This is a genomic window from Mycobacterium sp. IS-1496, assembly GCF_001499995.1.
Taxonomy (GTDB): Bacteria; Actinomycetota; Actinomycetes; order Mycobacteriales; family Mycobacteriaceae; genus Mycobacterium.
The window spans coordinates 1-57671 of sequence record NZ_LQIU01000012.1; the positions used below are offsets into that span (position 1 = coordinate 1).

General features: G+C 69.5%; 49 protein-coding genes (1 of these 49 running past the window's edge). 29 read left to right on the forward strand and 20 right to left on the reverse strand.

Annotated features, from left to right (window positions below):
* Nucleotides 1–168: 168 nt before the first annotated feature.
* Together AU195_RS07475 and AU195_RS07480 are read left to right on the forward strand one after the other, a co-directional pair.
* The gene (locus tag AU195_RS07475) at nucleotides 169–660 is read left to right on the forward strand and encodes an ImmA/IrrE family metallo-endopeptidase (protein WP_059158441.1); all 492 of its coding nucleotides are present in this window, start codon (nucleotides 169–171) and stop codon (nucleotides 658–660) included.
* Nucleotides 657–1793 carry a hypothetical protein gene (locus tag AU195_RS07480; protein ID WP_059158442.1) on the forward strand — a complete coding sequence of 379 codons (1137 nt, stop codon included), beginning with the start codon at nucleotides 657–659 and terminating at the stop codon, nucleotides 1791–1793. The genes AU195_RS07475 and AU195_RS07480 overlap by 4 nt, the downstream gene beginning before the upstream one ends.
* A gap of 42 nt (nucleotides 1794–1835) precedes the next feature.
* Here AU195_RS07480 and AU195_RS07485 read toward each other — a convergent pair whose 3' ends face one another.
* The 5 genes from AU195_RS07485 to AU195_RS25915 form a co-directional block, all read right to left on the reverse strand.
* On the reverse strand, nucleotides 1836–2234 hold the full coding sequence (locus AU195_RS07485; protein ID WP_059158762.1) for a secretion protein EspR: 399 nt from the start codon (nucleotides 2232–2234) through the stop codon (nucleotides 1836–1838).
* 407 nt (nucleotides 2235–2641) lie between these two features.
* Nucleotides 2642–3349 (reverse strand): TMEM165/GDT1 family protein, encoded by a 708-nt coding sequence (locus AU195_RS07490; RefSeq protein ID WP_059158443.1) that lies wholly within the window; start codon nucleotides 3347–3349, stop codon nucleotides 2642–2644.
* Nucleotides 3350–3604: 255 nt separating this feature from the next.
* Nucleotides 3605–4138, reverse strand: a complete 534-nt coding sequence (locus tag AU195_RS07495) for a hypothetical protein (RefSeq protein WP_059096355.1) — start codon at nucleotides 4136–4138, stop codon at nucleotides 3605–3607.
* A gap of 190 nt (nucleotides 4139–4328) precedes the next feature.
* A complete protein-coding gene (locus AU195_RS07500) occupies nucleotides 4329–4952 on the reverse strand; it encodes a superoxide dismutase (protein ID WP_059158444.1) in 624 nt (207 codons plus the stop codon).
* A 126-nt stretch (nucleotides 4953–5078) separates the two neighbouring features.
* Nucleotides 5079–5237: a hypothetical protein gene (locus AU195_RS25915; protein WP_172800499.1), complete on the reverse strand. Its 159-nt coding sequence runs from the start codon at nucleotides 5235–5237 to the stop codon at nucleotides 5079–5081.
* Between the two features lie 560 nt (nucleotides 5238–5797).
* Here AU195_RS25915 and AU195_RS07505 point away from each other — a divergent pair.
* The 3 genes from AU195_RS07505 to AU195_RS07515 are packed head-to-tail and all read left to right on the forward strand — an operon-like array spanning nucleotide 5798 to nucleotide 8032.
* On the forward strand, nucleotides 5798–6148 hold the full coding sequence (locus tag AU195_RS07505; protein ID WP_059158445.1) for a rhodanese-like domain-containing protein: 351 nt from the start codon (nucleotides 5798–5800) through the stop codon (nucleotides 6146–6148).
* Between the two features lie 22 nt (nucleotides 6149–6170).
* Complete coding sequence (locus AU195_RS07510) at nucleotides 6171–7196, forward strand: DUF4328 domain-containing protein (RefSeq protein WP_059158446.1); 1026 nt, start codon at nucleotides 6171–6173, stop codon at nucleotides 7194–7196.
* Nucleotides 7197–7201: 5 nt separating this feature from the next.
* Nucleotides 7202–8032: a glycerophosphodiester phosphodiesterase gene (locus AU195_RS07515; RefSeq protein ID WP_059158447.1), complete on the forward strand. Its 831-nt coding sequence runs from the start codon at nucleotides 7202–7204 to the stop codon at nucleotides 8030–8032.
* Here the strand turns inward: AU195_RS07515 and AU195_RS07520 are convergent.
* From AU195_RS07520 to AU195_RS07535, 4 genes are all read right to left on the reverse strand, one after another.
* Nucleotides 8029–8574, reverse strand: a complete 546-nt coding sequence (locus AU195_RS07520; protein ID WP_059158448.1) for a ferritin — start codon at nucleotides 8572–8574, stop codon at nucleotides 8029–8031. The two genes, AU195_RS07515 and AU195_RS07520, sit on opposite strands and share 4 nt — an antisense overlap.
* A gap of 137 nt (nucleotides 8575–8711) precedes the next feature.
* Nucleotides 8712–9629: an LCP family protein gene (locus AU195_RS07525; protein WP_502687320.1), complete on the reverse strand. Its 918-nt coding sequence runs from the start codon at nucleotides 9627–9629 to the stop codon at nucleotides 8712–8714.
* 186 nt (nucleotides 9630–9815) lie between these two features.
* On the reverse strand, nucleotides 9816–10592 hold the full coding sequence (locus AU195_RS07530) for a CPBP family intramembrane glutamic endopeptidase (RefSeq protein WP_059158450.1): 777 nt from the start codon (nucleotides 10590–10592) through the stop codon (nucleotides 9816–9818).
* A 10-nt stretch (nucleotides 10593–10602) separates the two neighbouring features.
* Nucleotides 10603–11424: a DUF2470 domain-containing protein gene (locus AU195_RS07535; protein ID WP_059158451.1), complete on the reverse strand. Its 822-nt coding sequence runs from the start codon at nucleotides 11422–11424 to the stop codon at nucleotides 10603–10605.
* A gap of 104 nt (nucleotides 11425–11528) precedes the next feature.
* Between AU195_RS07535 and pheA the strand changes: the two genes are divergently transcribed.
* Both pheA and AU195_RS07545 read left to right on the forward strand, forming a co-directional pair.
* Nucleotides 11529–12464 (forward strand): prephenate dehydratase, encoded by a 936-nt coding sequence (pheA, locus tag AU195_RS07540; RefSeq protein ID WP_059158452.1) that lies wholly within the window; start codon nucleotides 11529–11531, stop codon nucleotides 12462–12464.
* On the forward strand, nucleotides 12461–13147 hold the full coding sequence (locus AU195_RS07545; RefSeq protein WP_059158453.1) for a histidine phosphatase family protein: 687 nt from the start codon (nucleotides 12461–12463) through the stop codon (nucleotides 13145–13147). Before pheA ends, AU195_RS07545 begins: the two co-directional genes overlap by 4 nt.
* An 8-nt stretch (nucleotides 13148–13155) precedes the next feature.
* Here the strand turns inward: AU195_RS07545 and AU195_RS07550 are convergent, their stop codons facing one another.
* The 3 genes from AU195_RS07550 to AU195_RS07560 are packed head-to-tail and all read right to left on the reverse strand — an operon-like array spanning nucleotide 13156 to nucleotide 14987.
* Nucleotides 13156–13350 carry a hypothetical protein gene (locus AU195_RS07550; RefSeq protein ID WP_157531060.1) on the reverse strand — a complete coding sequence of 65 codons (195 nt, stop codon included), beginning with the start codon at nucleotides 13348–13350 and terminating at the stop codon, nucleotides 13156–13158.
* A 46-nt stretch (nucleotides 13351–13396) separates the two neighbouring features.
* Nucleotides 13397–13747, reverse strand: a complete 351-nt coding sequence (locus tag AU195_RS07555; RefSeq protein WP_059158455.1) for a metallopeptidase family protein — start codon at nucleotides 13745–13747, stop codon at nucleotides 13397–13399.
* A 4-nt stretch (nucleotides 13748–13751) separates the two neighbouring features.
* The gene (locus AU195_RS07560) at nucleotides 13752–14987 is read right to left on the reverse strand and encodes a septum formation family protein (RefSeq protein ID WP_082702989.1); all 1236 of its coding nucleotides are present in this window, start codon (nucleotides 14985–14987) and stop codon (nucleotides 13752–13754) included.
* A gap of 253 nt (nucleotides 14988–15240) precedes the next feature.
* On the opposite strand from AU195_RS07560, the gene serS reads away from it, so the two are divergent.
* Genes serS through AU195_RS07580 form a run of 4 tightly spaced genes read left to right on the forward strand, consistent with a single transcriptional unit; the run spans nucleotide 15241 to nucleotide 19066 of the window.
* On the forward strand, nucleotides 15241–16494 hold the full coding sequence (gene serS / locus AU195_RS07565) for a serine--tRNA ligase (RefSeq protein WP_059158456.1): 1254 nt from the start codon (nucleotides 15241–15243) through the stop codon (nucleotides 16492–16494).
* Nucleotides 16494–17297, forward strand: coding sequence for a DUF5718 family protein (locus tag AU195_RS07570; protein ID WP_059158763.1), 804 nt, complete (start codon nucleotides 16494–16496; stop codon nucleotides 17295–17297). The genes serS and AU195_RS07570 overlap by 1 nt, the downstream gene beginning before the upstream one ends.
* A 45-nt stretch (nucleotides 17298–17342) precedes the next feature.
* Nucleotides 17343–18491, forward strand: coding sequence for a zinc-dependent alcohol dehydrogenase (locus AU195_RS07575; protein WP_059158764.1), 1149 nt, complete (start codon nucleotides 17343–17345; stop codon nucleotides 18489–18491).
* 8 nt (nucleotides 18492–18499) lie between these two features.
* Nucleotides 18500–19066 (forward strand): hypothetical protein, encoded by a 567-nt coding sequence (locus AU195_RS07580; RefSeq protein ID WP_059158457.1) that lies wholly within the window; start codon nucleotides 18500–18502, stop codon nucleotides 19064–19066.
* Here AU195_RS07580 and AU195_RS07585 read toward each other — a convergent pair.
* Nucleotides 19063–19398 (reverse strand): hypothetical protein, encoded by a 336-nt coding sequence (locus AU195_RS07585; RefSeq protein WP_059158458.1) that lies wholly within the window; start codon nucleotides 19396–19398, stop codon nucleotides 19063–19065. The two genes, AU195_RS07580 and AU195_RS07585, sit on opposite strands and share 4 nt — an antisense overlap.
* Nucleotides 19395–20945 (reverse strand): MBL fold metallo-hydrolase, encoded by a 1551-nt coding sequence (locus AU195_RS07590; RefSeq protein ID WP_059158459.1) that lies wholly within the window; start codon nucleotides 20943–20945, stop codon nucleotides 19395–19397. Before AU195_RS07590 ends, AU195_RS07585 begins: the two co-directional genes overlap by 4 nt.
* 139 nt (nucleotides 20946–21084) lie before the next feature.
* On the opposite strand from AU195_RS07590, the gene AU195_RS07595 reads away from it, so the two are divergent.
* The 3 genes from AU195_RS07595 to AU195_RS07605 are packed head-to-tail and all read left to right on the forward strand — an operon-like array spanning nucleotide 21085 to nucleotide 23448.
* Nucleotides 21085–21861, forward strand: coding sequence for a lysophospholipid acyltransferase family protein (locus tag AU195_RS07595; RefSeq protein ID WP_059158765.1), 777 nt, complete (start codon nucleotides 21085–21087; stop codon nucleotides 21859–21861).
* Between the two features lie 5 nt (nucleotides 21862–21866).
* Nucleotides 21867–22622 carry a lysophospholipid acyltransferase family protein gene (locus tag AU195_RS07600; RefSeq protein WP_059158460.1) on the forward strand — a complete coding sequence of 252 codons (756 nt, stop codon included), beginning with the start codon at nucleotides 21867–21869 and terminating at the stop codon, nucleotides 22620–22622.
* 10 nt (nucleotides 22623–22632) lie between these two features.
* Entirely contained in the window at nucleotides 22633–23448 is an 816-nt protein-coding gene (locus tag AU195_RS07605; RefSeq protein WP_059158461.1) for a Cof-type HAD-IIB family hydrolase, read from the forward strand.
* A 6-nt stretch (nucleotides 23449–23454) separates the two neighbouring features.
* On the opposite strand, the gene AU195_RS07610 is transcribed toward AU195_RS07605, so the two are convergent.
* Nucleotides 23455–25068, reverse strand: a complete 1614-nt coding sequence (locus tag AU195_RS07610) for an N-acetylmuramoyl-L-alanine amidase (protein ID WP_059158462.1) — start codon at nucleotides 25066–25068, stop codon at nucleotides 23455–23457.
* A 129-nt stretch (nucleotides 25069–25197) separates the two neighbouring features.
* Complete coding sequence (locus tag AU195_RS07615) at nucleotides 25198–26058, reverse strand: hypothetical protein (protein ID WP_059158463.1); 861 nt, start codon at nucleotides 26056–26058, stop codon at nucleotides 25198–25200.
* A 248-nt stretch (nucleotides 26059–26306) separates the two neighbouring features.
* On the opposite strand from AU195_RS07615, the gene glf reads away from it, so the two are divergent.
* The 15 genes from glf to AU195_RS07690 all read left to right on the forward strand — a co-directional run bounded on the left by glf (nucleotide 26307) and on the right by AU195_RS07690 (nucleotide 49688).
* Complete coding sequence (glf, locus tag AU195_RS07620; RefSeq protein WP_059158464.1) at nucleotides 26307–27500, forward strand: UDP-galactopyranose mutase; 1194 nt, start codon at nucleotides 26307–26309, stop codon at nucleotides 27498–27500.
* Entirely contained in the window at nucleotides 27497–29422 is a 1926-nt protein-coding gene (locus tag AU195_RS07625; RefSeq protein ID WP_059158465.1) for a glycosyltransferase, read from the forward strand. The genes glf and AU195_RS07625 overlap by 4 nt, the downstream gene beginning before the upstream one ends.
* 3 nt (nucleotides 29423–29425) lie before the next feature.
* Nucleotides 29426–29944, forward strand: a complete 519-nt coding sequence (locus tag AU195_RS07630) for a phosphatase PAP2 family protein (protein WP_059158466.1) — start codon at nucleotides 29426–29428, stop codon at nucleotides 29942–29944.
* Between the two features lie 69 nt (nucleotides 29945–30013).
* The gene (locus AU195_RS07635; RefSeq protein WP_059096292.1) at nucleotides 30014–30934 is read left to right on the forward strand and encodes a decaprenyl-phosphate phosphoribosyltransferase; all 921 of its coding nucleotides are present in this window, start codon (nucleotides 30014–30016) and stop codon (nucleotides 30932–30934) included.
* Nucleotides 30912–32921, forward strand: a complete 2010-nt coding sequence (gene aftB, locus AU195_RS07640; RefSeq protein ID WP_059158467.1) for a terminal beta-(1->2)-arabinofuranosyltransferase — start codon at nucleotides 30912–30914, stop codon at nucleotides 32919–32921. Before AU195_RS07635 ends, aftB begins: the two co-directional genes overlap by 23 nt.
* 510 nt (nucleotides 32922–33431) lie before the next feature.
* A complete protein-coding gene (locus AU195_RS07645; RefSeq protein WP_059158468.1) occupies nucleotides 33432–34475 on the forward strand; it encodes an esterase family protein in 1044 nt (347 codons plus the stop codon).
* A 163-nt stretch (nucleotides 34476–34638) separates the two neighbouring features.
* Nucleotides 34639–35535, forward strand: coding sequence for an alpha/beta hydrolase-fold protein (locus AU195_RS07650; RefSeq protein ID WP_059158469.1), 897 nt, complete (start codon nucleotides 34639–34641; stop codon nucleotides 35533–35535).
* Nucleotides 35510–36070 (forward strand): DUF732 domain-containing protein, encoded by a 561-nt coding sequence (locus AU195_RS07655; protein ID WP_059158470.1) that lies wholly within the window; start codon nucleotides 35510–35512, stop codon nucleotides 36068–36070. Before AU195_RS07650 ends, AU195_RS07655 begins: the two co-directional genes overlap by 26 nt.
* Before the next feature lie 34 nt (nucleotides 36071–36104).
* Complete coding sequence (gene culp6, locus AU195_RS07660) at nucleotides 36105–37112, forward strand: carboxylesterase Culp6 (RefSeq protein ID WP_059158471.1); 1008 nt, start codon at nucleotides 36105–36107, stop codon at nucleotides 37110–37112.
* Between the two features lie 224 nt (nucleotides 37113–37336).
* Nucleotides 37337–39226 carry a long-chain-fatty-acid--AMP ligase FadD32 gene (gene fadD32 / locus AU195_RS07665; RefSeq protein WP_059158472.1) on the forward strand — a complete coding sequence of 630 codons (1890 nt, stop codon included), beginning with the start codon at nucleotides 37337–37339 and terminating at the stop codon, nucleotides 39224–39226.
* A 54-nt stretch (nucleotides 39227–39280) separates the two neighbouring features.
* On the forward strand, nucleotides 39281–44806 hold the full coding sequence (pks13, locus tag AU195_RS07670) for a polyketide synthase Pks13 (protein WP_172800503.1): 5526 nt from the start codon (nucleotides 39281–39283) through the stop codon (nucleotides 44804–44806).
* Between the two features lie 5 nt (nucleotides 44807–44811).
* Nucleotides 44812–46362 carry an acyl-CoA carboxylase subunit beta gene (locus AU195_RS07675; RefSeq protein ID WP_059158474.1) on the forward strand — a complete coding sequence of 517 codons (1551 nt, stop codon included), beginning with the start codon at nucleotides 44812–44814 and terminating at the stop codon, nucleotides 46360–46362.
* 137 nt (nucleotides 46363–46499) lie between these two features.
* Nucleotides 46500–47687 (forward strand): metallophosphoesterase, encoded by a 1188-nt coding sequence (locus AU195_RS07680; protein WP_059158766.1) that lies wholly within the window; start codon nucleotides 46500–46502, stop codon nucleotides 47685–47687.
* A gap of 14 nt (nucleotides 47688–47701) precedes the next feature.
* Nucleotides 47702–48346: a dihydrofolate reductase family protein gene (locus tag AU195_RS07685; RefSeq protein ID WP_286149155.1), complete on the forward strand. Its 645-nt coding sequence runs from the start codon at nucleotides 47702–47704 to the stop codon at nucleotides 48344–48346.
* A gap of 46 nt (nucleotides 48347–48392) precedes the next feature.
* Nucleotides 48393–49688 (forward strand): serine/threonine-protein kinase, encoded by a 1296-nt coding sequence (locus tag AU195_RS07690; RefSeq protein WP_059158475.1) that lies wholly within the window; start codon nucleotides 48393–48395, stop codon nucleotides 49686–49688.
* Nucleotides 49689–49724: 36 nt separating this feature from the next.
* Here the strand turns inward: AU195_RS07690 and AU195_RS07695 are convergent, their stop codons facing one another.
* The 4 genes from AU195_RS07695 to AU195_RS07710 form a co-directional block, all read right to left on the reverse strand.
* On the reverse strand, nucleotides 49725–51014 hold the full coding sequence (locus tag AU195_RS07695; RefSeq protein ID WP_059158476.1) for an HNH endonuclease signature motif containing protein: 1290 nt from the start codon (nucleotides 51012–51014) through the stop codon (nucleotides 49725–49727).
* Nucleotides 51015–51083: 69 nt separating this feature from the next.
* The gene (locus tag AU195_RS07700) at nucleotides 51084–54293 is read right to left on the reverse strand and encodes an arabinosyltransferase domain-containing protein (protein WP_502687321.1); all 3210 of its coding nucleotides are present in this window, start codon (nucleotides 54291–54293) and stop codon (nucleotides 51084–51086) included.
* A gap of 20 nt (nucleotides 54294–54313) precedes the next feature.
* Nucleotides 54314–57583 carry an arabinosyltransferase domain-containing protein gene (locus tag AU195_RS07705; protein ID WP_059158477.1) on the reverse strand — a complete coding sequence of 1090 codons (3270 nt, stop codon included), beginning with the start codon at nucleotides 57581–57583 and terminating at the stop codon, nucleotides 54314–54316.
* 24 nt (nucleotides 57584–57607) lie between these two features.
* Nucleotides 57608–57671: the end of an arabinosyltransferase domain-containing protein gene (locus AU195_RS07710; RefSeq protein WP_059158478.1), read on the reverse strand. It continues 3209 nt past the right edge of the window; 64 of the gene's 3273 nt are visible here — the last part of the coding sequence; the start codon falls outside the window, past its right edge — the gene reads right to left on this strand; the stop codon is at nucleotides 57608–57610.

Sequence of the window (57671 nt, forward strand, 5' to 3'; positions counted from 1 at the left end):
GATCGCGGCGGTGGCCGTACCGGGCACCGCGGGCATCCTCATGCTCACCGGGCTCGGCGGACTCGTGGGATACCGGCAGGCCAGGGCCGGGCGGGCGCTCCGCACCGAGAGCATCGCGCGGTTCATGAACTAGCCATCGGCCCATCGAGAAGCCGGAGAGGGGGAGACATGCCAACGAGTCGCGCCGTCACGCGCGCTGTCAGCGCGGTGCTCGATCTGGCGCCGCGGCGCGGTGAGGTCTCGCTGTTCCGCCTGGTGCAGGCGGTCAGCGCCGAACGCGGACGCCCGATCGACATCAAGACCGCCGATCTGCCGCCCGGGGTGTGCGGACAGTGGCGCCAGTACGCGGACCACGACGAGTTCCTGATCCAGCAGGGGCTGCCCGCATGGGACCGCACCCTGGCCCACGAGCTCGGACACCTGGTGCTCGGACACGAGGGCATCCCGGTGGTGCAGGCGGCCCGGCAGAACACCGAGGTCGCCAGCTCCGAGCTGATCGGCTACATGCTCAACCAGCGCACCGGCTGTATGGGGCCCAGCGGGGAGGACGCCGAACAGGAGGCGGAGGACTTCGCGGCGCTGCTGATCTACCGCCTCGGCCGGTTGCCCTGCGACCGCTCCTCGATCGTGCAGATCCGTCTCGGAGAGGCGTTTGGTTGATCGTCTGGGGCATCGCCGGACTGCTCGGCTTGGCGACCGGATTGCGGATCGGGTGGGCCCTGGTCAACAAGCAGTCGCTGGTGAGCACCGCGATGATCCTGGCACTCGGCAACCTGGCGGCGGTGGCGGCGCTGAACTGGCAGCCGCTGACCCTGCTCGTCGACACGTCGTTGAAGTGGCCGAACGTCGCGATGGCCCTGAGCCAGGTGGCGCTGATCATGTGCGCGGCGGGCAGTTGCGTGATGATCACGACCGTCGCCTCGGCGCGCACCCCGTCGGCGACGCGCAGCATCGCGGTGGCGCAGTACGTCCTCGCGGCGGTCGTCGCGGTGCTCAGCGTGGCGGTGTTCCTGGCCGGCGGCCAGCAGCCGGAGATGTCACCCGAGGAGTACCTTCGCCGCAACCTCGGCGCGGACGGCACCACCTGGCTGCTGCCGCTGATCTACGTGCTGCTGGCGATGTCGCTGGTGATGTGGTCGGGCCTGCGCCATTCGAGCCGCAGCCGCCGGGGCCGGGCCCTGTTCGTGTTCACCCTGGGCATCGCGCTGATCCTGGTGGTGGCCGGGCTGTTCCTGCTCCGCACGTTCGGCCTCGTCGACTCGATCGGTGTGGGCACCGGGGCCACCCTGATCGGCTGCGCCATGGTCACGGTGGCCGTCGGCGCGCTGCTGCCCGGCATCGAGGACTGGTTCGGTGCGCGCCGCGAGTTGCGGCTCATCGACCCGCTGCTCACCGAACTGGGCCGCCGCCAACCCGACGTGGGCATCGGCGTACGGCCGCATGGACCGCTGGTCTTCCGCGTCGCCGAACGGATGTCGTTGATCTCCGATGCGCTGTTCCTGGAGGCGACGAGCGAACGCCGGCCGGTGGATGCCAGGCGCGCCGCCGCCGATGCCGCCGATCAGGACGGGGTTGGCGACGGGCTGGCGCCCGCCGTGACGCCCGACGAACAGGCCACGGCCATCGCCGCGTGGATCTTCGCGGGCCGTGAGGCCTCGGGGGACGCCCACCGCCGGTTCCCCGGAGTGGAGTGGCTGCGTCAGCCGGAGTCGTATTCCGACCGGGAGTGGATACTTGCCATCGCCCGGCAATACCGGGCACTGGAGCGCGCAGCGGCCGGTTCGGAAGCCTGAGGCAAACACCGTCCGCTTCGCCGCCCGCGCCGCCGCGGGAGCTCAGTCGTCGAGATGTTCCTTGCGTCGCAGTTCGTCGACCTTGGCGGCGAGGTCCTGCTGCGCCTCGGGCGACAACCCGACCGTCCGCGCGGCGATCCGGCGGACGCCTTCGTCACGCATGTTTGCCAGCCACGTGAGTTCCTTGTCGAGCTTCTCGTAGTACTCGTCGTCGGTGAAGTAGGCCGGCTTGATCCGGAAGAAGTTGGCGAGAGCGGCCATGGTGGCCTGCGAGGGGTTGGTGCGGTTGCCCGAACGCAACTGCGAGAGGTAGGGCGCTGACATCGTGATGCCCTCGGACTTGAGCGCGCCGATGACCTCGGCGGACGTGTGCGGTCCCCGGCCTGGCGGATAAACCGTGTCGAATAGTCGGTTCAGCCGTGCGGCGAACGTCTTGCTCATCGGATTGACCTCCACATGCGTGACGAGCGGGCTAAAAGGGCGGCGTCTTTGCTGACCATCGTAGCGAGAGTTATGCCCACATCAAAGTGCAAACCGCCCAAATGTTGGTGTCGGCTCGCCCACCTGGTCGTTGAAACCGCCTGGAACAGCAGATTCTTTAATTGTCGCCCTGGTTGAACCATGGCCGGAAGCAAATAATAACGGTTCCGTAGCATACCCTGTGCTAGACACCCCCTCAGGTGGCTCCCAGCAATCGTTGTGCCCATCGGCGCACGCATCGTCGCCCGGGCGTGACGATTTCACGGGTTTGCCGGCGTCGCGCCCGGCCGGCCCGGGGGCAGGCGCGAGCGCGTCGAACCGGCGGGCGAGCGGTGACCCGCTGCCGGCCGGACATAGCCAGTCGCAGCTCAGACGGGCTCAGAGGACGATTCGCGCGGTGCCGGCGAGGCGGCGCGGACCCTCCTGGCCCGCACGGTCCGCACAACGGCGACCAGCACGGCGACCGCCGCCACCCCACCGGTCGCGGCCAGCGCCACACCCCGCCAGCCGAGCGCGGCGTCGAACAGCATCCAGAGGCCGAACAGAAGGAAGAGCACGCTCGCCATCGCGTGCAGGAAGCCCTCGGGCAGCCGCTTGTGCAGCATTGCCCCGACGACGATGGCAACGCCGTCGGCGAGCACCATGCCGATGGTCGCGCCGATCCAGACACCGATGGCGTCGCGGTCGCTGGCCAGCGCCACCGTCGCCAGCATGGTCTTGTCACCGAGTTCGGCGAGGACGAACGACGAGACGATCGCGGGGACGACGAATCGCGGTTCGGCCACCCGCACCTCGTCGTCGTCGGCGGCGTTGCGGCCCTCGCGCCAGGTCCAGGCCGCGAACAACAGGAAGGCGATGGCCGCGGCGAACGCGATGGGCTTCTCGGGCAGCGTCACTCCGAGGAAGTGTCCGATCGCCACCGACAGCCCGTGTACCAGCACCGCGGCGATACCGACACCGGACAGCACCACCCACCAGCGGTGCCGCAGCGCGTAGGTCATCGTGATGATCTGCGATTTGTCGCCGAGTTCGGCCACGAAGACCACTGCGAGGCTGACCAGGACCGCACCGAGCATCAGGCATACCTTCCGACACGTCGCCGGGCGTCCGCGGGGACGTGCGGCGTCTGAGTCGAAGGTCTCGCCCACCGAGGGTGCGGTTCGCCGGCCGGGCCCGCAGGCCAGTATGTCGACACGACGATTCGGGGCTACTCCCCTTCGCTGACGCTTTGACCATAGCGGCGGGTTCTCCGGTGCGCCAGCGCCGCAGCCGATTTCGGACAGCCGTATTCTCCGGTTCGGAAAGCGGTGTTCGCCGGCTTCCGTGACCCGTCATGCGGCGAGCAGCATGGCCAGCACCGCGGTGTCGGGATGGCTGATGGGGTCGACGCCGACGCGGCTGACCATCGACGTGACGGTGCCGTCGGACTCGGCCTCCACCCAGGCCGCCCGGTGCTCGAGCCCGAGATGAGGCAGTCCGGGCAGCAGCACGCAACCCGATGCGGCCCCGCTGCATTCCGGCAGCGACGGGGTGGTCTCCGACGGCGGGTGCAGCATCAGCAGGGCGGGCGGTTGACGCTCGGCGAAGTAGCCGGGCGGCACGGCGGCGTCCCCGACGACGGTGCCCTCGGCGAGCACGAGCCCGACGGTGCCCGGCTCGGGTTCGTCGGGCAGCTCCTCGCGGACCCCGAAAATCGTTGTCGTGGAGAGCAATCCGGGCAGCGACGCGACACGGACGGTGACCGTCAGCAGCTGCGCCCACTCCTTGGTGGAGGCCGGCCAGCGCCCTGATACGACGAAGCCCTTGAGTGAACCGCCGGAATGGAAGGGGGCGATCTCGATCGCCCGACCGGACCCTGTCTCCATATCGCCCTCCGAGACATCGGTGTTCGTGGACCGACACGCCTGTGGGTCGTGTGAAACAGGATGCTGTAGTGATGCGCTGGCACGCAAGATGACACGAGTGCTAACGCGCGGCGACGCCCCCGCGAACACAGCAGGGGCGCCGCGCGACGATCGCGCGGCGCCCCTTCTGTCGAGTCTGGCGGGAGCGGTGTCAGCCGACGATGATGCCGCTGGCCGAACTGGTCGCCCTGGCGAACCGGTTCTGCACGTCCTCCCAGTTGACGACGTTCCAGAACGCCTTGACGTAGTCGGCCTTCACGTTCTTGTACTGCAGGTAGTAGGCGTGTTCCCACATGTCGACCTGCAGCAACGGGATGATGCCCAGCGGCACGTTGGCCTGCTGGTCGAACAGCTGGAAGGTCAGCAGGCGCTGGCCCAGCGTGTCGTATCCGAGGACCGCCCACCCGGAGCCCTGCAGGCCGTTGGCCGCGGCGGTGAACTGCGCACGGAAGTTGTCGAACGAGCCGAACGCGTCGTCGAGCGCGGCGGCCAGTTCACCGGTCGGCTTGTCGCCACCGTTCGGGGAGAGGTTCTTCCACCAGATCGTGTGGTTCACGTGGCCACCGAGATGGAACGCCAGGTTCTTCTCGTTGAGGAAGATCGCGGAGTGGTCTCCGGACTCCCGCGCCTCGGCCAGTTTCGACAGGGCGTCGTTGGCGCCCTTCACATACGTCGCGTGGTGTTTGCTGTGGTGAAGCTCGTTGATCTGCCCCGAGATGTGCGGTTCGAGGGCGCCGTAATCGTAATCAAGATCGGGCAAGGTGTATTCAGCCACAAGGTTCCTTCCTCAGCAGTGATTGATGGAGCTCGACATCCTCGACATCGATGTCAACCTTGCTCCATAGCAGCGCGCACCGCAAGGACGCGCGTGCACCAACACCAATACCCGACTACGAGGCGTTCAGAACAGAACGATCAGGGCGAGGATCGCGAGCAGGACCAGGGCGATGACACCGGCGCGCAGACATGCGATCAATTGGCTGCGGGTGTAGACGCTGGCCGACGTGTGCCACTCCGACGGCGGCATCGCCGAGCCGCCTCCCATCGGATGAGACGCCATCAGTGGCTCCTGACCTGCACGAACAACATATACCCCCAGTGAGATCAATCACACGCCGTGCGTGTGACGCCGATCATAGCCGGTTCGCCACCACGGGGGAAATCGGGTCGGCGGCCGGAGCGGTGCCGGGCGTTCGCCGACGTCAGGCCGGTCATCGCGCCGGTGGCGGCCTCGCGCTTCCCGGTTCGGATCGCGGTGCGGCGAAACCCCTCCGCCGGACCCGATCGTGCGGCCTCGCCACGATCGCCGCGAATCGCTTGGGCGTGTCGCGCGTGGGCTCTCGCGAGGCGGTGACACACTCGGCCTCCCGTCGCTCGCTGTGCCCGCCGGCGGTCTGGATTAGTGGCGCTAAGCATTTCGCTCGGCGGTTCCGTTACCCGCCCGTGACCTTTGCGCGTACTCCCGGTTTATCCACAGTTTCATTCAGCAAGCGCCCAGCGCGACGAGCGCTTATCCGTTGGGCTGCGGATGCGGCCTGTGGATGAACCTGTGGAAACTGTGGATAGATCCGCGATTGCTGTCTGCCGAGGGGTACGCCGTGTGGACGGCGGCGTGACAGCATGGGACGCATGGACGACGTCGAGGTGACACAGGCCGACGTGGCCGAACTCCCCACCGCGTTCGACGGAACAACGTTGCTGCTCGACGTGCGCGAAGACGACGAATGGCAGCAGGGACACGCCGCCGGCGCATTGCACATCCCGATGGGGGAGGTGCCGGCCCGCCTCGACGAGGTGGATCAGGACGCCACCGTCTACGTGATGTGCCACGCCGGCGGCCGCTCCCAGCGGGTGGCGCAGTACCTGGTCCGCAACGGGTACCGGGCCGTCAACGTCAGCGGCGGCATCCTGGCCTGGCACGCCGCCGGCCGCCCGATCATCGCCGACGGTGGCGGCACCCGGAACGCGTGACCAGCGCCGCTAGGCTGGTCGGATGATCCAGGTGTGTTCCCGCTGCGGAACGCGGTGGAACGTGCGCGACCGTGAGCGGCAGGTGTGTCCCCGGTGTCAGGGTTCGTTGATGGCGCCGGCCGCGCCACCCACCCCGGGCGCCGAATGGAGCGCGCGGCAGGCCCGCCCCGGTGGCGCCGGTGCCGCGCCGCGCCTGCCCGCCGGATATCGCTGGATCGCCGTACGCCCTGGTGCGCCGCCGCCGCCCCGCGCCCGCCGCCGGCCGCTCGGCCCGACGCCGCGCTATCCGACGATCCCGCGGTGGGGCCTCGTCGAGCACTTCGACGCCGTCGACCCGACCGCGACGGACTCCCGGACCGGCCCGTCGGGCTCCGCGGTGCGGACCACGCTGCTCATCACCATCGGCGTGCTCGCGGCCGCGGCCGCCGTGCACGGGCTGCGCTATCTGCTGCTGCTGATCAACCGCACCGTGCTGCTCAACCCGATCCTGGCCGGCGCGGCGACCTGGCTGGGCGTCGCGTTGAGCGTCGTGGCGGCGTTCCTGGTGGTCGGCAGCATCGTGCTGTTGACCAACTGGCTGATCGCGCGCCGCGGCGCGGCCTACGGGTACCGCGGACAGCCCGATCCGCGGGACGCACTGCGGCTGCGGCTGGGTTGCCTGGTGCCGTTCGTGAACCTGTTCTTCGCACCGGTGTTCGTCCTCGAACTGGCCGGGGTGGAGAACCGGACGTCGACGCTGCGCAAGCCGATCATCGTGTGGTGGATCCTGTGGGTGTTCAGCACCGTCGTCTCGGTGTTCTCGGTCGCCACCAGCTTCACCACGGACCCGCAGGGCATCGCCGACAACACCATGATCACCACGATCGCCTACCTGATGGCGTTGGCGACCCTGCTGCTCGCCCACCGGGTGGTGTCGGGATTCGAACAGGCACCGGTGTCCCGGCCCGTCCATCGCTGGGTGATGGTGCCCGACGACTCACCCGACACACGGCACGACGACCAATCGGCCCGTCCGGTTGAGTCCAGCGGTCAGAACCCGGCAGCATAGGGCTCATGAACCCGGATGACGGCGCGCTCGGCGGTCATCCGTTCGTCGTCGCGCACCGTGGAGCGTCGGCCGATCGGCCCGAACACACCCTGGCGGCCTACGAACTGGCCCTCAAGGAGGGTGCGGACGGGGTCGAATGCGATGTCCGGCTGACCCGCGACGGCCATCTGGTCTGTGTGCACGACCGTCGGGTGGACCGGACGTCCTCGGGCACCGGTGTGGTCAGCGAGATGACGCTGGCCGAGTTGCGGGAGTTGGACTTCGGGTCCTGGCACGCCAGTTCACGACCGGGCGCGGGCCCCGACACGACGGATGTCCTGACTCTCGAGCGGCTGGTCGAACTGGTGCTGGACTGGCACCGGCCGGTGAAGTTGTTCATCGAGACCAAACACCCGGTCCGCTACGGCGCCCTGGTGGAGAGCAAAGTGCTCGCGCTGCTGCACCGGTTCGGCATCGCGACACCGCCCTCGGCCGACCTCTCGCGGGCGGTCGTGATGTCGTTCTCCGCGGCGGCGGTGTGGCGGATCCGGCGCGCCGCGCCGATGCTCCCGACCGTGCTGCTCGGTGAGACGTCGCGCTATCTCGGGGGCAGTGCCGCGACGACCGTGGGTGCGACGGCGGTGGGGCCGTCGATCATGACGCTGCGCGACTACCCCGAACTCGTCGACCGGGCGGCAGCGCAGGGCAGGGCGCTGTACTGCTGGACCGTCGACCACTACGAGGACGTGCGCTACTGCCACGACCTCGGCGTGGCCTGGGTGGCGACCAACCACCCCGGCCGCACCAAGGACTGGCTGCAGAACGGGTTGACCGGCGCGGCGGGCACCGATCGTTAGAGCGCGCCGCCCGCCGCCCGCGGCGCCGCCGAATCGGCACCCGCACCGGGCAGATCGCGGGCCACGAAGTCCTCGAGATGGAACAGGTTGGCGCCCGCGCGCTCGGCGATGCGGACCAGCGTCGTCATCTGCGCGACCTCCTCGACCTGCTCCTTGAGGAACCACTGCATGAACTGCTCACCGAGGTAGTCGCCCTCCTCGCGGGCCACACTGGCCAGCCGGGTGATCTGCTCGGTGACCGCGCGCTCGAGGTCCAGGGCCAGCGCGAGCGCGTCACGCGGGGACTCGAAGCGATTGCACACCTCGTCGACGCCGGGGATCTCGATCTCGACGTCACGGTCGAGCAGATACTGCACCAGCATCATGGCGTGATTGCGCTCTTCGACGGACTGGCCGTAGAAGTGCTTGGCGAGCTGAGGCAGATCGGCGCCGTCGAAGTACACCGCGATCGCGATGTATTGCTGAGCGGCGGTGAACTCGCTGCGGATCTGCTCGTGGAGAAGTCCGTGGAACTTGGTGTCGAGGGCGCCGAAGGTCGTCATGGCCGCCACGATATAGCAGGTCAGACCGCATTGTCAGCGAAGGTGGACCTTACTGAGGGGAGGGTTCCCTAACGTCGGGCGCCGATTCTGTGACGGTGACAACAGATCAGACCGAGTTTGCTGAGGTGGGAAGCGCCTCAGCCGGCCGGTGTGGTGTCGAGCACGTCGGCGGGGATCGGCGTGTCGGTGGCCAACGCGTCGAAGAGGCGTCCGGCGGCATCGCTGTCCCACACCACGACGGCGCCGGAGCCACCGTCGGTGAACTCGCCGATGGGCACGGTCGTGGTGGTCAGGTCGCCGCGCATCGCCCAGCCGAGACGGGCGAGGTCCCACACGTGCGCACCGGTGTCGACGGTCAGCGCGCCGCCGGCCGCATGTGCCATCGGGTACCAGCGCAGCGGGTTGAGCAGCACCGCCGGGCTGGCCGTGCGGTGCAGCAGCGCGGACATGAACTCCCGCTGGTGGGTCATGCGGTCGAGATCGGCGCGCGGGGTGGCGCGGGTGCGTACGAAACCGAGCGCATTGCGCCCGTCGAGTTCCTGGCATCCGGCGGGCAGGTCGATGCCGGCCAGCGGATCGCTGATCGGCTCGGCCGGGCACATGGTCACCCCGCCGACGGCATCGACGAGTGAGGCGAACCCGTCGAACCCGACCTCGGCGTAGTGGTCGAGCCGCAGGCCGGTGGCCTGTTCGACGGTCTGGGCGAGCAGCGGCGCCCCGCCCAGCGCGAACGCGGCGTTGATCTTGTCCTCGCCGTGGCCCGGGATCGGCACGTAGGAGTCCCGCGGTATCGACACCATGGTCGCAGGGGCGCTCGAGGTCAGGCCCGGCAGATGGACCAGCATGATCGTGTCGGTGCGGCCGTTGCCGACGTCACCGCCGGTGGCCAGCTGCGCCTGCTGTTCGGCGTCGAGGCCGGCGCGGCTGTCGGACCCGACGAGCAGCCAGGTGGTGCCTCGGCCGGCGGCGGGCCGGTCCGGGTAGGCGGCCAGCGCGGGAATGCGCTGCAGTGACCTGTCGACCCAGACGGTCAGGCCGACCAGCGACACCACCATGACGAGCAGGACCGTCAGGACGATCCGGCCCCAGTGCCGTTTCCGGCGTGGCCGGGGGCGCGGCGGATCACCTGCGACGGCTCCCGGGGGGCGTTCGGCCCCCGCGCAGCGCCGCGCGGGTCACGCCCGCCGCGCTCCGGCCGATTGGGGTTCACAGCGAGAAATGTACGTGCACATCCCGCCGGATCACTGCAGCCAGCCGAGCTGACCGGCCAGCAGCGAGTATCCGACGAACGCCACCGCGTCGATCAGGGCGTGCGCGATGATCAGCGGCCACAGCCGTCCGGTGCGGTACCAGAGGTATCCGAACACCAGCCCCATGGCGATGTTGCCCAGGCCGGCGCCGAAGCCCTGGTACAGGTGATACGCGCCGCGCAACAGGCCGGCCGCGACGATCGCGACCATCGGGTTGACCCGCAGCTGCCGCAACCGGGTCAGCAGGAACGCGACGACGATGATCTCCTCGGCCCAACCGTTGGCGAACGCCATCGCCAGCAGCACCGGGATGCGCCACCAGGTGTCGTAGAGCTCGGCGGGTTCGACCGAGACGTTGATCCCCAGGACGCGGGCGAGCTGGTACAGCGCCAGCCCGGGTAGCCCGATCAGCGCGGCCAGCCCGAGCCCGCCGAGCAGATCCGGGCGCGCCTGCGGGCGGGCGAGGCCGATGTCGGCGAGCCCGAATCCGCTGCGCCACAACAGGTATACCCCGAGCGCGCCCCAGGCCAGGAGCTGGAAGACGCCGGCCAGGTTCAGTCCGAGGTCGATGAAGTCGTAGGTGGACCGGCGTGGGTTGAGCGCCACCACCTGACCGGACAGTCCCAGCAGGACCGCCTCGAGCAGGCGCAGCAGCGCGGTGTACGCGCTGAGGCCGAATGTGACGGCGAGGACGATGACGATCTCGATGCGGAGCGCACGGCGTTGTCCGTGGTCCAGCGGGTCGGGCAACTCGGACGGCCGGCTCACCGCCCATACGCTAGCCGCCGGGGCGCTCGAGGCGTCGGGCCTGCAGTCCGTTGAGGAACGGGCAGCCCATGAGCACCCGGATGGCCTGGCTCAGACCGGTCACGTCGTCGACGGGTTTGGCGAACGGCAGGCGCACGTCGTGGTCGCCGGCGGAGTCCTCCACCCGCAGCTGGACGCCGTAGCGGTCCAGGCCGAGCGGGCGCACCCGGCCGCGTCGCATCGCGGCGGGCAGCCGGCTGGCCAGGCGGTCGACGACGTCCTGGTGCGCCGACTCCATGTGCTGCAGCCAGCAGGACTCCATCGCGCAGAAGGGGTCCGGGCGGGCAGACAGCAGCGCGCCGAGGCCGACGGATTCCGCGCCGGTCGCGTCGGCGACCACCACCGACTCGATCTCCAGCCGCATCAACGCGTAGCGCGAGTGGTCACCCGAATTAACCTGCAGCAGAGCGGGATTGGGGTCGGCACTGGCAACCAGGTCGAGCAGGGCGGCCACGTCGCCGCTCGGCACGGCGTGCACCCGTCCGCGGATCCAGACCAGTGATCGCACCGGTTCGCGCAGCGGCAGCGGCGCGTAGTCGGTCATCTCGAGCACCGCCTGCACGCCCGCGGCGCCGGCCGACTCCACCATCGCCGAGAGTGGAACCTCGACGGGGACCGTGATCGCGAAGGATCCGTCGTCGAGGAGGTGGTGCACCGGTGTGCTGACCGGGTCGACGCCTTCCACCGCGAGCATGGCACCGCCGCCGCGGGCGCATGCGCTGCGGATTCGCTCGGCCGTGGACGGTTGGGCCGGTGCCGCCGTCGATGCGGTCGTCGGTGGGGTCTTCGCCATCGCGCTGCCTTCCGGTTGGTGAGGTAAGCCTTACTTAACTACGGAGCCCCGGGACGCGCAAGGCTTTGCCCGGGGGAATCCCCGACAGCGGATAGTGTTGGGGCGTGCCGCGCATCGCCTATCTCGGCCCCGAGGGGACGTTCACCGAGTCGGCGTTGTTGCAGATGACCTCCGGCGCGATGGTGCCCGGCGACGGTCCGGTCACGCCCGTGCCGACCGACAGCACGCCCGCCGGACTCGCGGCCGTGCGGTCCGGCGATGCCGACTACGCGTGCGTCCCGATCGAGAACTCCATCGAGGGCTCGGTGCTACCGACGCTCGACAGCCTCACGGTGGGCGCGCCGTTGCAGATCTTCGCCGAACTCACCCTCGCCGTGTCGTTCAGCATCGTGGTGCGCCCCGATCACGACGGCGACGTCGCGACCGTCGCCGCCTTCCCGGTGGCCGCCGCACAGGTGCGGCGCTGGCTGTCCGAGCACCTGCCGTCCGCGCGACTGGTCCCCACCCACTCCAACGCCGCCGCGGCCGCCGACGTGGCCGGCGGACGCGCCGACGCCGGGGTCAGCACGGCACTGGCGGCCGACCGCTACGGCCTGCGCAGCCTCGCCTCGGGTGTCGTCGACGAACCGAACGCCCGCACCCGCTTCGTCCTCGTGGGACGGCCCGCGCCGCCGCCCGCCCGCACCGGCGCCGACCGCACCTCGGTCGCGCTGCGCCTGCCGAACACCCCCGGTGCGCTGGTCGCGGCGATGACCGAACTGTCGATCCGCGACATCGACCTGACCCGCATCGAGTCGCGGCCCACCCGTACCGAACTCGGCACCTACGTGTTCTTCCTCGACTGGGTCGGCCACCTCGAAGACGATGCGGTCGCCGAGGCACTCAAAGCGCTCCACCGTCGTTGTGCAGATGTGAGATACCTGGGTTCCTGGCCGACCGGAACGGCCGCCGGCGCACCACCGCCGGACAGCGACGAGGCGACACGCTGGCTGACACGACTGCGCGAAGGGCTGCCGACACCGCCGGAGGACGGCCGGTGAGCGGCAGGCTGGTACTGGTCCGGCACGGACAGTCGCACGCCAACGTCGAACGGCGGCTCGACACCCGCCCGCCCGGTGAGTCGCTGACCGACCTCGGCCGCGAACAGGCCCGCACCTTCGCGGGCGGGCTGGTGCGGCCGCCGGGTCTGCTCGCGCACTCACTCGCGCGCCGCGCGGCCGAGACCGCCGCCGAGATCGCCGCCGCCGCGACAGTCGACCCGCTCGAGTTCGACGGTTTGCACGAGGTGCAGGTCGGTGAGCTCGAGAACCGCTCCGACGACGAGGCCATCACCGAGTTCGAGTCCATCTACGAACGCTGGCAGCGGGGGCACCTGCACGTGCCGATGCCCGGCGGCGAGACCGCCGACGAGGTGCTCGACCGCTACGTGCCGGTGCTGACGCAGCTGCGCATGCGTTACCTCGACGACGACGCCTGGCACGACGACATCGTGGTGGTCAGCCACGGTGCCGCGATCCGGCTGGTGTCGGCGGTCCTGGCTGGCGTCGACGGCACCTTCGCCCTCGACCACCACCTCGCCAACACCGAGTCGGTGGTGCTCACACCCGTCACCGACGGGCGCTGGAGTTGCGTGCAGTGGGGCACCCGGACACCGCCGTTCTACCCCGAACCCGACGCCGACCCGGTGCGCGATGCGCTGGAGTCGAGCGATCCGATGGGCTGAGTGCCCGGTCAGATCACGGCACGCGCGGTCGCCGATTCGCCGCAGTGGCAACCCACCGCCTCGCAGTCGATGCTGAACGTGTGCACGACCTCCGGGGTGGTGCAGCCGTCCTCGGTGCATTCGATGCGGTAGCGGGCGTGGTGGATGACAGTGCCGTGGCAGTGTTCGAGCCCGGCCCGACACTCCCGGCACTGGATGCTCATGGACTCGTTCATAGCACTGCCCGCGGACAGATGGGGAGTGCCGCGCTCACGCCCAGCCCAGTTCGTGCAACCGGTCGTCGTCGATGCCGAAATGGTGCGCGATCTCGTGGATCACGGTGATCGCCACCTCCTCGACCACGTCCTCGTCGGTGTCGCAGATGTCGAGCAGCGCGTCGCGGTAGATCGTGATGGCGTCGGGCAGCGCGCCGGCGTAGGTGGTGTCGCGTTCGGTGAGCGCGATGCCCTCGTAGAGCCCGAGCAGTTCGGGTTCGTCGGGGTGGCGGTCCTCGACGAGCACCACGACGTTGTCGATTGCGGCGGCCAGCCCGGGCGGGATGAGGTCGAGCGCATCGGAGACCAGTTCGTCGAACCGCTGCGCGCTCATCCGTACGGCCACGCGGTTACGGTCCCGGCGGCGGGGGCGGCGGAACCGCCTCGGGAGCAGGCGGCGCCTCGCTGGCCGGCGCCGACGTCTGCTGCGGGCCGTGCTGCGTCTGGGTGCTCTCGGTCTCGGTCTGCTCGGACTGGCTGTAGTCCGGCTCGCTCTGCTGCGACGGCGTGTCGACGGCGTCGGGGATCGGCGGCAGGTTCAACCGTTCCTCGGGGATGTCCGGCGGCGGCACCGGAGGCTGGCCGTTGATCTGCAGCGGACCCTTGGCGCTGTTGAGCAGCGTCGACCACCCGCCGTTGCCGAGCGTCGCGCCGATGCTGCACGACACCCGGTGGCTGCCCGCGGTCCAGCTCGGCAGCGAGATCGTGCTGTAGATCAGGGTCAGCGTGGTGTTGCGGAGTTCGATCGGCGCCAGGTAGGCATCGGTCATCCGGGTGCACGCATCCTTGATGAACGTGTCCTGCTCGGGTTCCGGCGGCAGGCCGCCGGGGAACTTCTCCTTGAGGTTGACCGCTCCCGTGACCTCCATGGCGTGCGGGGCCGCGCAGTCGACCGGGATGTCGGTGGGCTGATTGGTGGCCGGGTCGATGCCCAGGCAGGTGCCGGCGGGCCAGACCTTCGACTGGTCCACCTCGGCGACCTTGCCGGTGAACGCCAGCTGCTGGTTGTTCGGGCCCGGCAACTGCAGACCGCACAGCATGCGGCGCTCGCCGGCCTGGCGCCACGCCTTGTCGCCGGACCACATCATGCTGATGGTGAAGCGGCTGTTCGGGTCGAAGCGCGGGCCGAGGTAACGGCGCACCGCGGCCTGGCACTGCTCCTGGCTGATCTGCTGGATGCGGGCCGGCGACGGCGGTTCGGCGTCCGGGCCGTACTCACTGCCCGGGAAGGTCCGCATGTCGACCGATTCGGCGACCTCGAAGCGGTGCTCGTCCTTGCAGTCGACGATCTGCGCCCCGTCGGGATTGCGTTCGGGCCAGTTCAGGCAGTCCCCGCTCTTGGCGTGGTTGAACGTGTCGTTGCCGCGCGGGCCCAGCGTGATGGCGCTGGCGCTCAGACCGGGGCCGTTCGTGCCCTCGTTGCGCGGCAGGGCGGTGACGAATCCTGCGATGAGCAACCCGCCGAGCGCGGTCAACAGCAGCGCGCGCCGGGTCGACGTGGCCTGCAGGCTGTGCCACCACGGCGCCTTGTCGCGTGCGTCGCCCTCGGGGCGGTCGCGTTCTGGTGCCTCCAACATCCGCTCCATTGTGACAGGCGTGTCAGGTGCTGTGACAAGTGATGCGGTTGTAACGTTATGTGGTTGTGCCGGCCGGACCCCGCGGCGCGTAGATTCGGGCCGGTGCGGTCTTCAAGGCCGAGGCGACGTGGTGCGCGCACTGCTCGACGCGGGGGCCGATCCGCGGCGGGCACGCCGAACGCCGTCGAGGCCGCCCGGGTCTCCGGCCGGACCGGATACCTCGAGATGTTTGGAGCGGCCCGGCAAAAGTAGGGTTGCGGCCGTGATCGACCTCAAGTTCCTGCGCGAGAACCCCGATGCCGTGCGCGCCTCCCAACGGGCACGAGGTGAGGATCCCGCGCTCGTCGACGCCCTGCTCGACGCCGACGCGGCCCGCCGCGCCGCGGTGTCGGCCGCCGACAACCTGCGCGCCGACCAGAAGGCGGCCAGCAAGCGGGTCGGCAAGGCCTCCCCGGACGAGCGGCCCGCGCTGCTGGCGCACGCCAAGGAACTCGCCGAGCAGGTCAAGGCCGCCGAGGCCACACAGGCCGACGCCGACCGCACCTTCACCGCCGCGCACATGGCGATCTCGAACGTCGTCGTCGACGGGGTCCCCGCCGGCGGTGAGGACTGCTTCACGGTGCTCGACGTCGTCGGGGAACCGTCGGCGATCGACGATCCGAAGGACCACCTCGAACTCGGCGAGGCGCTCGGTCTGATCGACATGGAACGCGGCGCCAAGGTGGCCGGATCGCGGTTCTACTTCCTCACCGGCCGCGGCGCCCTGCTGCAACTGGGGCTCATGCAGCTGGCGGTGCGGTTGGCCACCGACAACGGGTTCACCCTCGTCATCCCGCCGGTGCTGGTGCGGCCCGAGGTGATGGCGGGCACCGGTTTCCTCGGCGCCCACGCCGACGAGGTGTACCACCTCGAGTCCGACGACATGTACCTCGTGGGGACCTCGGAGGTGCCCCTCGCGGGTTACCACGCCGACGAGATCATCGACCTGTCCGCGGGCCCGCGCCGCTACGCCGGATGGTCGTCGTGCTTCCGCAGGGAGGCCGGCAGCTACGGCAAGGACACCAGGGGCATCATCCGGGTGCACCAGTTCGACAAGGTCGAGGGCTTCGTCTACTGCCGGCCCGAGGACGCCGAGGAAGAACACCGGCGCCTGCTCGGCTGGCAACGCGAGATGCTGGCCCACATCGAGGTGCCGTACCGCGTGATCGACGTCGCCGCAGGCGATCTCGGATCGTCGGCCGCACGCAAGTACGACTGCGAGGCATGGGTGCCCACCCAGCAGACCTACCGCGAGCTGACCTCGACGTCGAACTGCACGACCTTCCAGGCCAGGCGGCTGTCCACCCGCTACCGCGACGAGAACGGCAAACCGCAGATCGCCGCCACCCTCAACGGCACGCTGGCCACCACCCGCTGGCTCGTCGCGATCCTGGAGAACCATCAACAGCCCGACGGCAGCGTCCGGGTGCCCGCGGCCCTGGTGCCGTTCGTCGGAACGGAGGTGCTCGAACCGTGATCGATCTACGACTCGACGATCTGCGCTCGTGGTTCGGATTCGGGGTGGCGGGCAATTTCGCCGGGCACCTCGAACAGGCCGGTGAGTCAGCCGATTTCGTCAACGTCACCTCCGAGGGGCAGGCTCCCAAGGGCATCTTCCCGTGGTACGGCCCCGGCCTCGACGGGTTCCTCGGTCAGTTCCCGCTCTCCCACGACCGCATCGTGCTGCCCGACAGTGACGAGCCGCTGAACCTGCAGATCGAACCCGAGGTCGGGTTGGCATGCCGGGTGGTGTGGCAGGGCGACACCGTCGCCCGGCTCGACCCGTTCGCCCTCGGCGCGTTCAACGACTGCTCGATCCGCAGACCCGGCGCCGCCAAGATCAGCGACAAGAAGAACTGGGGGGCGTCGTCGAAGGGGGTGGCCCCGCAGTTCTTCGACATCGGCGACCTCACCCCGGACGGGCCCACCGCCACGCTGCGGCTGGAGTCTTACCTGCGGGACCGCGACGGCCACGAACACGCCTACGGCGTCGACAGCCCGCTGCTGGGCTACTCCTACTACGGCGAGGTCCTGCTGGACTGGGTGGTGGAACGGCTGGCGAACCAGAAGGGTTCTGCCGACACCCCGTTGGAGGACGTGGGGGCACTGATGGCTGCGGCGGGCCACCCCGAGCACGTGCTGATCGGGATCGGCGCGACCCGCTACACCGAACTGGGGGAGTCGACGTTCCTGCAACCCGGCGACGAGGCCGTCGTCCGGGTCTACGACACCGAATCCGGCGAGACGTCGGAACTGCGGCAGACCGTCGTCACGCGGTAGCCGCGCGGCCGTTTCACCGCATCCCGGCCGGGTATGGGCAGGGTCATGCGTGCCATGGTCTACCGCGGTCCCTACAAGATCCGGGTCGAAGAGAAGGACATCCCGCGAATCGAGCATCCCAACGATGCCATCGTGCGGGTCGAGTTGGCCGCGATCTGCGGGTCCGATCTGCACCTGTACCACGGGATGATGCCCGACACCCGGGTCGGGATGACGTTCGGGCACGAGTTCATCGGTGTGGTCCACGAAGTCGGGCCGTCGGTGCAGAACCTCAAACCCGGCGACCGGGTGATGGTGCCGTTCAACATCTACTGCGGTTCGTGTTACTTCTGCGCCCGCGGCCTGTATTCGAACTGCCACAACGTGAATCCCAACGCGACGGCCGTCGGCGGCATCTACGGCTACTCGCACACCTGCGGCGGATACGACGGCGGTCAGGCCGAGTTCGTCCGCGTGCCGTTCGCCGATGTGGGGCCCTCGCTGATTCCGGACACCATCTCCGACGAGGACGCGTTGATGTGCACCGACGCGCTGGCCACCGGGTACTTCGGCGCGCAGCTCGGCGACATCGTCGAGGGCGACGTGGTGGCCGTGTTCGGCGCCGGGCCGGTCGGGCTGTTCGCCGCCCAGTCGGCGTGGCTGATGGGAGCGGGCCGGGTGATCGTCATCGACCACCTCGAGTACCGGCTGGAGAAGGCGCGCACCATGGCCCACGCCGAGACCCGCAACTTCGCCGAGTACGACGACATCGTCGTCGAGATGAAGAAGGCCACCGGTCATCTCGGCGCCGACGTCGTCATCGACGCGGTGGGGGCCGAGGCCGACGGCAACTTCCTGCAGCACGTGGCGGCCGCGAAATTCAAGATGCAGGGCGGTTCACCGGTCGCGCTGAACTGGGCGATCGACTCGGTGCGCAAGGGTGGGACCGTTTCGGTGATGGGTGCCTACGGACCGATCTTCAGCGCGGTCAAGTTCGGCGACGCGATGAACAAGGGGCTGACCCTGCGGATGAACCAGTGCCCGGCCAAACGGCAGTGGCCGCGGTTGTTCTCGCACATCGAGAACGGTTATCTCAAACCGAGTGAGATTGTCACACACCGGATTCCGCTCGAGCACATCTCCGAGGGGTACCACATCTTCTCCGCCAAGCTCGACAACTGCATCAAGCCGATCATCGTTCCCAGCGCAGCGTGAGGACTCCTATGACCTACACCGCAGACCATCCGCCCGTCCCGTCGTCCGAGGAACTGCGCGCCCGCATCCCCGGCTGGGGAGCCGACCTCGACCCCGCCGATCGGCCGTCGGTGCCCAAGCTGCGGTCCGAGCCGACCGGGGCGCATTGGGATTTCCCGGAGCGGCAACCCGAGACGTGGCCGCGGGAACGCTCGATCGAGCACGAGTTCCTCACCCCCGTCTTCGGCACCTCCGCCCCGCCGCGCGGCCTGTCGGGGGCGATCCGCAAGTACGCCTACGCCGAACACAGCGAGGGGAAGGCCGCGCACTGGCTGCTGCTGATCCTCGCCGATCGGGTCGACGCCGTGGAGCACCACCTGCAGTCGTTCGCGAGCCTGCGCCCGGACAACCCGATCACCGAGAGCGGGGTGAAGGCCGAGTTCACCCACAACGGCCTGGCGGCCCGCACCAGCACCAAACGCGTTGACCGCAACCACATGTGGCTGGACCCGATCATCGTCGCCGGCCCGTGGGTGGTGTCGGCGCTGCTCGGGGCGCGGGCAGTGGGGAAGGTCGCCCGCCGGGTGCGCCGCTAGCGGTCGAGCAGCTCGTCGAGCATCGCAGTGAACCGCTCGGGGTCGGCCGGGGTGAACGCCGGACGCCACCGGTTGCCGGCCACGTCGAGTGTGACCAGCGTCGATTTGAACGGCCGGCGCATGTCCAGCGGCAGCCACCGCCGCAGATCCGAACTGCCCCACATGCGGAAGCGGTGCACGAACGACCCGAGCGGTTCGGCGCGGTAACCGCGGACCTGCTGCAGCGGGATCACCTTCGAGGTGCCCGACGGGAAGTGGTAGCGCCGCAACGTGATCGCGTGCTTGTCGAGCTGGATCTGACCGTCGTCGTAGTACTGCCGCGGTGCTGTCACAGCGGTCCGGTCCGCAGTTCGTGACCCTTGGTCGTCAGGCATCGTCCGTTCTCCAGATTCCATTGCCAGCCGTGCAGATTGCAGGTCAGGGTGTTGCCCTCCACCACGCCGAACTTCGACAGGTCGGCCTTGAGATGCGGGCAGCGCCGCTGGAACTCGTACCCGCCCATCGTGATCGACGCCGAATCGTCGTGCGCCTCGGCGAACCACCCGTCGGCGTAGGCCACACGTTCGTCGGTGAGACATTTGAAGAACGTGTACAGGTACTCGTTGTAACCGCCGACCCGCCAGGCGCGGAAGCGGGTGGACAGGAAGATGGTGTTCACCCAGTCCGGTTCCCCGTCGCGCAGCACGGTGCGCACCAGTTCGGGGGCGATCTCGAAACCGTAACGGAACTTCTCGTCCGGAATCGGTTCGCGTACAACGCGCTTCGGGAAGTCGACGACGACCGTCTCGGCGCCGATGCGCAACTCGACCGGATAGCCGATGCCGTCGCAGATCTGGTCGCTCTGCACCATGATCGGCTCGAACTTCTCGCGCAGCGGTTCGAGCAGCGATTCACCGTGCGCGGGCGCCCATGTCGCCTTCTCCGCGGCCAGGACCGGCGCCATCCGCTGCGCGAACGCCTCGATGTAGTCCGCCTTGCCGGTGGTGAAGATCGCCTCGACCTCGTCGTCGGGCAACGGGTGGGTCAGCGAATGCAGTTGAGAGCCGGTGAAGTCGGCGGTCGACCCCGGGATCATCAGCAGGCCGCCGTCGTGGCCGTGCCTGCGCATCTGGTCGAGGAACACCATCTGGTCGGGGAAGATGTTCGCCGGGTCGCCGTGGTCGTCGTTGAGGTCCCGCAGTTCGGGGTCGAGGAAGCACGGCGGGCCCGCCGACGGGATCACCCAGGTGGCTCCCACCTGCGCGATGTACTGGCGGCACCGGTCCATTTGGCGTTGGCGCTTCTGTGTGCCGAACGCCTCCTTGGCGCGGGCGGGCATGTCGTAGACCATCGGGTACCAGATCGCGCCCGAGTACTGCAGCATGTGGACGTCGACGTGGCCGAAGTCGGCGGCCAGCACATCGAGATCGACCGGCCGCGCGTCGTTCATGTTGAAGGCGACGGTGTCACCGTCGTCGACCACCAGCCCGGAGTCCCCGATCGGGCCGTCGGCCGGCGCCCGCAGCGCGATGATCATCACATCGAGGTCGCCCTTGGGGCCGCTGACGCGGTGCTTGACCGAGTCGGTGGTCTCGAAGAACCGGTGGAAACCCAGTTTCTCCAGCTCACGCCGCAGGTCCGGCACCGGATAGTCGGGCAGCAGCACGACGGCGTCCTTGTTGACGTGCTCGCGCAGGTTCTTCGGATCGAAGTGGTCCTTGTGCAGGTGGGAGACGTAGAGGTAGTCGACGTCGCCGAGGGCGTCCCAGTCGAGTCGGGTGTTGTCCGGGAAGGGGAACCACGAGGCGAAGTAGGCCGGGTTGACCCACGGGTCGCACAGGATGCTCCCCGCTGTGGTGTCGATCCGGAAGCCGGCGTGTCCGACGCTGGTGACCTGCACATCTTCCTTCCTGCGCCCGGTGCCGCGCGCATGACGTCGTCGCCTCAGTCTAAGGGGCGCGGCCGGCGTGGACGGCCGCGCGCGGCCGGTGGTGTACCGCTCACCGCGCCGCTGTGTTGTGGCGCACTACGCTGGCCGTGTGGAACCGGTATACGGAACAGTCATCCAGCTCGCGCGGCTGACGTGGCGCCTGCAGGGTCTGAAGTTCACCGTCACCGGTGTCGAGAACCTGCCGAAGACCGGCGGCGCGGTGATCGCGATCAACCACACCAGCTACTTTGACTTCACCTTCGCCGGTCTGCCGGCCTACCGGCAGGGCCTGGGCCGCAAGGTCCGTTTCATGGCGAAGAAGGAAGTGTTCGACCACAAGATCACCGGACCGATCATGCGCAGCCTGCGCCACATCGAGGTGGACCGGGAGAACGGCGCCGCCTCGTTCGAGCACGCGTGCCAGGCGTTGCGGGCCGGGGAATTCGTCGGCGTGTACCCCGAGGCGACGATCAGCCGCAGCTTCGAGATCAAGGAGTTCAAATCGGGGGCCGCGCGGATGGCGATCGCCGCGCAGGTGCCGATCGTTCCGCACATCGTGTGGGGTGCGCAGCGGATCTGGACCAAGGGACACCCCAAGAAGCTGGCCCGCCCGAAGGTGCCGATCTCGATCGCCGTCGGCGAACCGATCGAGCCCACGCTGCCCGCACCGGAGTTGTCGGCGCTGCTCCACCACCGGATGCAGCATCTTCTCGAACGCGTGCAGGACGCCTACGGTCCGCATCCGCCGGGCGAATTCTGGGTGCCGCACCGGCTCGGCGGAGGCGCCCCGACGCTGGCGGAGGCCAACCGGATGGACATGGAGGAGGCGGCGGAGAAGGCGGCCCGGCGCGCCGAGCGGTCCGGGCCCGGCGGGGCGCCGGAGTAGCGCCTGTGGAGCCCGTTTTTCGCACGCTGGAGATCGTCGCGGAGGCGGCGACCAGGGTCACCGGGACACGGATCACCTATCACGGACTCGACAACCTCCCCGATCGCGGCGGTGCGGTCGTGGCCATCAACCACACCGGCTACGTCGACTTCCTGCCCGCGGCGCTGGCGGCCAAGGCCCGCGGTCGGCGCATGCGGTTCATGATCAAGGCGGAGATGGAGCAGGTCAGGGTCGTCGGCTATCTGATCAGGCACACCGGCACCATCCCGGTCGACCGGCGGGCGGGGGCGGGTGCGTACGCCGTCGCCGTCCAGGCGCTGCGCGCCGGTGAACTGGTCGGCGTGTATCCCGAGGCGACGATCAGCCGCAGCTTCGAACTCAAGGAGTTCAAGACCGGTGCGGCACGCATGGCGATCGAGGCCGAGGTGCCGATCGTCCCGCTCATCGTCTGGGGTGCGCACCGCGTGTGGACCAAGGACCATCCCCGTGCGCTGGGCCGCAGGCGGATCCCGGTCACGGTGGCCGTGGGTGAGCCGATGGTCCCCGTGGGGTCGATGGCCGACGTGAGTGCGGCGCTGCGCGCGTCGATGGAGGCGTTGCTCGCGCGGGCGCAGGCCGACTACCCCGCGCCCGCCGGGCAGTATTGGGTGCCGCGCAGGCTGGGAGGCAGCGCGCCGACCCTCGAGGAGGCCAGACGTCTCGACGAGGCGGAACTGGCGGAACGTGCCCGGAGACGGGCAGAAGGCAGACGGACGAGATGACATCCCCAACATGACACTGCCCGCGATGATCGCCACCGACGTGGACGGCACGCTGCTCGACGACGACGAGAAGGTCTCGCCGCGCACGCGTGCGGCCGTGCACGCCGCCGTCGACGCCGGGGTGCAGTTCGTGCTCGCGACCGGACGACCACCCCGCTGGGTGGCGCCGGTGGTCGACGGGCTGGGCCTGGCGCCGATGGCGGTGTGCGCCAACGGCGCCGTCATCTACGACCCGGCCACCGACCGCATCGTGTCGGCGCGCACCCTGTCCGTCGACGCGCTCAGCGAACTGGCCGACATCGCAGGCCGGGTCATCCCCGGTTCGGGTCTGGCCGTCGAGCGGGTCGGCAACTCCGCGCACGACGCGGCGACCCCGCAGTTCGTGAGCTCACCCGGTTACGAGCACGCATGGCTCAACCCGGACAACACCGAGGTGTCGCTCGAGGACCTGCTCAGCGCCCCCGCCGTCAAACTGCTCATCCGCAAATCGGGGGCCAGCAGCGCCGAGATGGCCGCCGAACTCGCCAGACACATCACCGGCGAGGGCGACATCACCTACTCGACCAACAACGGCCTGATCGAGGTCATGCCGTCGGGCATCAGCAAGGCCAGCGGCATCCAGGAGCTCGCAGGTCCGCTCGGGCTGGTGGCCGGCGACGTGGTGACGTTCGGCGACATGCCCAACGACGTGCCGATGCTGCGCTGGGCCGGCCACGGTGTGGCGATGGGCAACGCGCATCCCGAGGCGGTGTCGGCCGCCGACGAGGTGACCGCCCGCAACGCCGACGACGGCGTGGCGCGGGTCCTCGAGCGCTGGTGGATGTAGCGACCGTCAGGGGTTGATGGGCGCGGTGAACCGCTCCAGCTGCACCGGTGGCGTATGCGACGACGCGGGCGGCAGTTCGAGCGGGACACCGTCGATCACGCGAACGACGGTGCTCTTCTCGCGGTCGAAGTTCAGCGTGCCGTGCTGGAAGTTCTGCTTGATCCACAGCGGTTCGTGGATCTCGCCGCTGGTGGGCAGTCCGAGGGCGCCGCGTTCGAAACCGAGCGAACCCCAGGCGTCGTAGAGGGCGCCCATCACCGGGGCCGCACCGCTTTCCGGCGACCAGTACATCGCGCCGCGTTCGAATCGCACGTACCGGGCCGATCCCTCGCCGGCGGCCTCCGGCGAGGTGGGTGCGCCGAGCGCGCCGGCCATCCCGCCCATCTTCGTCCAGCGGTCGAAAATCGCTCCGCCACGCAGTGTTTCGGCGAGGTCCTCCGGCCCGGGCGGCGCGTTGAACCGGGCGGCGATGGCCCGCAGGTCGCCCATCGCGGCGTACGCGGCGTTGCCGGGGCATTCGGTGTTGCCGACGTCGCGGTGGGTGAAGATGCTCGGCAGCCTGGGCGTCGCACCGGCCGGGAAGTGGGTGAAGGAGCCGCCGGCGCTGGTCAGCACCGTGGTGCCCATCGGGTCGACGCGGTCGAGGCCGAGCCGCCAGCCCAGCAGCCTGCCGGTGGTGCGCAGTTGGATGGGGGTGGGCGGGACCACCTCGAAGTTGCCCATCATCGCGACACCCCATGTGTCGGTGTTGAAACCGCCGGTGTGGGAGGCCTCGACCGGGCGGTCCATCCCGCCCGCGCGGCCCTCGAAGACCTGGCCGAACTTGTCGACCAGGGCGTTGTAGCCCAGGTCGCACCAGCCCAGCGTGCGGGTGTGGTACTCGTAGATCGACCGGACCATCCCGGCCGAATCCTCCGGCGCGTAGTCGTTGCTGCCCGCGGTGTGGTGGACGACCCCGGCGCGGACGGCGGCGTCGTAGCGCGGCGCGCCGCACCGCATCGATTCGTCGGCGCCCCACTGTGCGCGGGTGATGATGCGCGGCGGGACCCCGGGGGCGACCACGGCGTTCGGGAGCGGCGCGGTGTCCACCGGCGCCTGCGGCGGAGAAATCAGCACCGCGTTGATGTTCTGCGCGAACGGCTGCTCGACGGTGGCGGGCAGGTAGCCGAGATCGGGCCCCCGGCGTTCGGCGGCCGACGGGGCGCTCGGCGGAGCGTCGGCCGGCCTGGTCACGGCGATCTGGACGGTGGTGGTGCGCCCGACGAACACCGGATCGGTGCCACGCCGCGCGGCGGCCTCCTCGCCCACGCCTTCGAGGGGTTCGGCCTCGTACCAAGGCCCCCAGGAGCCGTCGTCCTTCTTGGCGCGCACCCGCGCTGAGGTTCCGGTGAGGTCCTCGGCGGTCAGCGCCACCATGGAGAACGGGGTGTCCTGGTGGATCTCGCGGACGGTCTCGCCACCGCCGAGCCCGGGGAGGGGCTGTTCGGTCACGGTGGGGGCGCCGGGCGCCGCGGATTCGTCGTCGTCACCGGGCAGTCCGTTGATTGCCCACGGAAGGAGCACGAGCGTCGCCGCTAACGCGGTGAAGAAGAGCGACGGCGCAGGTCGGCGGGACAGCACGGACTGATGTTACGTATGTGTCAGTTGTTACTGATGTTTCGACACGGCCGAAAACGGCAACCAAATAAAATCGCAACGGCACCGCAGAGCCGCGATCGGCTTCTGCGGTGCCGTTTCGATGCAGGTCTTCTACATGCCCGGGGCGGCGGGCGGGGCGGGCGGAGGCGGCAGCGGCGCACCGGCCGGTGGGGCCGCGGACTTGATGGCCCCGGTGATCGCGGGCACCACGACACCCTTGAGCAGGTCGATGGCCTGGCCGGCGCCGAGCTGGTTGGCCGCGCTGGACAGATCGCCCAGCAGTCCGGTGCTCGCGGGAGCGGTGGGCACCGTCGCCATCAGCGGATCGCCGAGGATCGGGTAGGTGCCCAGCGTGGGATCCGCGCCCAGCGGCGCGGAGATCGGCACCTCGCCCGGCACCGGCAGGGCGCCGGTGGAGACCGGGGTGAGCGCCGGGTCGAGAGTCGGCGTGGTGAGGCCCGGCGTGCTCAGCCCGGGCGAAGTCAGCCCCGGGAGATCACCGGTGGGGCTGGTCAGCCCCGGGCTGGTCAGCGCGGGGTTGGTCAGGCCGGCGTCACCGAGAGCCGGGGCCGTCGCGGTCAGCGGGGGCACGCTGGCATCCGGCGTCGTCAGGCCGGGGGTGGTCAGGCCGGGGGCCGTCAGTCCGGGGGTGGTCAGGCCCGGGGACGTGAGCCCCGGTGCGCCCAGTCCCGGGGTGGTCAGCGTCGTCGGCGCGGACGGCGTGCCGGTCAGCACCCCGGTCGGCATCGGCGGCAGGTTGATGCCGAACGACGACAGCCCCTGGGTCAGCGCGGACATCAACTCGCTGGGCAGATCGGTGACCATGGCGGCCTGGACGAATTCACGGTGCTGAGGCGCATCGGTGGACCCCGAGAGTTGGGTCACGGCCACGGCTGCGACTGGACTTGCGACGGCCAGGGCGGCGAACGCGCTCATGGCTGTCGAGGCCTTGCTGCGACGTCGGTTCGGCACGGAAGTCTCCTCAATACATGGACTACATGTGGCTATTGCTCGTAGTGGTCAAATCGGTGTCGACCGCGCCGAACTCCCTCTCTCGAGCCCACGCTCCGACGAGACCGATGCTACTGGCGTGACTGGTGTGACTAGAGTGGCGATACTGAATCGTGAGCTAATTGCGACCTGGACTCGCGGACCCGTTCCGGCGACCGGCGCGGCAGCATGTCGGGGAGAGCGGCCGCGGTCGGATACCCTGGCTGCCGATGAGCTCCCACTACGACCTTTTCGTCGTCGGCTCCGGCTTCTTCGGTCTGACGATCGCCGAGCGTGTGGCGACCCAGTTGGACAAACGGGTCCTCGTCATCGAGCGACGGGCACACCTCGGGGGTAACGCCTACTCCGAGCCGGAACCGCAGACCGGCATCGAGGTGCACCGCTACGGTGCGCACCTCTTCCACACCTCGAATCAGCGGGTGTGGGACTACGTCCGCCAGTTCACCGAGTTCACCGGCTACCAGCACCGGGTGTTCGCCCTGTACAACGGCCAGGCCTACCAGTTCCCGATGGGGCTGGGCCTGGTCAGCCAGTTCTTCGGCCGCTACTTCACCCCCGACCAGGCGCGCGCCCTCATCGCCGAGCAGGCCGCCGAGATCGACACCGAGGACGCGCAGAACCTCGAGGAGAAGGCGATCTCGCTGATCGGCCGCCCGCTCTACGAGGCGTTCGTCAAGCACTACACCGCCAAGCAGTGGCAGACCGACCCCAAGGAGCTGCCCGCCTCGACGATCAACCGCCTGCCGGTGCGCTACACCTTCGACAACCGCTACTTCAACGACACCTACGAGGGTCTGCCCGTCGAGGGCTACACGAAGTGGCTGGAGAACATGGCCGCCGACGGCCGCATCGAGGTCCGGCTGGACACCGACTGGTTCGACGTCCGCGACGAACTGCGGGCCGACAGCCCCGACGCCCCGGTGGTCTACACCGGCCCGGTGGACCGCTACTTCGACTACGACGAGGGCCGGCTGGGCTGGCGCACCCTGGACTTCGAGCTCGAGGTGCTCGACACCGGGGATTTCCAGGGCACCCCCGTCATGAACTACAACGACGCCGACGTGCCCTACACGCGCATCCACGAGTTCCGGCACTTCCACCCGGAGCGGGCCTACCCGACGGACAAAACCGTGATCATGCGTGAGTTCTCCCGGTTCGCCGACGAGGACGACGAGCCCTACTATCCGATCAACACCGAGTCCGACCGCGCGCTGCTGACCGCCTACCGGGCCAAGGCCAAGGCCGAGACCGCGTCGGCCAAGGTCCTGTTCGGCGGGCGACTGGGCACCTACCAGTACCTCGACATGCACATGGCGATCGCCAGCGCGCTGAACATGTACGACAACACCCTGGCGCCGCACCTGCGTGACGGTGCGCCCCTGACACAGGACGAGAATCCATGAGTGAGACCCCGACCGGTGCGCCGGTCGCAGGCGAATCCCGCGCAGTCAGCCTGCTGGCGCGCGTGATCCTGCCGCGGCCCGGTGAACCCCTCGACGTCCGCAAGCTCTATATAGAGGAATCCGAGACCAACGCCCGCCGGGCCCACGCCCGCAGCCGCACCACCCTGGAGATCGGCGCGGAGTCCGAGGTGTCGTTCGCCACCTACTTCAACGCGTTCCCGGCGAGCTACTGGCGGCGCTGGTCGACGCTGACGTCGGTGGTGCTGCGGACCGAGTTGACGGGCAGCGGCCGGGTCGACCTCTACCGCACCAAGGCCACCGGCGCCCGCATCTTCGTGGAGGGCAAGGCCTTCGCGAGCGAGGCCGACCGTCCCACCGTCGTCGAGGTGGAGATCGGTCTGCAGCCGTTCGAGGACGGCGGCTGGATCTGGTTCGACATCACCACCGACAGCGCCGTCACGCTGCACAGCGCCGGCTGGTACGCGCCGGTGCCCGCGCCCGGCGTGGCCAACATCGCCGTCGGTATCCCGACCTTCAACCGTCCCGACGACTGTGTGAACTCGTTGCGGGCGCTGACCTCGGATCCGCTGGTCGACGAGGTGATCAGCGCGGTGATCGTGCCCGACCAGGGCAACCGGAAGGTGCGCGACCACCCGGAGTTCGCCGACGCCGTGGCGCCGCTGGGCAACCGGCTGTCCATCCACGACCAGCCCAACCTCGGCGGGTCCGGCGGGTACAGCCGGGTGATGTACGAGGCGCTGAAGAACACCGACTGCGAACAGATCCTGTTCATGGACGACGACATCCGCGTCGAACCGGACTCGATCCTGCGCGCGCTGGCGCTGAACCGCTTCGCCAAGACGCCGATGCTGGTCGGCGGACAGATGCTGAACCTGCAGGAGCCGTCACACCTGCACATCATGGGCGAGGTCGTCGACCGCGCGAACTTCATGTGGACCTCGGCGCCGTACACCGAGTACGACCACGACTTCGCCAAGTACCCGCTGAACGCCAATTACGACAGAAGCCAGCTGCTGCACCGGCGCATCGACGTCGACTACAACGGCTGGTGGATGTGCATGATCCCACGGCAGGTCGCCGAGGAGCTGGGCCAGCCGCTGCCGCTGTTCATCAAGTGGGACGACGCCGAATACGGGCTGCGCGCGGCCGAACACGGATACCCGACCGCCACCATGCCGGGCACCGCGATCTGGCACATGGCGTGGAGCGACAAGGACGACGCGATCGACTGGCAGGCGTACTTCCACCTGCGCAACCGGTTGGTGGTGGCGGCGCTGCACTGGGACGGCGACATCCGCGGACTGGTCCGCAGCCATTTCAAGGCCACGCTCAAACACCTTGCCTGCCTTGAGTATTCGACCGTCGAAATCCAGAACAAGGCGATGGACGACTTCCTCGCCGGCCCGGAGCACATCTTCTCGATCCTGGAGAGCGCGCTGCCCGAGGTGCACCGCCTCCGCAAGCAGTACCCGGATGCCGTCGTGATGCCCGCGGCCAGTGAGCTGCCGCCGCCGTCGGAGAAGCTGCAGAAGATCGACCCGCCGGTGGCCAAACCGGTGATCGCCTACCACCTGCTGCGCGGCATCGTGCACAACGCGAAGAAGGCCGACCCGCAGCACCACGAACGCCCGCAGCTCAACGTGCCGACGCAGAACTCGCGATGGTTCCTGCTGTCCAAGTACGACGGTGTCACGGTGACCACCGCTGACGGCCGCGGCGTGGTCTACCGCCAGCGGGACCGCGCGAAGATGCTGGAGCTGCTCGGCCAGTCGATCCGCAGGCAGCGCCGGCTGGCCCGCCGGTTCGACGACATGCGCCGCGTCTACCGCGAAGCGCTGCCGGTGCTCGCCAGCAAGCAGAAGTGGGAATCGGTACTGCTGTCCCCCCAAGAAGTGCGATGAACGATGGTTGACGAACCGCGCGGCGAGGACGCCGCGTTGGTGGCAGTGCAGGCGGCTCTGGCCGGGCGCCCCGGGGTGCTCGAGGGTGCGCGTGGGCTGTCCCATTTCGGGGAGCACAGCGCGGGCTGGCTGGCCGTCGCCGGGCTCGGCGCGCTGCTGCAGCCGCACCGCCGCCGCGAATGGGTGGTCGCCGGTGCGGGTGCGTTCGCCGCACACGCCGCCGCGGTGCTGATCAAACGGGTGGTGCGCCGGGAGCGGCCGCATCACCCGGCCATCGCCGTCAACGTCGGCACGCCCAGCCGGCTGAGCTTCCCGTCCGCGCACGCGACCTCGACCACCGCGGCCGCGGTGCTGCTCGGCCGGGTGACCGGGTTGCCGCTGCCCGCGGTGCTGGTGCCGCCGATGGCGTTGTCGCGACTGGTGCTCGGCGTGCACTATCCCAGTGACGTGATGACCGGTGTCGCGGTCGGTGCGGTGGTCGCCGAGGCCACCGCGCGGGTGGCAGAGCGGGTCGGACACTGATGGCCGGCAGAGGTGAGCGCGGGGCAATGGAGCGGATCGAGATGGGTTCTGGGCGTCATGGGTATCGGGATGAGTGAGGAAGCGGCCCCGGTCACCGGACCGCCGCGCAGTCTGCCCGCCGGCATCGTCAAGGCGATCCGGCCGCGGCAGTGGGTGAAGAACCTGCTGGTGCTCGCCGCGCCACTCGTCGCACTCGGCGACGACCGGTTCACCTACGACTACCGCGAAGTGCTGATCAAAGTGTCGGTGGCGTTCGTCGCGTTCTGCCTGGCGGCGTCGACGGTCTACCTGGTCAACGACGCCCGCGACGTCGAAGCCGACCGCGCCCACCCCACCAAACGGTTCCGGCCCATCGCGGCGGGCGTGGTGTCCGAACGGCTGGCCTACGGCCTCGCGATCGTGCTCGGCGCGGCGTCGCTGATCATCTCGTGGCTGCTGACCCCCAACCTCGCGTTGGTGATGGCGGTCTACATCGTGATCCAGCTGGCCTACTGCTTCGGCCTCAAACATCAAGCGGTCCTTGACATCTGCATCGTGTCGTCGGGGTTCCTGATCCGCGCCATCGCCGGCGGTGTGGCCGCCGACATCCCACTGTCGCAGTGGTTCCTGCTCGTCATGGCGTTCGGATCGCTGTTCATGGCCGCGGGCAAGCGGTACGCCGAACTCCAGTTGGCCGAACGGACCGGCGCCAAGATCCGCAAGTCGCTCGAGCGCTACACCACCACCTACCTGCGGTTCGTGTGGACGATGTCCGCGACCGCGGTGGTGCTCTGCTACGGCCTGTGGGCGTTCGGGCGTGACGACCAGGGCGGCACCTCCTGGTTCGTCGTCTCGATGATCCCGTTCACCATCGCGATCCTGCGCTACGCCGTCGACGTCGACGGCGGTATGGCCGGTGAGCCCGAGGAGATCGCGCTACGCGACCGGGTGCTGCAGTTCCTCGCCGTGGCGTGGATCGGGACTGTCGGTGCGGCAGTCATCTTCGGCTGACGCGGCTCGGCGGGCCACCGGGTCGGGTGTGGCGCGCCGACTGGCCCGCGGCCCGGCGTTCCCGTTCGACGTCACCGTCCGGGTCAGTCTGTGGGTCAGTGTCGCCGTGGTGGCGGTGTTGTTCGGCTGGGGCGCCTGGCAGCGCAGGTGGATCGCCGACGACGGCCTGATCGTGCTGCGCACGGTGCGCAATCTGCTGGCAGGCAACGGGCCGGTGTTCAACGCGGGAGAACGCGTCGAGGCCAACACCTCGACGCTGTGGACCTACCTGATCACCGCGGGCGCCTGGGTCGGCGGCTTCGTGCAACTGGAGTACATCGTGCTGGTGTTCGCGCTGGTGCTCAGCGTGGCCGGGGTGGTGCTGGCGATGCTCGGCACCGCCCGCCTCTACGCGCCCGGCCTGCAGGGCCGCCGGGCGCTGCTGCTGCCCGCCGGGGTGCTGGTCTACATCGCGGTGCCCCCGGCGCGCGACTTCGCCACCTCCGGGTTGGAGAACGGGCTGGTCATCGCCTATCTCGGCTTGTTGTGGTGGATGTTGGTGTGCTGGTCTCAGGCGTTGCGCGGCCCGTCGGCGTCAGCCTCGGGCCGCGATGCGGTGAGCGGGCCGTTCACCGCCGCGCTGGCCTTCGTCGCCGGCCTGAGCGTGCTGGTGCGCCCGGAACTCGCGCTGATCGGCGTCGGTGTGCTGGTGATGGTGCTGGTGGCCGCCCGCTCCTGGCGGCGCCGCCTGCTGATCGTCGTCGCGGGCGGACTCCTGCCGGTGCTCTACCAGATCTTCCGCATGGGCTACTACGCCCTGATCGTCCCCGGCACCGCCGTGGCCAAGGACGCCACCGGCGCGAAGTGGCCGCAGGGGTTCACGTACTTCACCAACTTCGCCGAGCCCTACCTGCTGTGGGTGCCCGCCGTCCTGCTGATCCTGACCGGTGTCGTGCTGCTGAGCACCCGCAGCCGCCCGTGGTGGATCCGGCACCAGCCGCCCCGCGGCTACGGCCGCCTGGCCCGGATGGTGCAGAGCCCGCCGGCGGTGGTGCTGTTCATCGTGTGCAGCGGCCTGCTGCAGGGCATCTACTGGATCCGCCAGGGCGGCGACTTCATGCACGGCCGGGTACTGCTCACCCCGTTGTTCTGCACACTGCTGCCGGTCTCGGTGATCCCCGTCGTCCTGCCCGACGGCAGCCGGTTCAGCCGCGAGACCGGCTATCTGCTGGCCGGCGCCACCAGCATGCTGTGGCTCGCGGTGGCGGGATGGTCACTGTGGGCGGCCAATGCGCCGGGGATGGGTCCGGACGCCACCCGGGTCACCGACACCGGCATCGTCGACGAGCGCCGCTTCTATGCGCAGGCCACCGGTCACGCCCACCCGCTGACCGCCGCCGACTACCTGGACTATCCGCGGATGCGCGCGGTCGTCACCGCGCTGGAGAACACCCCCGACGGGGCCCTGCTGCTGCCCGCGGGCAACTACGACATGTGGGACGTGGTGCCCGCGCTCCCGCCGCCGCCCGACGCCGGCAGGGACTACATCGGTCCGCACACCGTGTTCTTCACCAACCTGGGCATGCTCGGGATGAACGTGGGCCTCGACGTGCGGGTCATCGACCAGATCGGGCTGGCCAACCCGCTGGCCGCGCACACCGAACGCCTCGAGGACGGCCGCATCGGCCACGACAAGAACCTGTTCCCGGACTGGGCGATCGCCGAGGGGCCGTTCCTCAAGATCCCGCCGTACCTGCCGGTGTACATCGACCGGGACTGGGTCGCCCAGGCCGAGGCGGCGCTGAAGTGCCCGGCCACCGAGTCGGTGCTGAACTCGATCCGCGCGCCGCTGACGCCCCGGCAGTTTCTGTCCAACGTGGCGCACGCCTACGAATTCACCCAGTACCGGTTGAACCGGGTGCCGCGCGACGAGCTCATCCGGTGCGGGATGGCCGTCCCCGAACCCCACGAACCGCCGTACACGGGCATGCCGGCGGCCGGGCCGTGACGGCTCCCCGGTGGCGACCGCCGATTTGTCGGCCGGGTGTGTCGTCTGTTTGGGTAACGCCGGAGGCAGGTCGGGGCGATACCCCGGTCAGGTGTCCCGCACACCGGTTGAACGCTGCCCTGACGACCGCCGTGTCAACGGCCCCGAACCCGATCGAAGGACCGCAGATGCCCAGCACGCCGCGTTCCGGCCCGGCCGCGCGTCTGCGCACGTCGGGGGCGGTGATCGCGGTTCGTCGGCCCCGGGTGATCAATTCCACGCACACCCCCGGTGGCGACGTCGCCACCCTCGGATCCCCCCTCGGCGGGCACCCGCGCGCCGGGGCGCTGAGGTGCGTGAACGCACCTCGCACCCACCGGCTCGAACGCCTCCTGCAACGGCGCAGCGGCGGTCGTGGCGAAACACGCTGGAGAGAACGATCACACGATCGTGTGGTTGACTACACGGGCAACGCGGCTGGTTTGGAGTGCCCGGACCGGTTGCGGCTTACGACAGATGGGAAATAGCAGTATGAGTTTCGTTGGGAAGATGCGCGCCGCGGTGAAAGCCATGCCGCGCCGGCTCACGATGGGCGCCATGGCCGTCGTCACGGCCACCGCCGTGGTGCCCGGGCTGGTGGGCGCAACGGGAGGCTCGGCGACTGCAGGGGCGTTCTCGCGTCCCGGCCTGCCGGTCGAGTACCTCATGGTCCCGTCTGCGGGCATGGGCCGCGACATCAAGGTCCAGTTCCAGAGCGGCGGCGCCAACTCCCCGGGTGTCTACCTGCTCGACGGCCTGCGCGCGCAGGAGGACTTCAACGGCTGGGACATCAACACCGCCGCGTTCGAGTGGTACCTCGACTCCGGCCTGTCGGTGATCATGCCGGTCGGCGGCCAGTCCAGCTTCTACAGCGACTGGTACAAGCCCGCCTGCGGTAAGGCCGGTTGCTCCACCTACAAGTGGGAGACCTTCCTCACCAGCGAGCTGCCCGCCTACCTGGCGTCGACCAAGGGTGTGAACCCGAACCGTAACGCCGCCGTCGGCCTGTCGATGGCCGGTTCCGCCGCGATGACGCTGGCGATCTACTACCCGCAGCAGTTCCAGTACGCGGCGTCGCTGTCGGGCTTCCTGAACCTGTCCGAGGGCTGGTGGCCGATGCTGGTCGGCCTGTCGATGGGTGACGCGGGCGGTTACAAGTCCGAGGACATGTGGGGTCCGTCGAGCGATCCGGCGTGGAAGCGCAACGACCCGATGGTCAACATCGACAAGCTGGTCGCCAACGGCACCCGCATCTGGGTGTTCTGCGGTAACGGCAAGCCGGCCGACATCAACGGCCAGGTCGAGGGCGACAACTTCAACGCGAAGTTCCTCGAGGGCTTCACGCTGCGCACGAACGAGACGTTCCAGGAGCAGTACCTGGCCGCGGGTGGCCGCAACGGCGTGTTCAACTTCCCGCAGTCCGGTACCCACAGCTGGGGCTACTGGGGCCAGCAGCTCCAGCAGATGAAGCCGGACATCCAGCGCGTGCTGGGTGCGGTGCCGCAGCCGAGCCCCGCGCCGGCCCCGGCTGGCTGACCGACGGCTCACGCAACGATCCGCAGGCGGCGGCGATCCCTCACGGGGTCGCCGCCGTCGGCCGTTTGCGGGGGCTTTCCAACCCGGCGCCCGACAGTGGTGTGGTTCACTACCTGCGGCGGGGATTGGCGAACAGACGGTCGACAGACGTGAGGTGTGCCGAATGATGCGTGGGTTGTTGCGAGCGGTCGCGGCCGTGGTGCTGGCCGCGGGCCTGTGGTCGGCGACGGAGATGACCTCCGAGACCACCGCCCGGGCCCAGGGCGTCGAGTACCTGATGGTGCCTTCGGCCGCCATGGGCCGGGCCATCCCGGTCGCGTTCCAGGGTGGGGGACCGCACGCGGTGTTCCTGCTCGACGCCTTCAACGCCGCCCCCGAGGTGAGCAACTGGGTGACCGCGGGCAACGCGATGAACACGCTTGCCGGCAAGGGCATCTCGGTCGCCGCGCCCGCCGGCGGCGCGTGGAGCCTCTACACCAACTGGGAGCAGGACGGCAGCCGGCAGTGGGAGACGTTCCTGGCCACCGAGCTGCCAGACTGGCTGGCCGCCAACAAGGGCCTGGCCCCCGGCGGGCACGGCATCGTCGGCGCTGCCCAGGGCGGGACCGGCGCGATGATGATGGCCACCTTCCATCCCGACCGCTTCCGCTACGCCGGGTCCATGTCGGGGTTCATGACACCGTCGGCCACCACGCTCAACGGCGCCATCACCGCGGGCCTGGCCCAGTACGGCGGCGTCGACACCCGCAACATGTGGGGCCTCCCACAGCTGGGCCGCTGGAAGTGGCACGACCCCGACGTCCACATCCAGCTGCTGGCGAACAACAACACCCGGCTGTGGGTCTACAGCCCGACCACGCTGACATGCGTCGACCCGGCCGCGATGATCGGGTACTGCGATCAGGCCCAGGGCAGCAACCGGGCGTTCTACCAGCACTATCGTGCCGTCGGCGGCAGCAACGGGCACTTCGACTTCCCGGCGGGCGGCGAGCACGGCTGGGGCAGCTGGGCGCCGCAACTGGGAGCCATGTCGGGTGACCTGGTGGCCGCGATCCGCTGACCGGCGGCCGATCCGGTCACCGGGGCCCGCGTCGGGCAGCCGGTACCGTGGAACCGTGCAGCACACCCAACGGCGGATCCTCCCCACGCTGTTCGTGCTGTCCGCGGTCGTGCTCGTCGCCGCGTGCGCGCTGACCGACGACGTGCTCAACCGTGACGTCACCTCGACCGCGCCACCGCCGCCCGCCGCGCTACCCCATGACGCGGGCGACCGCGGATCGGATCTGCCCAGCCCGCCCGAGGGCGCCGGGCAGCCGGGTGCGGTGACGGTCACCGGCCAGCAGCGGCGCTACCTGGACGCGCTGAAGGCCGCCGGGGTGCGGGCCACCACCGAACTGCGAGCCCTGTCCATCGGATCCGCGGTCTGTCAGGCGCGCGCGGCCAAGCAGAGCGATCAGGCGGTGTGGGAGTTCATCCTGCCGCTCGTGCGCAGCGACGTGCGCGCGACGCGACCCAGTTCCATGCGAACCTCGGTGAGGGAGGTCGACTCCGCGACCGCCGACTACATTCGCATCGCAACCGAACGACTCTGCTAGCGCAGACCCGCGTACGCGAGGAGCCGAATACCCCATGCCGAAAACCAGTCGACGCAAGCGTCACCGCATCCTCGCCCTGGCCGCCGCCGGGGCGATGGCCCTGGTGGTGGTGCTGGTCGTGGCCATCATCGTGGTGGTGATGCGCAAACCCGACACACCGGACACGGCGCTGCCCCCCACCGCGGTGCCGCCGACGGGCGTGCCGTCGACCGGGAAGCCGCGCCCGGAGTTCCAGGACGCCAGCTGCCCGGACGTGCAGCTGCTGTCCATTCCGGGCACGTGGGAGTCCTCGCCGCAGATGGACCCGTTCAACCCCAACCAGTTCCCGATCGCGCTGCTGCTCAACGTGACCAACCCGCTGCGCGCGGAGTTCGGCAACGACCGCCTCGAGATCTACACGGTTCCCTACACCGCGCAGTTCCACAATCCGTTCTCGGCGGACAAGCAGATGTCGTACAACGACAGTCGCGCCGAGGGCACCCAGGCCGCGGTCAAGGCGCTGACGGACATGAACAACCGGTGCCCGTTGACCAGCTACGTCATCGTCGGGTTCTCGCAGGGCGCGGTGATCGCCGGGGACATCGCCAGCGACGTCGGCAACGGCCGCGGCCCCATCGACCAGGACCTGCTGCTCGGGGTGACCGCGATCGCCGACGGCCGCCGCCAGACCGGTGTCGGGCAGGACGTCGGGCCCAACCCGCCGGGGGTGGGTGCGGAGATCACGCTGCACGAGGTGCCGACGCTGAGCGCCCTGGGCCTGAGCATGACGGGACCGCGTCCGGGTGGTTTCGGCCAGCTCAACGACCGGGTCTTCGAGATCTGCGCGCCGGGCGACCTGATCTGCGCCGCTCCGGAGTCGGCGTTCTCGATCGTCAACCTGCCACGCACGCTGGAGACCCTGGCGGGCGGCGCCGGTCAGCCGATCCATGCGATGTACGCCACCCCGCAGTTCTGGCAGGTCGACGGCCAGCCGGCGACGGAGTGGACGCTGAACTGGGCGCGGAACGTCATCGAGAGCGCGCCGCAACCAAAACATGGTTGACATGTGACCGAGTTGATTTGGCGAGTGCCTGGACGGCCCTTAACATGCTTGACATTAAGAGAAAACTAAGGCTGGGAGCCATGACCGACGCGGGTTCGCGGAGACCGGCACCCGCCCTAGCGCGAGTAAAATTTTGAGCTTCGGGTCCGCGCCCTCCGCCGAGGGACTGCAGCGTCCCTAAGAGGAGCCGTGCAGCAAGCCGCGGTGTGACAGGAGAGTGTGAAATGCCGTTCCACAACCCGTTCATCAAGGACGGCCTCATCAAGTTCCCCGACAACGGGAACCTGGTGCGACACGTCGAGCGGTGGGCGAAGGTGCGTGGCGACAAACTGGCGTACCGCTTCATCGACTTCTCCACCGAACGCGACGGCGTGGAGCGCGACCTGTGCTGGGCCGACTTCGGCGCCCGCAACCGGGCCGTCGGCGCCCGCCTGCAGCAGGTGACCCAGCCGGGCGACCGCGTCGCGATCCTGTGCCCCCAGAACCTCGACTACCTCGTCGCGTTCTTCGGCACGCTGTACTCCGGCCGCATCGCCGTGCCGCTGTTCGACCCGAACGAGCCCGGCCACGTCGGACGCCTGCACGCCGTCCTCGACGACTGCACGCCGTCGGCGATCCTGACCACCACCGAGGCCGCCGAGGGCGTGCGCAAGTTCTTCCGCACCCGGCCGGCCAACCAGCGTCCCCGGGTGATCGCCGTCGACGCGGTCCCCAACGAAGTCGGGCAGACGTGGGAGTCGGTCGACGTCACCCAGGAGACCATCGCCTACCTGCAGTACACGTCGGGTTCGACGCGCATCCCGACCGGTGTGCAGATCACGCACCTGAACCTGGCCACGAACGTCGTGCAGGTGATTGAGGCCCTCGAGGGCGAGGAGGGCGACCGGGGTGTGTCCTGGCTGCCGTTCTTCCACGACATGGGCCTGATCACGATCATGATCTCGCCGATGATCGGGCACTACATCTCGTTCATGACGCCCGCGGCCTTCGTCCGCAGGCCTGGCCGGTGGATCCGCGAGATGGCCCGCAAGGAGGGCGAGACCGGGGGCGTCATCTCCGTCGCGCCGAACTTCGCGTTCGACCACGCCGCCGCCCGCGGAGTGCCCCGCGAGGGTGAGCCGCCGCTGGACCTGTCCAACGTCAAGGCGCTCCTCAACGGCAGCGAGCCGATCTCGGCGGCCACGGTGCGCAACTTCAACGAGGCGTTCGGGCCCTTCGGTTTCAGGCCCCAGGCCATCAAACCGTCGTACGGTCTGGCCGAGGCCACGTTGTTCGTGTCCACCACCCCGGTCAACGAATCCCCCAAGATCGTCACCGTCGATCGCGACGAACTGAACAGCCACCGCTTCGTCGAGGTGCCGCCGGATTCGCCCAAGGCCGTCGCGCAGGCGTCGGCGGGCAAGGTCGGCATCGCGGAGTGGGCGGTCATCGTGGACCACGACACCGCCACCGAACTCCCCGACGGCCACATCGGCGAGATCTGGATCTCCGGGCAGAACATGGGCACCGGCTACTGGGGCAAGGAGGAGGCCACCGCCGAGACCTTCCAAAACATCCTCAAGTCGCGGACGAACCCGAGCCACGCCGAGGGCGCGCCCGACGACGCGACGTGGGTGCGCACCGGTGACTACGGCGCCTTCTACGACGGCGACCTCTACATCACCGGCCGCGTCAAGGACCTGGTGATCATCGACGGCCGCAACCACTACCCGCAGGACCTCGAGTACTCGGCGCAGGAAGCCACCAAGGCGCTGCGCACCGGATTCGTCGCCGCGTTCTCGGTGCCGGCCAACCAGCTTCCCGACGAGGTGTTCGAGAACGCGCACGCGGGCCTCAAACGCGACCCCGACGACACCTCCGAACAACTCGTCATCGTCGGTGAGCGGGCGCCGGGCGCCCACAAGCTCGACATGGGCCCGATCGCCGACGACATCCGTGCCGCGATCGCCGTACGTCACGGCGTCACCGTGCGCGACGTGCTGCTGACCCCGGCCGGCGCGATCCCGCGGACCTCGAGCGGCAAGATCGGCCGCCGGGCGTGCCGCTCGGCCTACCTCGACGGCACCCTCCGCAGCGGGAAGGTCGCCAACGCCTTCCCCGACGAGACCGACTGACGAACGGACCTCGCCTTCCCCCACACACCGCCGCGGGCGGCGAAAGAGATGAACATGTCTGAAACACCGAACAATTCGCCCTCCGCCGAGAACCAGCCGGTCGTCGCACAGGGGGAGGACGGCCCTTTGCGGCCCGCCCAGGTCGACATGACCGTCGCCGAGATGCGCGAATGGCTGCGCAACTGGATCGCCAACGCCACCGGGCAGAGCGCCGACGGGATCGACGAGTCGACCCCGATGGTGGAGCTCGGCCTGTCCTCGCGTGACGCGGTCGCGATGGCCAGCGACATCGAGGACCTCACCGGTGTCACGCTGACCGCCACCGTGGCGTTCCGCCATCCGACCATCGAGTCGCTGGCGACGGTGATCATCGAGGGTGAGCCCGAGGTCGTGCACGACGACGACGGCACCGACTGGAGCCGTGAGCGCGACGTCGACGATGTCGCCATCGTCGGCCTCGCCACCCGCTTCCCGGGGGATATGAACACCCCCGACGAGATGTGGGAGGCGCTGCTCGAGGGCCGCGATGCGATCACCGATCTGCCGGAGGGCCGCTGGGAGGAGTTCCTCGGCGAGCCGCGGATCGCCGAGCGCGTCGCCAAGGCGGCCACCCGCGGCGGCTATCTCAAGGACATCAAGGGTTTCGACGCCGAGTTCTTCGCCCTGTCGAAGATGGAGGCCGACAACATCGATCCGCAGCAGCGGATGGCGCTCGAGCTGACGTGGGAGGCGCTGGAGCACGCGCGCATCCCGGCGTCGAGCCTGCGCGGTTCGCGCGTCGGCGTGTACATCGGCGCGTCGAACAACGACTACAGCTTCATGTCCGTGGCCGACCCGGGTGTCGCCCACCCGTACGCGATCACCGGCACCACCAGCTCGATCATCGCCAACCGCGTGTCGTACTTCTACGACTTCCGCGGCCCGTCGATGGCGATCGACACCGCGTGTTCGAGTTCGCTGGTCGCCGCGCACCAGGGCGTGGCCGCGCTGCGTGCCGGTGAGGCCGATGTCGCGGTGGTCGGCGGCGTCAACGCGCTGATCACCCCGCTGGTGACCATCGGGTTCGACGAGGTCGGCGGGGTGCTCGCCCCGGACGGCCGGATCAAGTCGTTCTCGCAGGACGCCAACGGCTACGCCCGGTCCGAGGGCGCGGGCATGCTCGTGCTCAAGCGCCTCTCCGATGCCCGGCGCGACGGTGACGAGATCTACGCGGTGATCGCGGGCAGCGCGGTCAACCACGACGGCCGGTCCAACGGCCTGCTCGCCCCGAACCCCGACGCGCAGGCCGAGGTGCTGCGCAAGGCCTACAAGGACGCCGGCATCAACCCGCGCGACGTCGACTACGTCGAGGCGCATGGCACCGGCACCATCCTGGGTGACCCGATCGAGGCCGACGCGCTCGGCCGGGTGATCGGGCGCAACCGGCCCGTCGACAAGCCCGCCCTGCTGGGTGCGGTGAAATCCAATGTGGGACACCTGGAGTCGGCCGCGGGTGCGGCCAGCCTGGCGAAGGTGGCGCTGTCGCTGCGCAACGACAAGCTGCCGCCGTCGATCAACTACACCGGCCCGAACCCCTACATCGACTTCAACGCCGTGCGGCTGAAGGTCAACGACAGCGTCTCCGACTGGCCGCGTTACAGCGGTCACGCCATCGCCGGTGTGTCCGGCTTCGGCTTCGGCGGCGCGAACGCGCACCTGGTTCTGCGCGAGGTGCTGCCCAGCGATCTCGTCGAGCCCGAAACCGAGCAGGTGGTCGAGGTGACCGCCGAGCCGAACCAGCCCGCCGTGTACGTGGGCGGGGTGCGGATGGACGAGTACGGCGAGTTCATCGATGACGATGACCTGGACAATGACGGTCTGGACCGGCCGGCCGCGGCGGCCGAACCCGAATACGAACTGCCCGGCCTCACCGACGAGGCGCTGCGACTGCTCGAGGTCGCACGCGAAGAGCTGGAGGCGCAAGAGCAGCCCACTACGCTGGTGCCCCTTGCGGTTTCGGCATTCCTGACCTCGCGTAAGCGGGCCGCGGCCGCCGAGCTGGCCGACTGGATCGACAGCGAGGAGGGGCGGGCGTCGTCGCTCGAGTCGATCGGCCGGACGCTGTCGCGGCGTAACCACGGCCGCTCCCGCGCGGTGGTGATGGCCCGTGACCACGACGAGGCGATCAAGGGGCTGCGCGCCCTGGCCGAGGGCAAGCAGAGCCCGAACGTCTACAGCGCCGACGGGCCGGTCACCAACGGGCCGGTCTGGGTGCTCGCCGGTTTCGGTGCGCAACACCGCAAGATGGGCAAGAGCCTGTATCTGCGCAACGAGGTGTTCGCCGACTGGATCAACAAGGTGGACAGCCTCATCCAGGACGAGCGCGGGCACTCGATCCTCGAACTCATCCTCGACGACGCCATCGACTACAGCGACGACACCACCGAGCTGCCGATCGAGAAGGTGCAGCTGGTCATCTTCGCGATCCAGATCGCGCTCGGTGAGCTGCTCAAGCATCACGGCGCCACACCCGGTGCGGTCGTCGGCCAGTCGCTCGGCGAGGCCGCCGCGGCGTACTTCTCCGGCGGTCTGTCGCTGGAGGATGCCACCCGCACCATCTGCTCGCGCAGCCACCTGATGGGTGAGGGCGAGGCGATGCTGTTCGGCGAGTACATCCGGCTGATGGCGCTGGTGGAGTACTCCGCCGACGAGATCAAGACGGTGTTCTCCGACTACCCGGACCTCGAGGTGTGCGTCTACGCCGCCCCCAATCAGACCGTCATCGGCGGTCCTCCCGCGCAGGTCGACGCGATCATCGAACGGGCCGAGAAAGAGGGCAAGTTCGCCCGCAAGTTCCAGACCAAGGGCGCCAGCCACACCACACAGATGGATCCGCTGTTGGGCGAACTGGCGGCCGAGCTGGTCGGCATCACCCCGCACCCGCTGCAGATCGGCTACTACTCGACGGTGCACGAGGGCAAGTTCCTGCGTGCGGGCAGCGACCCGATCCACGACGTGGACTACTGGAAGAAGGGCCTGCGTCACAGCGTCTACTTCACCCACGGCATCCGCAACGCGGTCGACAACGGCCACACCACGTTCCTCGAACTCGCCCCGAACCCGGTGGCGCTCATGCAGGTCGGGTTGACGACGATGTCGGCGGGTCTGCACGACGGACAGCTCATCGCCACGCTGGCCCGCAAGCAGGACGAGGTCGACTCGATGACCGCGGCGATGGCGCAGCTGTTCGTGCACGGCCACGACCTCGACATGCGCACGCTGTTCCCGCGGCGCTCGCGTGGGCTGGCCGGTGCGCTGGACTACGCGAACATCCCGCCGACGCGCTTCCGCCGTAAGCCGCACTGGCTCGACGTGCGCTTCAGCGGCGACAACGCCGGCGTCATGCCGGGCAGCCACGTCGCCACCCCGGACGGCAGGCACGTGTGGGAGTACAGTCCTCGCGGCGCCGTGGACGCTCAAGCTCTGGCGGCGCTCGTGAAATCCGCTGCCTCGCAGGTGTTCCCGGATGCCGCGGTGGCAGCGGCCGAACAGCGTGCGCTGCCCGGTGACGGCGCCCGCCTGGTGACCACGCTGACCCGCCATCCGGGTGGGGCGGCGGTGCAGGTGCACGCCCGGATCGACGAGTCGTTCACGCTGGTCTACGACGCGATCGTCACCCGCGGCGGCGCGGCTCAGGTTGCATCTCCGCTGATCGCGGCGGGGCATCTGCCCACCGCGGTGGCGACCGGAACGGTTGCGGCGCAGACTGATTCGCCGGCGCTGGCGGGCGGCGAGCCGGACGACGACGCGGCGATCCTGTCCGACAACCTCACCCAGGGCGCGAATCTGGGTGCGGGCCTGGGTAAGTGGTCACCGGATTCCGGTGAGACGGTGCGCGACCGGTTGGGCCGGATCGTCGGCGGTGCCATGGGTTACGAGCCCGAGGACCTGCCGTGGGAGGTGCCGCTCATCGAGCTCGGCCTGGACTCCCTGATGGCGGTGCGGATCAAGAACCGCGTCGAATACGACTTCGACCTGCCGCCGATCCAGCTGACCGCGGTGCGTGACGCAAACCTCTACGCCGTCGAACAGCTGATCGTCTACGCGATCGAGCACCGCGACGAGGTCGACCAGTTGGCCGAGTCGCAGAAAGGCAAGACCGCCGAGGAGATCGCCGCTGAGCAGGCCGAGCTGATGGGCGGGGCGTCCACCGTGGCCGAGCTCGAGGAGAAGCTGGCCGCAGCGGGGCATCCGCTCGGCGCGTCGGAAGAGGCCGCCGAACAGGCCGCGGTGTTGTCGGGAGCGAACGAGACCACGGCGACCACACCGGTGCCCGATCCGCAGGCCGAACCGAGCACGCAGGGCGACGGTGCGGCGGGTATCCCGGCCCCGCCGACCGATCCGTCGGGACCGACGGCGAACATCCCTGCGCCGCCGACCAACCCGGCCGGCCCGGACACCGCCAAGTCGTCCGCCGCCAAGGCCGCCGCGCAGGTGCTCACCCAGGAGGCCGTCACCGAGGCGCTGGGTGCCGACGTGCCGCCGCGTGACGCGGCCGAACGCGTCACGTTCGCCACCTGGGCGATCGTCACCGGCAAATCGCCGGGCGGCATCTTCAACGAGCTGCCGAAGGTCGACGACGCCACCGCGCAGAAGATGGCCGAGCGGTTGACCGAGCGGGCCGAAGGCACCATCACCGCCGACGAGGTGACGGCCGCCAAGACCATCGAGGAGCTGGCCACCACGGTGCGCGACCACCTCGAGGCGGGCAAGGTCGACGGCTTCGTCCGGGTGCTGCGCGCACCGCAGGAAGGCAGTGACCGCGTCCCGGTGTTCGTGTTCCACCCGGCTGGCGGGTCGACGGTGGTCTACGAACCGCTGCTCAACCGGCTGCCCGCCGACACCCCGGTGTACGGCATCGAGCGGGTCGAGGGTTCGGTCGAGGAGCGGGCCGCCGAATACGTGCCGAAGCTGCTCGAGATGCACAAGGGGCCGTTCATCCTGGCCGGTTGGTCGCTGGGCGGGGTGCTGGCCTACGCCTGCGCGATCGGTCTGAAGCAGGCCGGTGCGGACGTGCGGTTCGTCGGCCTCATCGACGCGGTGCGCGCCGGCGAGGAGGTCCCGCAGACCAAGGAGGAGACCCGCGCCCGCTGGGAGCGGTACGCCCGGTTCGCCGAGCGCACGTTCAACGTGCAGATCCCGGAGATCCCGTACGAGGAGCTGGAGAACCTCGACGACGAGGGTCAGGTCAGGTTCGTCATGGAGGCCGTCGCGGCCAGCGGCGTGCAGATCCCGGGCGGCATCATCGAGCACCAGCGCACGTCGTACCTCGACAACCGCATGATCGACACCGCCGAGATCAAGCCGTACGACGGGCACGTCACGCTGTACATGGCCGACCGCTACCACGACGACGCGATCTACTTCGAACCGCGATACGCCACCCGCCAACCCGACGGCGGCTGGGGTGAGTATGTTTCGGAGCTGGAAGTGGTCCCCATCGGAGGTGAGCACATCCAGGCGATCGACGAGCCGTACATCGCGAAGGTGGGTGCCCACATGAGCGAGGCGATCAACCGTATCGAGGCCCAGGGGAAGTAGAGCAAGTGACCGAACGGACCACCGCAGCACAGCTCGCCGAACTCCGCGAGAAGCTGGAGCTCGCCAAGGAACCCGGTGGTGCGAAGGCCGCCGCCAAGCGTGACGCCAAGGGCATCCCGAGCCCGCGGGCCCGCATCCACGCGCTGCTCGACCCGGGCAGCTTCCTGGAGATCGGCGCGCTGGCCCGTACGCCCGGCGACCCGAACGCGCTCTACGGCGACGGCGTGGTCACCGGCCACGGCACCATCGACGGACGTCCGGTCGGTGTGTTCAGCCACGACCAGACCGTGTTCGGCGGTTCGGTCGGAGAGATGTTCGGCCGCAAGGTGTCCCGGCTCATGGAGTGGGTGGCCATGGTCGGCTGCCCGATCATCGGCATCAACGACTCCGGCGGCGCCCGCATCCAGGACCTGGCGACCTCGCTGGCCTGGTACGCCGAACTGGGCCGTCGCCACGAACTGCTGTCCGGTCTGGTCCCGCAGATCTCGATCATCCTCGGCAAGTGCGCGGGCGGTGCGGTGTACTCGCCGATCCAGACCGACCTCATCGTCGCGGTCCGCGATCAGGGCTACATGTTCGTCACCGGCCCGGACGTCATCAAGGACGTGACCGGTGAGGACGTCTCGCTCGACGAACTCGGCGGCGCCGACGCGCAGGCCAAGTACGGCAATATCCACACCGTCGTCGACACGGAGAAGGACGCGTTCCAGTTCGTCCGCGACTACCTCGGCTTCCTGCCGTCGAACACCTTCGACGACGCGCCGATCGTCAACCCGGGCCTGGAACCGGAGGTCACCCCGCACGATCTGGAGCTGGACTCGATCGTGCCGGACAGCGACAACACCGCTTACGACATGCACGAGATCCTGCTGCGGATCTTCGACGACGGCGACTTCCTCGAGGTGGCCGGCCAGGCGGGGCAGGCCATCATCACCGGCTACGCGCGCGTGGACGGGCGGCCGGTCGGCGTCGTCGCCAACCAGCCGATGCACATGTCCGGCGCGATCGACAACGAGGCGTCCGACAAGGCGGCCCGCTTCGTGCGGTTCTGCGATTCGTTCAACGTGCCGCTGGTGTTCGTCGTCGACACCCCCGGCTTCCTGCCGGGCGTCGAGCAGGAGAAGAACGGCATCATCAAGCGCGGCGGCCGGTTCCTCTACGCCGTCGTCGAGGCCGACGTGCCGAAGGTGACGATCACGGTGCGCAAGTCCTACGGCGGCGCGTACGCGGTGATGGGGTCCAAGCAGCTGACGTCGGACTTCAACTTCCTGTGGCCGACGGCGCGTATCGCGGTGATCGGCGCCGAGGGTGCCGCGCAGCTGATCGTCAAGCGCTTCCCGGACCCGAACGCCCCCGAGGTGCAGGAGATCCGGCGGCAGTTCATCGAGGGCTACAACCGCGATATGGCGACGCCGTACGTGGCGGCCGAGCGCGGCTACGTCGACGCCGTCATCGAACCGCACGAGACCCGGCTCAAGCTGCGCAGCGCGATGCGGCTGTTGCGGGACAAGCAGATTCAGCGAGTGCAGCGCAAGCACGGTCTCATCCCGATCTAGACCGCTCGCCTCTTCCCGCGAGCGTGCGTGTCTGCTCACGACGCGCCGTGCCTGACGCCGCCGTCTGTGCACGCTCGCCGAACGTCGAACGCGCGTGACGGTCGGTACCGTCGGGTCGTATGCGTGACGAAGGCGCGATGACAGACGTCCCGGCCGACGTGGTGGATGACAGACGGCCACGTCGTTCCCGAACGAGATGGCGTCGCACGGTGATCGTGTCGGCGATCCTGCTTCTGCTGTTCGCTGTCCCCTGGTGGACGCTGCTGCTGGCGGGTACGTCCTGGCCGGCGTGGGTCGTCGTCACCGGCTCGCTGATCTTCGCCGCTGCTTTCGTCGCGATGCCGGCGATGATGTTCCTCGGCCGCGGTCACACCCGCCCGGACTGGATGTCAGCCACCGCGGACGCGATGCTCGGTGTGGCGTGGGTGCTGTTCGTCTGGTCGGTACTCGGCAATGGGCTACGGGTGGTCCTGATCGCCGTCGGGGTCGAGGATCCGGTGCGCGGGCGCGCGGTGGCGCTCACCGTGATCGCCGTCTCGGTGGTCCTGCTGGCGTGGGGTTACGCCGAGGCGATGCGGGTGCCGCGCATCCGGAAGGTCACCGTCGCAATCGCCGGACTAGGTCGCGGGCTCGACGGGCTGCGCGTCGCGGTCATCACCGATACGCACTACGGCCCGATCGACCGCACCCGATGGTCGGCGGCCGTGGTGGGGCGGGTCAACGAACTCGGCGCCGACATCGTCTGCCACGTCGGCGACATCGCCGACGGAATCGTGAGCCGGCGGATGGACCAGGCCGCTCCGCTGGCCGACGTGGCCGCCTCCTCGGCCCGGGTCTACGTCACCGGCAATCATGAGTACTTCAGCGAGGCGCAGGGCTGGCTGGACTACATGGAACGGATCGGCTGGGCGGCTCTGCACAACCGCCACATCGTCGTCGAGCGCGGCGGTGACCGCCTCGTCGTCGCCGGCGTCGACGACGCGACGGCCAAGGCGTCCGGTCTGCGCGGGCACGGCGCCAACCTCGACGCCGCTCTCGCCGGCGCGGACGGCGCACTGCCGGTCCTCCTCATGGCGCATCAGCCCAAGCAGGTCGCCCACGCGGTGCGCGCCGGGGTGGATCTGCAAATCTCCGGTCACACGCACGGCGGCCAGATCTGGCCGTTCAACGTCCTGGTCCGGCTCGAGCAGCCGGTGGTCCAGGGCCTCAGCACGCACGGCGAGAAGACGCAGCTGTACACCAGCCGCGGTACGGGATTCTGGGGTCCGCCGTTCCGGATCTTCGCGCCGAGCGAGATCTCGCTGTTGACGCTGCGCCGGACCTAGGGGGCACTTGCGCGATGAGTTCCGCGCCCGCATCGGGTCTGTCCGGCATGCGAAAGATCAAAGCCGGACTGTTCATCGCTCTCGATGGGGTCGTCGAGGCGCCCGACGAGTGGCACTTCCCGTACTTCAACGACGAGATGGGCGCGGCCGTCGACGCCACGCTCGGCGCCGCCGAGACCGTCCTGCTCGGCCGCAGGACCTACGACAGCTTCGCCGGCGCGTGGCCACAGCGGGAGCGCGACGGCGGTGAGGACGCCGAGTTCGCCCGGCAACTCGGGGACATGCGCAAGATCGTCGTCTCGCGTCAGCGTCTGCGATTCGACTGGCGAAACTCCGAACAGCTTGCCGGCGAACTCACCGACGCCGTGGCCGCGCTGAAGTCCGAGCCGGGCGGCGACATCGCGATGAGCGGATCGGTGTCGGTGGTGCGTCAACTACTCGACGCCGGCCTGCTCGACGAACTGCATCTGCTCGTACATCCGATCGCCGTTCGTCGAGGTGAACGCCTCTTCGACGGCGGCGGCCCGTCGCTCCCGCTGCGGGTGCTGTCGGCGCAGACCTTCTCCACGGGTGTGCTGAACCTGGTGTACGCGCCGGCGGAGGCGCCGCAAGCGCAGGGCTACGACGAGGCAAAGGCGCACCTGTCCGCGCAGCGATGACCCCCGCACTCCCACCCGCAAAGGCGAGGGCGCATAGGATTCGCCCATGCCGCTTGCGGAAGGCGAGGTGATCGCCGGGTACACGATCCTGCGGTCTCTCGGACACGGCGGTATGGGCGAGGTCTACCTGGCGCAGCATCCACGGCTTCCGCGCCAGGATGCGCTCAAGGTGCTCACCGCCGCGGTCTCCGCCGACGACGAGTACCGCCAGCGGTTCCAGCGCGAAGCCGACATCGCCGCCACGCTGTGGCACCCGCACGTCGTGTCGGTGCACGACCGCGGCGACGTCGAAGGCCTGCTGTGGATCTCGATGGACTTCGTGCAGGGCACCGACGCGGCCAGGCTGCTCGCCGAGCGCTACCCGCACGGCATGCCGCCCGACGTGGTGGCCCGCATCATCACCGCGGTCGCCTCCGCGCTCGACCACGCCCACGAGCGCGGCCTGTATCACCGCGACGTCAAACCCGCGAACATCCTCATCGCCAATCCCGGATCGCCCGACGAGCGCCCGATGCTGGCCGATTTCGGCATCGCCCGCCAGGCCGGTGACGCCAGCGGGCTTACCGGGACGAACATGACCGTGGGGACCGTCGCCTACGCCGCCCCCGAGCAGCTGCGCGGCGACGACATCGACGGCCGGGCCGACCAGTATGCCCTCGCCGCGACCGCGTACCAGTTGCTCACGGGCACACCGCCGTTCACGCACAGCAATCCGGCCGTCGTGATCAGCGCGCACCTGACCGCCGACCCGCCGGCGATCGGTTCGGTGCGTCCCGAACTGTCCGGACTCGGTCCGGTGTTCGGCCGGGCGCTGGCGAAGTCGCCGGACAAGCGGTTCGACAAGTGTGTCGACTTCGCGCGGGCACTCGAGCACCGCATCGGCAGCGACGACGCCGCCATGGAGACGGTGTCGTCGAAAGCCGCGGCAGTGCCCCGCCACGCCAAACCGGTCAAGCCCAGGCGGTGGCCGCGGGCGCTCCCGGTCACCGCCGCGGCGGTGACGGCGGCGGTCCTGGCGGCCGCCGGGGTGTTCTGGTTTCTCCAGCGCGACGACGCCGCGACGAATGCGGCACCGGCGCTCCCGGTCGTCGTCGTCGGCGCGGACTGCGCGACGATGGGCGCGGCCGGCGTGACCACCACCGGCACCCCCGCCTACTGCGCCAGGCTGACCGATACGAACGAGACGATCTGGTCGAAGTACCAGGGCGAGTTCGACAGTCTGTCCGTCCCCGCGGGGACGAGCCCCGACGAGGCCAACGTGCGGGTCTGCATGGAGCAGACGAATCAGTCGCAGGCCGACTGTGACGCTGCGATCAGCCGCCACAACGCCGCCAACAGCTGACCGCCTGCGGCTGGATGCGGATCCCGCCGGAACGGCCTAATTGGTTGTTGGTGGTGGGGGTTGGTATGGCGGGTACCACCACCAGTCGGCGCGCTCCCCGGTAGGTCCTCGGTAGGGCGCGACCGTGGGCGGGGGCTGATTCGGCGGGCGCGCGAGTGACCCGGAGTGCAGTGCGCGGCCGGCGCCGTCGGTGACGGCGAGTCGGGAGGCGGGTCCGGTGATGGTGATGACGCCTTGGTGGTGCAGCCGGTGGTGGTAGGGGCAGACCAGCACGAGGTTGTCCAGGTCGGTGCGGCCGCCGTCTTCCCAGTGCCGGAGGTGGTGGGCGTGCAGACCGCGGGTGGCTCCGCAGCCGGGGACCGCACAGGTGGGGTGGCGGTGTTCGAGGGCGCGGCGTAGCCGGCGGCTGATCAGCCGGGTGGCGCGCCCGGACCCGATGGGTTGTCCGGCGCGTTCGAACCACACTTCGCAGGTGGCGTCACAGGTCAGGTAGCGGCGATCGGCGTCGGAGAGCAGCGGCCCCAGGTGCAGGGCGGCGATGCGGTCGGTGAGGTCGAGGTGCACGACGACGGTGGTGCGGTGTCCGTGGGGGCGGCGGGTGGCCTCGGCGTCCCACCCGGCCTCGACCAGGCTATTGAACGCATCGCCGAGGGTGGGGAACGGCGGCCGGGCACCGGGGCTATCGGTGTCGTGGTCGTGTTTCCACTGGGCGATCAACCCGTCGTGGTGGGATTGCAGGGCGGCGTCGAACACCGCTGCCTCGGCGTGCGGCATCGTGATGTGCCAGTGGGTGTACTGCTCGTCGGAGGTCTTGGTGATCGAGGATCGCGGCTCGGGCACCGGCTCGGGCTCGGGCGGGATGTCGGTGTCGCCCTGAGGTTCGGGTGCGGGTTCGGGTTCGGGTCGGGGTTCGAGTTTGATCGCGGTGCGTAACTGGTTGACCGTGGCGCTTTTAGCCAGCTCGGCGTAATGCTCGTCAGACCCTGGCCCCGCGCCGTCGGCGATCACCCCGACCTGATCCAGCGACAGCCGCCCCTCCCGCAGCGCCTGCACGCATTGGGGGAACTCCGCGATGCGGTGGGCGATGGCGGCGATGGTCTTACCGTTCCTCGACGACGACCCGGTCTTCCACGCCATCAAATGCGCCACCGACTTCGCGCCCGTCATCCCACACAACTCGTCGTGGTCGATCTCGGCGGCGATCTCCACCAGCCGCCCGTCGATCGCGTTGCGCTGACCGGTCAACTCGGCCAACTCGTCGAACAGCACCTCGAGCCGGTCGATGGGGCGCACCACCACCGCGCCGGACGCCATGCTCGAGGACATGACCCCATACAACCAGGGGGGTCTGACATCTCTGGACCGCGATCAGCCGCCACAACGCCAGGGAACCGCCTACGGCTGGATGCGGATCTCGCCCGGCTTCCACAGCCCGCTGTGCGTCGCGGTGCCCAGATCGATCTGCGCCGGTTCGGCGTCGACGATGGTGTCGAACCTGCGCAGCGACCCCCAGTCCTGACCCCAGTCCTTCGAGAGGTATGTCGACATCACCGACGCCCGCAGCAGCAGGTCGGTGATGCCCAGCAGACCGCCGTTGAGGCCGTCCTGCCAGGTGTCGGTGCTCTGCAGCTTGGCGTAATAGTCCGGCGAGATGCGGAACTTCGGAATCTCGGTGACCCCGTTGGCGTGCAGCATCGGCTGCTGGCACGGGAACGCCAAGCCGACCGCCCAATCCATCAGCACCGGTTGTTCGGAGCCGAGGTACTCCTGCACCGACCGGACCTCGGGCACGCGCGGCGGCGTCACCGCGATCCAGTCACCCTGACCGAGATTCAGATCCTCGGCGATCACGCGGACGGCCACCGCGTCACCCGGGATCTGCGCACGCGGATAGCGCAGGTTGCGCCACGACGGTGTGGGGCCGATGTCGAACGGTTCGACGCGGCCTGCGGGCACCGGCGCACCGTCGGGGCCGCGCCGGGCGTACTCCAGCGCGACGGTCTGTCCGGAGGTGAATCCCTCTGCGACACTGCGGCCGGCGATCGTGCCCGCCGCGGTGATCGCGACCAGCGGGTGGGCGTCGTCCGGTGCGGGCAGTTCGTACCATGCGGACGCCAGCCGGCTTTCCTGTTGCACGCCAGTCGAATACGTGCCTGCTACCGGGACCCGGGTGGGGTCGAGGCCGTAGGGCAGCGGCACCGTGGAGCCGTTCACCCCGGGCCGGGACAGCTGCTCGGGCTGGTTCCAGTCGTAGTCGGTGCCGGGCTGCGGATTGTTGAGCCGGATCGCCTCGGCGATGATGCGGTCCGGAACCCCGTTGGGGGAGAAGCCCACCGGTCCGCTGCCGCCGAGCGGACCCAACGGCCCGTAATCGCCCGGTAGCGCCCGCAGGAAGCCCGCGTTCGAATCGGGCTCGACGAGCACGTCGTCGGCCAGGCCGCAGCCGCCGGCGAATGCGCGAATGTTGGCCCACCCGTTGGAGTAAGTCGGGTACTGGCGCACCACGCCGATCGCCATGGACGCCACCATGACCAGAACCATGAACCCCGCCGCCACGGGGATCGGTGCCGCGGTGAGCGCGTTGACCACGCGGGACTCCCGCTTGTCGCCGACGTGCAGCAGGAACGCCCACACGGCCGCGACGCCGCACAGCACGAAGAACACTGCGCTGACCGTCACGCCGCCGAGTGCGGGCACCGACGTGTTGAAGGGTGCGCCGAAATTCGAGACATACCACCAGCCGTTGGTGGAGGCGAAGCACAGCGCCAGCACGAACAGCAACCCCGACAAGAACGCCATCCGGTTGCGCGCCGAACGCAGCACCACCGGTGAGACCAGCACGGTCGCCAGCGCCGCCATCGCACCGCCCACCGCGGCGAACAGGCCGAAGTGGTGGATCCACTTGGTCGGGGTGAACATCAGGAAGAAGATCGTGGCGAAGATGATGCCCATCAGCCGCCAGGCCGGCCCGCGCGCGACACCGGGAATCCGCTTGCGCCGCAACATGATGAACAGCGACGAGAACAGGCACAGCGCGGTGAACAGGAACGCCACGCGTCGCGCGATCGCGCCGTCCACGGTCGGCAGGATCAGGTAGTAGTACCGCAGGTTCTCGGTGTACCACTCCTGGCTGGGGCCGATCGCGGTGCGGATCCTGGTGGCTTCCAACACCGTCGACAACGTCTGATCGGCGAACACCACCGCCAGCACCACGGTGCCCGCGGCGAGCAGCGGTGCGAGCAACGGCCAGATGCCCACGGACTGCCTGCGCCGCATCAGGATTCGCAGGATCGGACGGCCGCCGGCCACCAACGCGGCCACGGCGATCAGCCCGGTCGGCTGGATGCCGAGCGTGAACGCGGCGGTGGTGACGGCCAGCGCGGCGGGGGTGAGCCGGCCCGATGTGACCGCGCGTTCGATCAGCACGTAGGTGATCAGCGCGCCGGTCGCGATCTGACCTTCGGGGCGCAGCCCGTTGTTGAACGGCATCCACGCGCCCAGCAGCACGAACCCGGCGGCCCACAGCGCCGGGCGGCTGGCGATCACCGCGGGCCCGAGGCGGGGCAGCACTTCCCGGGAGAGCAGCAGCCAGCACACGACGGCGCAGATCAGGTCGGGTAGCCGCATCCAGATGCTGGCGGTGCTGACGTGGGTCATCAGCGCCAGCAGGTTGTAGTACCAGCCGAACGGATCCTCGGGACTGCCGAACCAGCGGAAGTAGTTCGACATGTAGCCGGCGTGGTCGGCCACCCGCGCCATCTGCAGGATGTAGCCGTCGTCGGAGGAGTTGGCGCCGATCACGTACCAGATCGCGAAGCCGCCGAGCACGACGCCGTCGACAGCTGTCACGGTGCGCCAGCGGGTCGGGATCAGGTGGTGCATCCGGCGGCCGTCGAGGCGGTCCAGCCGCCACAGCGCCAGCAGCGCGATCACGGTCGAGAGAATCGCCAGCAGGATCGCGGTCAGCTTCAGCGCGGTCGGCTCGGTGGTGAACCGGGTGTCGATCGTCGCCGAGAACGACATCCCCGGCGGTGCGGGCCCGGTGAGGTCGGTGAACACGCCGACGATCGCGGGCCGCAGGTTCGGGTCGGCGTAACCGGTGCGCTGCGGTGATCCGTCGGCTCTGCGCAGGCCGACGAACTCGGCGAACGTGCCGTCCTCCGAGGACGTGATGTCGATGCGTTCGCACCCGGGTGTGCCGGTGACCCGGGCCCGGTTGACGCTGGCGACCACGACGTTGCGGACGATGACGTCGACGCGGGTGCGGGTGACGTTGACCAGCATCGCATTGAGCGCCGCGTCACGTCCCTCGGCGGGTGCGGTGCCGAACACCAGCCCGCCCTCGGGCGGCAGCTCGCGGACCACCTCGCACGGCACCGAGGCGGTCAGGCTCACCGGCGCCTGGGAGAGCAGCGGCGCGGTGACGTTCGCGAACTGACCCTGTTGCGGCCAGTTCAGGGTCGCGGTGGTCTGGGTGACGGGCAGCAGCGGGGTGGCGACGGCCATGACGAAGCCGAGGAGCCCGGCGATCGTGGCGACCCAGCGTGCGAGCTTCACGTCCCGGCTCGCCGGGCGCTTCACGGCCTTCTCCGACCTGCCGCTCACGGCTTCTCCCGATGTGCCGCTCACGGCAGTGCCCTGATCGGTCCGCCCCGGCTCCACCCGAACACTCGCTTCGACCCTTCCTCGATCACGGCGTCGGGCGCGTCGTCGCGCGGCACGAGCCGGATATAGCGTTCGATCGAACCCCAGTCCCGGTACCAGTCGTTGCTCAGGTAGGTCGGAATCGTGGCCGTCCGCAGCAGCGCCTGGATGAACAGGAACGGCCCACCGTCCTCGGCGGACTGCCACTGGTTCGACGAGGTGACCACCTGCTTGAAGTTCGGCAGGATCCGGTACTCCGGCAGTTCGGCCACCCCGAGGTGTTCGGCGAACGGCCGCTGGCACGGGAAGTTCGCCGCGGTCGCGATGTCCATCAGCACCGGTGTCTGCTTGCCGAGGAAGTCACCTGCGGTCTGCAGCACCGGAACCCGGGGCGGCGTGAACGCGAACCACTGATCCTCGGACAGGTTCGGGTCGTCGGCGACGATGCGGGCCACGTTGGCCTCCGGCGGCGCCCACGCCAGCGGGAAGCGCAGGTTGCGCCACGCCTTCTGCTGCACGATGTCGATCGGCTGGACCTCGGTGAGGGCCTGGTACGAGCCGTCGGGCCGGTGCACACCCCACTGCAGTTTCAGCGACTGTCCGTAGTTGAAGGACCCGTCCTCCTCGTAGTACCAGATCGCGCCGGCGGCGGCGACGGTCACCAGCGGCCGGTCGGGAGTCCGAGCGGGCAGCTGGTACCACGCCGACGTCGCCTCGGCGGCCACTCCTGCCTGATCCGAGCCGGGCTCGTCGTAGCTGCCCATCACCGGGGTGCGGTCGGGGTCCAGGCCGAACGGGAGGAACACCCGAGAGCCGTTGACGCCCTCGGGCCCGTAACCGCCGCCGGTGCCCGCCGCGTATCCGACGCCGATGTTCGGTTTGTCCACCGGACCGTCGGAGTTCACCGTGCCGGGGTTGGCCGCCACGGGTTCGGCGGGTTCGAGGGTGTCGCTGACGCCGTTGGGGGTGAAGCCGACGGGGTCCTCACCGCCGAGCGGGCCGTACTCGCCGAAGCGCTGACCCGGAACCGGTTGCAGCATCCCGGCATTCGTGTCGGCCTCGACGAGCACCTCGTCGGCCATCGCGCAACTGGTGTCCGACAGGCCCGACCGCAGAGCCGCCGCGTTGGCCGCGCCGATGGTGTAGACGGGATAGCGCCCGACAGTGGCCTTGACCATCGACCCCAGTTCGAGCACCACCATGATGACGGCCACCACGAGCAGTGGGGTCGACGCCAGCGCGCGATTGCGTCCGGTGTCGGCGACCTCGGTGTGTCCGGCGTAGTCGATGCGGAAGTGCAGCCAGCCGGCGAGGATGCCGCCGGCGATCGCGAGCACCAGGAAGATCGTGGTGACGGGGTAGCCGACGATCACCGGTTGCTTGTCGAACCAGGGCACCCCGTAGTTCGCGACATAGAACCAGCCGTTGATCCCGGACGTCGCCCACGCCAGCACGAACAGCAGCGCGGTGACGTAGAGCGCGAGGTTCCGCCGGCTGTTGACGCCCACCCGGGCGAACGCGAACGCGGTGATCCCGCCGAGCGCACCCGCGAGCCCGGCGAATGCGCCGAACTGCACCGCCCATTTCGTCGGCGTCAGCGTCAGCAGCAGCAGCCCGACGGCGGTGGTCCCCGTCAGCCGCCACACCGGGCCGCCGAACGTGCCGGGCAGCCGTCCGCGGCGCAGCAGCAGCACGATGAGGCCGAACAGGCACAGCAACAGGATCAACACCGAGAAGCGGCGGCTCAACGAGCCGTCCACGCTCTCCTCGACGGTCAGGAAGTAGTACCGCAGGAACTCCTGGTACCACGGCAGCGTCGGGCCGACGACGTACTTGATGCGCACCGACTCGGCGACGGTGGCCAGCGTCTGGTCCCGGAAGACGATGACGAACAGCAGCGACGCCGCTGCCACCAGCGGGGCGATCGAGGGCAGCAGCCCGTCGGCAGCGCGGCGGGCCGAGACGATGTGGGCGATCGCGCGCGCACCGACCAGCAGCGGCGCGAGGGCGATCAGACCCTGTGGCGCCAGGGTCACCGAGAACATCGCGATGACGACGGCCACCGCGGCGGGCCACAGCTGCCGCGTGCCGATCGCCCTCTCGACCAGCATCCACACCGCGATGACCGCGAACGCGATCAGCGGTTCGGGCCGCAGACCGTTGTTGAACGGCAACCAGGCCGCGAGGAACACCGCGCCCGCGGTCCACACCGCGACCCGGTTGGCGGCCAGGCGCCTGCCGAGCCGGGGCATCGCGCAGCGGCTGATGATCAACCACGTCGCGATCGCCGCGGCCGTGGCGGGGATGCGCATCCACACGCCGGCCGTGCTGACCGACGCCAACTGCGCCAGCACACTCTGATACCAGTCGAACGGGGCTTCGGTGGCGCCGAAGTAGCGGAAGTAGTTGGCGGTGTAGCCGGCTTCGTCGGCGATGCGCGCGATCGTCAGGTTGTAACCGTCGTCGGACGACTGCGCCCCGACCACATGCCAGATCAGCAGCGCCCCGATCACCCCGATGTCGGCCAGCCAGGTCGACAGGCCGACCCGCCGCAGCTTCCGCCAGGCGCGTGGGACGCCACGTCCGACGCGCCGGTCGAGCACGGCCAGCGCGACGATCGAGCCGATCACACACAGCACGCCCAGCGTCATCACCGCCAGCTTGAGCAGCGTGGGGCTGGTGACGAACCGCGTGTCGACGTCGATGCGGGCGGTCAGACCGGGTTGCGGGGCCACCTCGAGTTCGGTGAAGACCCCGGCGACCTGCGGCCGCTTGTCGAGCGACAGCGTGCCCGCCGCACCGGGGATACCGACGAAGTCGGCGCCCACCGCGCCCACGTTGGCCCAGATGCGCAGCTCACTGCAGGCGCCGCCGGCAATCGCGGTCCGTGGGGCCACCGCGGCGACGGTGTCGCGGAACGCCACCACCACATCGTCGGCGTTGGCCCGGACGAACAGCCCGTTGCGGCCCGCGGCGATACCTCCGGGCGGGATCGTGGAGAACACCAGGCCGCCGTCGGCGGGCATGGTGGCGATCGCCTGACAGGGGATGGCGACGTCGAGCGCCAGCGGGGCGCCGGACACCAGCGGGGCGGTCAGGTCGCCGACGAACCCGTCCTCGGCGGGTGCCTGGGGCCACAGGATCGTGGCGGTGGTCTGCCTGACCGGCAGCAGCGGGGTCAACGCGCACAGCAGGACGCCCGCCAGGCCCGCGAAGACGGCGATCAGGCGGACGAAGCGGTGTGCGGGCACGAGCGTCGATGGTAGGCGACGCGCCTAGTGGCGCAGCGGCGCCGGGCTCCACAGGCCGCTACGCGTTGTCGAACCGAGATCCAGGCGG

What these genes read in the sequence shown, in the direction of transcription:
- AU195_RS07635 (WP_059096292.1), top strand. Translation starts at nt 30,014, where the DNA reads ATGAGTGAGGAAGCGGCCCCGGTCACCGGACCGCCGCGCAGTCTGCCC.
- AU195_RS07685 (WP_286149155.1), top strand. Translation starts at nt 47,702, where the DNA reads ATGAGTTCCGCGCCCGCATCGGGTCTGTCCGGCATGCGAAAGATCAAA.
- fadD32 (WP_059158472.1), top strand. Translation starts at nt 37,337, where the DNA reads ATGCCGTTCCACAACCCGTTCATCAAGGACGGCCTCATCAAGTTCCCC.
- AU195_RS07575 (WP_059158764.1), top strand. Translation starts at nt 17,343, where the DNA reads ATGCGTGCCATGGTCTACCGCGGTCCCTACAAGATCCGGGTCGAAGAG.
- AU195_RS07690 (WP_059158475.1), top strand. Translation starts at nt 48,393, where the DNA reads ATGCCGCTTGCGGAAGGCGAGGTGATCGCCGGGTACACGATCCTGCGG.
- AU195_RS07550 (WP_157531060.1), bottom strand. Translation starts at nt 13,350, where the DNA reads ATGAGCATCCAGTGCCGGGAGTGTCGGGCCGGGCTCGAACACTGCCAC.
- AU195_RS07535 (WP_059158451.1), bottom strand. Translation starts at nt 11,424, where the DNA reads ATGGCGAAGACCCCACCGACGACCGCATCGACGGCGGCACCGGCCCAA.
- AU195_RS07560 (WP_082702989.1), bottom strand. Translation starts at nt 14,987, where the DNA reads ATGGAGCGGATGTTGGAGGCACCAGAACGCGACCGCCCCGAGGGCGAC.
- AU195_RS07520 (WP_059158448.1), bottom strand. Translation starts at nt 8,574, where the DNA reads ATGACGACCTTCGGCGCCCTCGACACCAAGTTCCACGGACTTCTCCAC.
- AU195_RS07645 (WP_059158468.1), top strand. Translation starts at nt 33,432, where the DNA reads ATGAGTTTCGTTGGGAAGATGCGCGCCGCGGTGAAAGCCATGCCGCGC.
- culp6 (WP_059158471.1), top strand. Translation starts at nt 36,105, where the DNA reads ATGCCGAAAACCAGTCGACGCAAGCGTCACCGCATCCTCGCCCTGGCC.
- AU195_RS07510 (WP_059158446.1), top strand. Translation starts at nt 6,171, where the DNA reads ATGATCCAGGTGTGTTCCCGCTGCGGAACGCGGTGGAACGTGCGCGAC.
- glf (WP_059158464.1), top strand. Translation starts at nt 26,307, where the DNA reads ATGAGCTCCCACTACGACCTTTTCGTCGTCGGCTCCGGCTTCTTCGGT.
- AU195_RS07515 (WP_059158447.1), top strand. Translation starts at nt 7,202, where the DNA reads ATGAACCCGGATGACGGCGCGCTCGGCGGTCATCCGTTCGTCGTCGCG.
- AU195_RS07525 (WP_502687320.1), bottom strand. Translation starts at nt 9,629, where the DNA reads ATGGTGGTGTCGCTGGTCGGCCTGACCGTCTGGGTCGACAGGTCACTG.
- AU195_RS07580 (WP_059158457.1), top strand. Translation starts at nt 18,500, where the DNA reads ATGACCTACACCGCAGACCATCCGCCCGTCCCGTCGTCCGAGGAACTG.
- AU195_RS07475 (WP_059158441.1), top strand. Translation starts at nt 169, where the DNA reads ATGCCAACGAGTCGCGCCGTCACGCGCGCTGTCAGCGCGGTGCTCGAT.
- AU195_RS07680 (WP_059158766.1), top strand. Translation starts at nt 46,500, where the DNA reads ATGACAGACGTCCCGGCCGACGTGGTGGATGACAGACGGCCACGTCGT.
- AU195_RS07625 (WP_059158465.1), top strand. Translation starts at nt 27,497, where the DNA reads ATGAGTGAGACCCCGACCGGTGCGCCGGTCGCAGGCGAATCCCGCGCA.
- AU195_RS07485 (WP_059158762.1), bottom strand. Translation starts at nt 2,234, where the DNA reads ATGAGCAAGACGTTCGCCGCACGGCTGAACCGACTATTCGACACGGTT.
- AU195_RS07605 (WP_059158461.1), top strand. Translation starts at nt 22,633, where the DNA reads ATGACACTGCCCGCGATGATCGCCACCGACGTGGACGGCACGCTGCTC.
- AU195_RS07650 (WP_059158469.1), top strand. Translation starts at nt 34,639, where the DNA reads ATGATGCGTGGGTTGTTGCGAGCGGTCGCGGCCGTGGTGCTGGCCGCG.
- pks13 (WP_172800503.1), top strand. Translation starts at nt 39,281, where the DNA reads ATGTCTGAAACACCGAACAATTCGCCCTCCGCCGAGAACCAGCCGGTC.
- AU195_RS07630 (WP_059158466.1), top strand. Translation starts at nt 29,426, where the DNA reads ATGGTTGACGAACCGCGCGGCGAGGACGCCGCGTTGGTGGCAGTGCAG.
- AU195_RS07490 (WP_059158443.1), bottom strand. Translation starts at nt 3,349, where the DNA reads ATGCTCGGTGCGGTCCTGGTCAGCCTCGCAGTGGTCTTCGTGGCCGAA.
- AU195_RS07495 (WP_059096355.1), bottom strand. Translation starts at nt 4,138, where the DNA reads ATGGAGACAGGGTCCGGTCGGGCGATCGAGATCGCCCCCTTCCATTCC.
- AU195_RS25915 (WP_172800499.1), bottom strand. Translation starts at nt 5,237, where the DNA reads ATGGCGTCTCATCCGATGGGAGGCGGCTCGGCGATGCCGCCGTCGGAG.
- AU195_RS07505 (WP_059158445.1), top strand. Translation starts at nt 5,798, where the DNA reads ATGGGACGCATGGACGACGTCGAGGTGACACAGGCCGACGTGGCCGAA.
- AU195_RS07695 (WP_059158476.1), bottom strand. Translation starts at nt 51,014, where the DNA reads ATGTCCTCGAGCATGGCGTCCGGCGCGGTGGTGGTGCGCCCCATCGAC.